Origin of the sequence: Hydrocarboniphaga sp., from assembly GCF_965279055.1 — a bacterium.
Lineage (GTDB): Bacteria > Pseudomonadota > Gammaproteobacteria > Nevskiales > Nevskiaceae > Hydrocarboniphaga.
The window spans coordinates 3,878,390-3,935,141 of the sequence record NZ_OZ257125.1 but is presented as its reverse complement, the minus strand read 5'-3'; the positions used below and the strand labels follow the sequence as shown (position 1 = coordinate 3,935,141).

The 56,752-nt window shown below is 65.7% G+C and carries 49 protein-coding genes (2 of these 49 cut by a window edge); 17 read left to right on the top strand and 32 right to left on the bottom strand.

The genetic code is table 11. The annotated features are described in order from the left end of the window. Positions 1-680: the 5' portion of an alpha/beta hydrolase gene (locus ACQZF9_RS17715; RefSeq protein ID WP_428310285.1), read on the bottom strand. 385 nt of this gene lie to the left of the window's left edge; the window shows 680 of its 1,065 coding nt (coding positions 1-680); it begins with the start codon at positions 678-680; the stop codon falls past the left edge of the window. A gap of 152 nt (positions 681-832) precedes the next feature. Here ACQZF9_RS17715 and ACQZF9_RS17710 point away from each other — a divergent pair, with 152 nt between their 5' ends. Beyond that, a complete protein-coding gene (locus ACQZF9_RS17710) occupies positions 833-2,683 on the top strand; it encodes an ATP-binding cassette domain-containing protein (RefSeq protein ID WP_428310284.1) in 1,851 nt (616 codons plus the stop codon). Positions 2,684-2,818: 135 nt separating this feature from the next. Here the strand turns inward: ACQZF9_RS17710 and ACQZF9_RS17705 are convergent, their stop codons facing one another. Then, the gene (locus ACQZF9_RS17705) at positions 2,819-3,751 is read right to left on the bottom strand and encodes an MBL fold metallo-hydrolase (RefSeq protein WP_428310283.1); all 933 of its coding nucleotides are present in this window, start codon (positions 3,749-3,751) and stop codon (positions 2,819-2,821) included. Positions 3,752-3,848: 97 nt separating this feature from the next. Between ACQZF9_RS17705 and ACQZF9_RS17700 the strand changes: the two genes are divergently transcribed. Together ACQZF9_RS17700 and ACQZF9_RS17695 are read left to right on the top strand one after the other, a co-directional pair. Then, the gene (locus tag ACQZF9_RS17700) at positions 3,849-4,664 is read left to right on the top strand and encodes an aminotransferase class IV family protein (RefSeq protein ID WP_428310282.1); all 816 of its coding nucleotides are present in this window, start codon (positions 3,849-3,851) and stop codon (positions 4,662-4,664) included. A gap of 171 nt (positions 4,665-4,835) precedes the next feature. After that, positions 4,836-6,014, top strand: coding sequence for an MFS transporter (locus ACQZF9_RS17695; protein ID WP_428313453.1), 1,179 nt, complete (start codon positions 4,836-4,838; stop codon positions 6,012-6,014). A 173-nt stretch (positions 6,015-6,187) separates the two neighbouring features. Here the strand turns inward: ACQZF9_RS17695 and ACQZF9_RS17690 are convergent, their stop codons facing one another. Further along, positions 6,188-6,994 carry a GDSL-type esterase/lipase family protein gene (locus tag ACQZF9_RS17690; RefSeq protein WP_428310281.1) on the bottom strand — a complete coding sequence of 269 codons (807 nt, stop codon included), beginning with the start codon at positions 6,992-6,994 and terminating at the stop codon, positions 6,188-6,190. Between the two features lie 142 nt (positions 6,995-7,136). Here ACQZF9_RS17690 and ACQZF9_RS17685 point away from each other — a divergent pair, with 142 nt between their 5' ends. Next, on the top strand, positions 7,137-8,330 hold the full coding sequence (locus ACQZF9_RS17685; protein WP_428310280.1) for an AGE family epimerase/isomerase: 1,194 nt from the start codon (positions 7,137-7,139) through the stop codon (positions 8,328-8,330). A 72-nt stretch (positions 8,331-8,402) separates the two neighbouring features. Here ACQZF9_RS17685 and ACQZF9_RS17680 read toward each other — a convergent pair whose 3' ends face one another. From ACQZF9_RS17680 to ACQZF9_RS17655, 6 genes are all read right to left on the bottom strand, one after another. Continuing rightward, positions 8,403-9,302 (bottom strand): carbohydrate kinase family protein, encoded by a 900-nt coding sequence (locus tag ACQZF9_RS17680; protein ID WP_428310279.1) that lies wholly within the window; start codon positions 9,300-9,302, stop codon positions 8,403-8,405. Positions 9,303-9,324: 22 nt separating this feature from the next. After that, positions 9,325-10,365, bottom strand: a complete 1,041-nt coding sequence (locus ACQZF9_RS17675; protein ID WP_428310278.1) for a 2-dehydropantoate 2-reductase — start codon at positions 10,363-10,365, stop codon at positions 9,325-9,327. Positions 10,366-10,371: 6 nt separating this feature from the next. Then, positions 10,372-10,839, bottom strand: coding sequence for a DUF962 domain-containing protein (locus tag ACQZF9_RS17670; RefSeq protein ID WP_428310277.1), 468 nt, complete (start codon positions 10,837-10,839; stop codon positions 10,372-10,374). Between the two features lie 111 nt (positions 10,840-10,950). Then, positions 10,951-11,886 (bottom strand): restriction endonuclease, encoded by a 936-nt coding sequence (locus tag ACQZF9_RS17665; protein ID WP_428310276.1) that lies wholly within the window; start codon positions 11,884-11,886, stop codon positions 10,951-10,953. Positions 11,887-11,969: 83 nt separating this feature from the next. Continuing rightward, positions 11,970-12,377: a PIN domain-containing protein gene (locus tag ACQZF9_RS17660; protein ID WP_428310275.1), complete on the bottom strand. Its 408-nt coding sequence runs from the start codon at positions 12,375-12,377 to the stop codon at positions 11,970-11,972. After that, the gene (locus ACQZF9_RS17655) at positions 12,365-12,640 is read right to left on the bottom strand and encodes an AbrB/MazE/SpoVT family DNA-binding domain-containing protein (protein ID WP_428310274.1); all 276 of its coding nucleotides are present in this window, start codon (positions 12,638-12,640) and stop codon (positions 12,365-12,367) included. The genes ACQZF9_RS17660 and ACQZF9_RS17655 overlap by 13 nt, the downstream gene beginning before the upstream one ends. 192 nt (positions 12,641-12,832) lie before the next feature. Between ACQZF9_RS17655 and ACQZF9_RS17650 the strand changes: the two genes are divergently transcribed. Then, positions 12,833-14,620, top strand: a complete 1,788-nt coding sequence (locus ACQZF9_RS17650; RefSeq protein WP_428310273.1) for an acyl-CoA dehydrogenase C-terminal domain-containing protein — start codon at positions 12,833-12,835, stop codon at positions 14,618-14,620. A 63-nt stretch (positions 14,621-14,683) separates the two neighbouring features. Here ACQZF9_RS17650 and ACQZF9_RS17645 read toward each other — a convergent pair whose 3' ends face one another. Continuing rightward, positions 14,684-16,699, bottom strand: coding sequence for a hypothetical protein (locus ACQZF9_RS17645; protein ID WP_428310272.1), 2,016 nt, complete (start codon positions 16,697-16,699; stop codon positions 14,684-14,686). Positions 16,700-16,869: 170 nt separating this feature from the next. Here ACQZF9_RS17645 and ACQZF9_RS17640 point away from each other — a divergent pair, with 170 nt between their 5' ends. After that, entirely contained in the window at positions 16,870-18,486 is a 1,617-nt protein-coding gene (locus tag ACQZF9_RS17640) for an alkaline phosphatase D family protein (protein ID WP_428310271.1), read from the top strand. A 72-nt stretch (positions 18,487-18,558) separates the two neighbouring features. On the opposite strand, the gene ACQZF9_RS17635 is transcribed toward ACQZF9_RS17640, so the two are convergent. Then, the gene (locus ACQZF9_RS17635; protein WP_428310270.1) at positions 18,559-19,074 is read right to left on the bottom strand and encodes a DNA-deoxyinosine glycosylase; all 516 of its coding nucleotides are present in this window, start codon (positions 19,072-19,074) and stop codon (positions 18,559-18,561) included. A gap of 112 nt (positions 19,075-19,186) precedes the next feature. On the opposite strand from ACQZF9_RS17635, the gene ACQZF9_RS17630 reads away from it, so the two are divergent. Then, positions 19,187-20,380: a hydroxymethylglutaryl-CoA reductase gene (locus ACQZF9_RS17630; RefSeq protein ID WP_428310269.1), complete on the top strand. Its 1,194-nt coding sequence runs from the start codon at positions 19,187-19,189 to the stop codon at positions 20,378-20,380. 123 nt (positions 20,381-20,503) lie between these two features. Here the strand turns inward: ACQZF9_RS17630 and ACQZF9_RS17625 are convergent, their stop codons facing one another. From ACQZF9_RS17625 to ACQZF9_RS17560, 14 genes are all read right to left on the bottom strand, one after another. Next, positions 20,504-21,325 carry an inositol monophosphatase family protein gene (locus ACQZF9_RS17625; RefSeq protein WP_428310268.1) on the bottom strand — a complete coding sequence of 274 codons (822 nt, stop codon included), beginning with the start codon at positions 21,323-21,325 and terminating at the stop codon, positions 20,504-20,506. A gap of 9 nt (positions 21,326-21,334) precedes the next feature. Further along, entirely contained in the window at positions 21,335-22,174 is an 840-nt protein-coding gene (locus ACQZF9_RS17620; RefSeq protein WP_428310267.1) for an SDR family NAD(P)-dependent oxidoreductase, read from the bottom strand. Between the two features lie 149 nt (positions 22,175-22,323). Then, positions 22,324-23,502, bottom strand: a complete 1,179-nt coding sequence (locus ACQZF9_RS17615; RefSeq protein ID WP_428310266.1) for an NAD(P)/FAD-dependent oxidoreductase — start codon at positions 23,500-23,502, stop codon at positions 22,324-22,326. Then, positions 23,502-24,254, bottom strand: a complete 753-nt coding sequence (locus ACQZF9_RS17610) for a metallophosphoesterase family protein (protein WP_428310265.1) — start codon at positions 24,252-24,254, stop codon at positions 23,502-23,504. Before ACQZF9_RS17610 ends, ACQZF9_RS17615 begins: the two co-directional genes overlap by 1 nt. 10 nt (positions 24,255-24,264) lie before the next feature. Further along, a complete protein-coding gene (locus tag ACQZF9_RS17605; RefSeq protein WP_428310264.1) occupies positions 24,265-24,921 on the bottom strand; it encodes an MBL fold metallo-hydrolase in 657 nt (218 codons plus the stop codon). A gap of 64 nt (positions 24,922-24,985) precedes the next feature. Continuing rightward, entirely contained in the window at positions 24,986-25,510 is a 525-nt protein-coding gene (locus ACQZF9_RS17600) for an FMN-binding protein (protein WP_428310263.1), read from the bottom strand. Between the two features lie 3 nt (positions 25,511-25,513). Then, positions 25,514-26,869, bottom strand: coding sequence for a porin (locus ACQZF9_RS17595; protein WP_428310262.1), 1,356 nt, complete (start codon positions 26,867-26,869; stop codon positions 25,514-25,516). A 12-nt stretch (positions 26,870-26,881) separates the two neighbouring features. After that, positions 26,882-28,096, bottom strand: a complete 1,215-nt coding sequence (locus tag ACQZF9_RS17590; RefSeq protein WP_428310261.1) for a cytochrome-c peroxidase — start codon at positions 28,094-28,096, stop codon at positions 26,882-26,884. Between the two features lie 190 nt (positions 28,097-28,286). After that, positions 28,287-29,666, bottom strand: coding sequence for a serine hydrolase (locus ACQZF9_RS17585; protein ID WP_428310260.1), 1,380 nt, complete (start codon positions 29,664-29,666; stop codon positions 28,287-28,289). Positions 29,667-29,787: 121 nt separating this feature from the next. Next, a complete protein-coding gene (locus ACQZF9_RS17580; protein ID WP_428310259.1) occupies positions 29,788-31,164 on the bottom strand; it encodes a serine hydrolase domain-containing protein in 1,377 nt (458 codons plus the stop codon). 103 nt (positions 31,165-31,267) lie between these two features. Then, positions 31,268-32,107, bottom strand: coding sequence for a UDP-2,3-diacylglucosamine diphosphatase (locus tag ACQZF9_RS17575; RefSeq protein WP_428310258.1), 840 nt, complete (start codon positions 32,105-32,107; stop codon positions 31,268-31,270). Between the two features lie 111 nt (positions 32,108-32,218). Then, the gene (locus ACQZF9_RS17570; protein ID WP_428310257.1) at positions 32,219-32,926 is read right to left on the bottom strand and encodes a hypothetical protein; all 708 of its coding nucleotides are present in this window, start codon (positions 32,924-32,926) and stop codon (positions 32,219-32,221) included. Continuing rightward, the gene (locus ACQZF9_RS17565) at positions 32,923-33,603 is read right to left on the bottom strand and encodes a TVP38/TMEM64 family protein (RefSeq protein WP_428310256.1); all 681 of its coding nucleotides are present in this window, start codon (positions 33,601-33,603) and stop codon (positions 32,923-32,925) included. The genes ACQZF9_RS17570 and ACQZF9_RS17565 overlap by 4 nt, the downstream gene beginning before the upstream one ends. Before the next feature lie 76 nt (positions 33,604-33,679). Further along, entirely contained in the window at positions 33,680-35,224 is a 1,545-nt protein-coding gene (locus tag ACQZF9_RS17560) for a GAF domain-containing protein (RefSeq protein ID WP_428310255.1), read from the bottom strand. 119 nt (positions 35,225-35,343) lie between these two features. Between ACQZF9_RS17560 and ACQZF9_RS17555 the strand changes: the two genes are divergently transcribed. Both ACQZF9_RS17555 and ilvD read left to right on the top strand, forming a co-directional pair. Beyond that, on the top strand, positions 35,344-35,973 hold the full coding sequence (locus tag ACQZF9_RS17555) for a phosphoadenosine phosphosulfate reductase family protein (protein WP_428310254.1): 630 nt from the start codon (positions 35,344-35,346) through the stop codon (positions 35,971-35,973). A gap of 155 nt (positions 35,974-36,128) precedes the next feature. Then, entirely contained in the window at positions 36,129-37,820 is a 1,692-nt protein-coding gene (gene ilvD, locus ACQZF9_RS17550; RefSeq protein WP_428310253.1) for a dihydroxy-acid dehydratase, read from the top strand. On the opposite strand, the gene ACQZF9_RS17545 is transcribed toward ilvD, so the two are convergent. Then, positions 37,821-39,011 (bottom strand): tetratricopeptide repeat protein, encoded by a 1,191-nt coding sequence (locus tag ACQZF9_RS17545; protein WP_428310252.1) that lies wholly within the window; start codon positions 39,009-39,011, stop codon positions 37,821-37,823. A 156-nt stretch (positions 39,012-39,167) separates the two neighbouring features. Here ACQZF9_RS17545 and cysS point away from each other — a divergent pair, with 156 nt between their 5' ends. Then, positions 39,168-40,541, top strand: coding sequence for a cysteine--tRNA ligase (gene cysS / locus ACQZF9_RS17540; protein WP_428310251.1), 1,374 nt, complete (start codon positions 39,168-39,170; stop codon positions 40,539-40,541). Positions 40,542-40,626: 85 nt separating this feature from the next. On the opposite strand, the gene ACQZF9_RS17535 is transcribed toward cysS, so the two are convergent. Both ACQZF9_RS17535 and ACQZF9_RS17530 read right to left on the bottom strand, forming a co-directional pair. Next, positions 40,627-41,499 carry a zinc metalloprotease gene (locus ACQZF9_RS17535; RefSeq protein ID WP_428310250.1) on the bottom strand — a complete coding sequence of 291 codons (873 nt, stop codon included), beginning with the start codon at positions 41,497-41,499 and terminating at the stop codon, positions 40,627-40,629. Between the two features lie 118 nt (positions 41,500-41,617). Further along, positions 41,618-43,099, bottom strand: coding sequence for an AAA family ATPase (locus ACQZF9_RS17530; RefSeq protein WP_428310249.1), 1,482 nt, complete (start codon positions 43,097-43,099; stop codon positions 41,618-41,620). 95 nt (positions 43,100-43,194) lie between these two features. On the opposite strand from ACQZF9_RS17530, the gene ACQZF9_RS17525 reads away from it, so the two are divergent. The 3 genes from ACQZF9_RS17525 to ACQZF9_RS17515 are packed head-to-tail and all read left to right on the top strand — an operon-like array spanning position 43,195 to position 47,315. After that, the gene (locus ACQZF9_RS17525; protein WP_428310248.1) at positions 43,195-44,928 is read left to right on the top strand and encodes an ABC transporter substrate-binding protein; all 1,734 of its coding nucleotides are present in this window, start codon (positions 43,195-43,197) and stop codon (positions 44,926-44,928) included. Beyond that, positions 44,925-45,758 carry a vWA domain-containing protein gene (locus ACQZF9_RS17520; RefSeq protein ID WP_428310247.1) on the top strand — a complete coding sequence of 278 codons (834 nt, stop codon included), beginning with the start codon at positions 44,925-44,927 and terminating at the stop codon, positions 45,756-45,758. Before ACQZF9_RS17525 ends, ACQZF9_RS17520 begins: the two co-directional genes overlap by 4 nt. A 9-nt stretch (positions 45,759-45,767) precedes the next feature. Then, complete coding sequence (locus tag ACQZF9_RS17515) at positions 45,768-47,315, top strand: OmpA family protein (RefSeq protein WP_428310246.1); 1,548 nt, start codon at positions 45,768-45,770, stop codon at positions 47,313-47,315. 8 nt (positions 47,316-47,323) lie between these two features. Here ACQZF9_RS17515 and ACQZF9_RS17510 read toward each other — a convergent pair whose 3' ends face one another. Next, positions 47,324-47,563 carry a hypothetical protein gene (locus ACQZF9_RS17510; protein ID WP_428310245.1) on the bottom strand — a complete coding sequence of 80 codons (240 nt, stop codon included), beginning with the start codon at positions 47,561-47,563 and terminating at the stop codon, positions 47,324-47,326. A 50-nt stretch (positions 47,564-47,613) separates the two neighbouring features. Between ACQZF9_RS17510 and ACQZF9_RS17505 the strand changes: the two genes are divergently transcribed. Then, the gene (locus tag ACQZF9_RS17505; protein ID WP_428310244.1) at positions 47,614-48,435 is read left to right on the top strand and encodes a hypothetical protein; all 822 of its coding nucleotides are present in this window, start codon (positions 47,614-47,616) and stop codon (positions 48,433-48,435) included. A gap of 29 nt (positions 48,436-48,464) precedes the next feature. On the opposite strand, the gene ACQZF9_RS17500 is transcribed toward ACQZF9_RS17505, so the two are convergent. The 3 genes from ACQZF9_RS17500 to ACQZF9_RS17490 are packed head-to-tail and all read right to left on the bottom strand — an operon-like array spanning position 48,465 to position 53,166. Continuing rightward, entirely contained in the window at positions 48,465-49,988 is a 1,524-nt protein-coding gene (locus ACQZF9_RS17500) for a SpoVR family protein (RefSeq protein WP_428310243.1), read from the bottom strand. Next, complete coding sequence (locus tag ACQZF9_RS17495; RefSeq protein WP_428310242.1) at positions 49,985-51,211, bottom strand: YeaH/YhbH family protein; 1,227 nt, start codon at positions 51,209-51,211, stop codon at positions 49,985-49,987. The genes ACQZF9_RS17500 and ACQZF9_RS17495 overlap by 4 nt, the downstream gene beginning before the upstream one ends. A 32-nt stretch (positions 51,212-51,243) precedes the next feature. Next, a complete protein-coding gene (locus ACQZF9_RS17490) occupies positions 51,244-53,166 on the bottom strand; it encodes a PrkA family serine protein kinase (protein ID WP_428310241.1) in 1,923 nt (640 codons plus the stop codon). Positions 53,167-53,635: 469 nt separating this feature from the next. Here ACQZF9_RS17490 and ACQZF9_RS17485 point away from each other — a divergent pair, with 469 nt between their 5' ends. The 3 genes from ACQZF9_RS17485 to ACQZF9_RS17475 form a co-directional block, all read left to right on the top strand. Then, on the top strand, positions 53,636-54,877 hold the full coding sequence (locus ACQZF9_RS17485; RefSeq protein ID WP_428310240.1) for a toxic anion resistance protein: 1,242 nt from the start codon (positions 53,636-53,638) through the stop codon (positions 54,875-54,877). A gap of 102 nt (positions 54,878-54,979) precedes the next feature. Then, the gene (locus tag ACQZF9_RS17480; RefSeq protein ID WP_428310239.1) at positions 54,980-56,095 is read left to right on the top strand and encodes a putative urea ABC transporter substrate-binding protein; all 1,116 of its coding nucleotides are present in this window, start codon (positions 54,980-54,982) and stop codon (positions 56,093-56,095) included. Between the two features lie 138 nt (positions 56,096-56,233). Beyond that, on the top strand, positions 56,234-56,752 hold the 5' portion of the coding sequence (locus ACQZF9_RS17475; protein WP_428310238.1) for an ABC transporter permease. It continues 315 nt past the right edge of the window; only the first 519 of its 834 coding nucleotides appear in the window; its start codon is at positions 56,234-56,236; its stop codon lies off the right edge, out of view.

Genomic DNA, 56,752 nt, shown 5'->3' with positions numbered 1-56,752 from the left:
TCGGGCGCCGAGTACACCGCGGCGGCGGCGATGTTGGCGCGGTTCTGCGCGTAGGCGATCGCGGTCGAGGCACCGTTGGAATAGCCGAGCAGAACAATCCGCTGCGGATCGACGCGCTGCGTGGCGACCAATTGCGCGATGTAGTGATCGATGGTCGCGAAGTCGACGTTCACCGGATAGCGGACGCCGTCGACACTGCGCTCGCTTCTGCCGAACTGCCGGTACCAGACGTCGAAACCCAGCGAGAAGCCGTTCGGCAGCGGGTAGTAGTGGCGCGTATAGCGCGGCAGCGGTGCCAGCAGCAGGAAGCCGCGCTTCGCCGCGTCGCCGCTCAGATCGGCGGACAGGCGTGCATCGAGCAGCCCGGTCTTGCCGATCTGCGTGTCCAGCGGTGCCAGCGAGGCCTGGAGATAGATCAGCAGCGGCAGCGGCCGCTCGGCCGTGGCGGCCGGGTTGTCCCAGAAACAGGCCCGGCGCGGCGTGCCGTTGCTGTCGATATAGCCGTCGAGCAAAGCGCCGCCGCTGCATCGGGTCAGCGCGTAGCTGAGCGCGCTCAGGCCGTTGGACGTGGCCTGCGGCGGATTGCCGAAGGCGCTGCAGGCAGCATCGGCCGCCAGCGCCGGCGCGCTGCAGAGCCACAGGGCCGCCAGCAGGGCGGTCACACGACGACAGGTTTTCACGGTTTTCCCCTCACCTTGACTGGAGCGGGCCGCTCTTGGTGACGACCTTGCCCGCAGTCTAGGCCGCGGCTTCGTCTGAAAAGCTGTCCCGATCGCCGAGGGTTCCTGGCTGTGCGGCCAGCCGCGCCGGCAACCGCTAAACTGCGCGCCCCATGCTGACCTTCTCCAACGTCACGCTGCGTCGTGGCCCCCGCAGGCTGTTAGAGCGCGCCTCCTTCACGGTCCATCCGGGCTGGCGCGTCGGCCTGGTCGGCCGCAACGGCACCGGCAAATCCAGCCTGTTCGCGATGGTGCTCGGCGAGCTGTCGCCGGATTCCGGCGAAGTGCAGTTGCCCAAGCAGCTGGAGATCGCCTGGGTGGCGCAGGAGACGCCGGCGCTGGAGCGCGTCGCGCTGGAATTCGCTCTCGATGGCGACACCGAGCTGCGCCGCTGCGAAAGCGAGCTGGAAATCGCCGAGGGCAAGCACGATGTCGCGCGCATCGCCAAGCTGCACGACCGCTTGAACGCCATCGGCGGCTACGCGGCGCGTTCGCGCGCGGCCAAGCTGCTCGACGGCCTCGGCTTCAGCTTTGATGCGCAGCAGCGCACGGTCGCCAGTTTCAGCGGCGGCTGGCGCATGCGCCTGAACCTGGCGCGCGCGCTGATGTGCCGCTCCGACCTGCTGCTGCTGGACGAGCCGACCAATCACCTGGATCTGGACGCGGTGTTCTGGCTGCAGGAATGGCTGCGCAACTACGAAGGCACGCTGTTCGTGATCAGCCACGACCGCGAATTTCTCGACGCGGTGACCACGCATACGCTGCATCTGCACTCCGAGACTGCGACGCTTTTCTCCGGCAACTACTCGCAGTTCGAGCGCCTGCGCGCCGAGCGCATGAGCCAGCAGGCGGCGGTGCGCGAGCAGCAGGTGCGGCAGCTGGCGCATCTGCAGGCGTTTGTCGATCGCTTCCGCGCGCAGGCGACCAAGGCGCGGCAGGCGCAGTCGCGGCTGAAGATGATTGAGCGCATTCAGGTCGGCGCGGCCGCGCATGCGGATTCCGAATTCAGTTTCTCGTTCCGCGCTCCGCTGAAGCTGCCGAGCCCGATGCTGCGGCTGGATCGAGTGTCGGTCGGTTATGGCGACAAGCCGCAGCTCAGCGGCCTGAAGCTCGGCATCGAGCCCGGTGATCGCGTCGGCCTGCTCGGCCCGAACGGCGCCGGCAAGTCGACGCTGATCAAGCTCATTGCCGGCGATCTGAAACCGCTGGCCGGCGAAGTGAAGCGCTCGCCGGATCTGAAGATCGGCTACTTCGCCCAGCACCAGCTCGAAAGCCTGGATTCACAGGCCTCGCCGATGTTGCATGTGCGGCGACTCGATCCGGACGCGACCGAACAGTCGGTGCGCGATTATCTGGGCGGTTTCAACTTCAAGGGCGACCGCGTCTACGAGGCGATCGAGCCGTTTTCCGGCGGCGAGAAAGCGCGCCTCGCGCTGGCGCTGGTGGTGTATCCGCAGCCGAACCTGCTGCTGCTCGACGAGCCGACCAACCATCTCGACCTGGACATGCGCCAGGCGCTGGAAATGGCGCTGCAGGATTTCAAGGGCGCGATGCTGCTGGTGTCGCACGATCGCCACCTGATCTCCAGCACCTGCGACGATTTGTGGCGTGTCGACGCCGGCCGCTGCGAGCCTTTCGACGGCGATCTGGACGACTACGCGAAGTGGTTGAGCACGCGCGGCAACACCGTCGGCGAGAAGTCCGAGGCCAAAGTGCTCGACGCCGCCGCCCGGCAGCAGCAACGCGCGCTGCGCGATCAGGTCGGCAAACTCGAATCGCAGATGAGCAAGGCGCAGGCGCGGCTTGCCGAGATCGACAACAAGATGGGCGATGCCGGCCTGTACGAGGCCGCGCGCAAGAAGGAGCTGGACAAGCTGCTCGACGAACAGCGCCAGCTCAAGGCCAGGCTCGACGATATCGAAGCGAAGTGGATCGAGGGCATGGAGCAGCTGGAGTCGCTGTAGTTTTTGGGTGCAGTCTCAACCCAATCCCGTTCGTGTCGAGTAGCCGCGCAGCGGCGTATCGAGACATCACGGTGCGTCCCTCGATACGCGGGCAAGCCCGCTACTCGGGATGAACGGGGTTCCGTGGGCTTTCGGCTAGGGCTCGAATCCCGCTGTCATCAAGCCATCCGCCGCCAGTTTCTGCACCACCTCGCCGTCATGCCCCGGCACCTGATGTATCTCCGGATGGCTTTGCGCGAGCTGATGCAGCGCGACGAATTCCGGCAGCACCTGCGCGCGGTTCTCGCCGATGATCGCGGTCATGAACCAGGGCCGTTCGCGCAGCAGATCGATATTGCGCTGGTGCCAGGCGATATCGCCCAGCAGCAGCACTTCGCGTCCGTCGGCACGCCGGATGTAAACCATCTGGCTGCCCGGCGTATGCCCCGGCGAGCGGATCAGCACCACGCCGGGCGCGATCGCGATCATCTTGTCGTAGACCAGCGGCTGCAGGCCGGCGACGAGTTGCGGCTGCAGTTCGGCCGGCGCCATCTTCTCCGGGTGCGCGAGCTGTTCGGGTGTCAGGCGCAGGGCCTGCAGCAGCTCCCTGGGGCGCGGATACGCGGCGATGCCGCCGATGTGATCCATGTGCTCGTGCGTGATCACGATCAAGGCCGCCTTCGGCAGCGCGGCGCTCATGCGCGCGTAGGCCTGGTCGTCGTAGGCCGTCACCATGAACCCGGGCTTGGCGATGCTGCGCGCCATCGCGGTGTCGACGATCACGGTCTGCTGCGGATAGACCAGCTGCCAGGAGAAAATCGGGATCGGCGTGCCGCGCCAGGGATCGCCGGCGACGACCATCGCCTGCGCAAATTCGAAGGCCATTACCTGCTCGTAGCGGAGCTCGGACGGCTTGTCGCCCGGCAGCGAATCGGCCAGCGAGCGGATCGCGGCGACATCGATCGAATAGGCGCTGCCGCCGTCCGCGCGCGGGCTGTACAGCACCGCGAAGTAATAGGCCGGCGCGCCGACCAGCAGCAGAATCAGCGCCAGCTTCCAGCGCCGCCGTGACCGATGCAGGATTGCCATGTTGTCGTTCTCCTCCCGAAGTTTCGATGATCACGACCACCGCCGCGCGCCGCTGCGCCTGCTGGCGCGATACGCTAGGCCGATGGAACCTAGCTCGATGAAACGGCCCCTGATCGAAATCAACGGTACGCCGGCGTCCGTCGAAACGCTATCGGCCGCGTTGCCGAACTACGGCCACTTCACGTCGATGCAGGTGCGCGACGGCGGTGTGCGCGGGCTGGTATTGCATCTGCTGCGGCTGCAGCAGGCGACGCGGCTGCTGTTCGGCAGCGAGCTCGATCCGGCGCAAGTTCTGGTCTGGCTGCAGCAGGCCCTGCGCCACGCCGGCAGCGAGGCCATTGCCGCCAGTTCGGTGCGCGTCAACGTGTTCGCCGCTCAGTTCAACCGCGAGCGGCCCGGAGCGCCGCAGCCGGTCGAGGTGATGATCACGGTCGGCGCGCCGTGGCTCGCACCAGCCCAGTCGATTCGCGTACAGGCGCAGGCTTACCGGCGCGATCTGCCGCAGGTCAAGCACGTCGGCACGTTCGGCCTGTTCCGGCAGCGGCAGCTGGCGCTGCAGGCCGGGTATGACGACGCGCTGTTCGTCGACGAGCTTGGCCGCATCAGCGAGGGCTCGGTGTGGAATGTCGGCTTCTGGGACGGTGCACGGGTGATCTGGCCGCAGGCGGAGATGCTCGACGGGGTGTCGCAGCAGCTGTTGAAGGTGGCGTTGAATGCGGCGGGTGTCGAGCAGCAGGCGAGAGAAGTGCGGCTGGCGGATCTCGGTGGCATGCAGGCGGCTTTCAGCTGCAACTCCACCGGTGTCGGTACCGCGATCGTGGCGATCGATCAGTGGCGGTTTGTCGAGGATGGGGCGCTGACGGCGCGGTTGCAGGCTGCGTATGAGTCCGTTGCTGTCGATGTGCTGTTATGAGCCTCGGTCGCGGATAGGATCCGCTCCTACAAGGGCGCGAAACTGTAGGAGCGGATCCCATCCGCGACTGAACTCGTGACGAACGCATCGCGATACCATTAACATGACGACCATCATCCATAAGCCGCAACGCCCGTGACCCAAGCCGCCACCCGAACCGCCTGGACGCTGATGCTCAGCGCCGCGGCGATGCTGATGATCACGATGGGCGGGCGCCAGTCGATGGGCCTGTTCATCGGGCCGATCACGCAGGCCACCGGCGTCGGCATCGTCGGCGTCAGCTTCGCGCTGGCGGTCGGCCAGTTCATGTGGGGCGCGGTGCAGCCCGTGTTCGGCGCGATCGCCGACCAGTACGGCGCGCGGCCGGTGATCCTGTGCGGCACGCTGCTGCTCGCGGCCGGCTATGTGCTGGTGCCGCAGGTCAGCTCGCAGTTCGGGCTGATGCTGACGATGGGCATGCTGGTGTCGTCCGGCGCCGGTGCGGCGAGCTTTTCGATCCTGATCGGCGCGACCGCTTCGGCGCTGCCGCCTTCAAAGCGCAGCTTCGCCAGCGGCCTGATCAATGCCGGCGGCTCCTTCGGCCAGTTCGTGTTCGCGCCGCTGGCGCAGATGCTGATCGTCGCCTTCGGCTGGATCGCGGCGATGTATTCGCTGGCCGCGGCGAGCCTGCTGGTGATTCCGCTGCTGCTCGGCCTGGGCAAGCGCCAGACCGTCGCGCCCTCTGCCGTCGCCGGCGCGCCGACCGATCAGGGCCTGCGCGCGCAACTGCGCGTGGCGCTGCGCGATCGCAGCTACTGGCTGCTACACGCCGGCTTTTTCACCTGCGGCGTGCATATCGCGTTTCTGGTCACGCATCTGCCGGGCGAAGTCGCGCTGTGCGGTTTGCCGGCGAGTGTGTCGGCGACCTCGCTGGCGCTGATCGGCCTGTTCAATGTCGCCGGCAGCCTCACCGCCGGCGCGCTGGGCTCGCGCTACCGCATGCGCTACATCCTCGGTGCGATGTACGCGAGCCGCGTGTTGATCATCGCGATCTATCTGCTGTCGCCGCGAACGCCATGGACGTTTTATGTGTTCGCCGCGGCACTGGGCTTCAGCTGGCTGGCGACGGTGCCGCCGACCGCCGGCTTGGTCGGCAAGCTGCTCGGCACGCGCTATCTAGGCACCTTGTTCGGCCTCACGCTGTTGTCGCACCAGATCGGCGGCTTCTTCGGCGCATGGCTAGGCGGCGTGACCATCGCCCGCTTCGGCGACTACAACTGGATGTGGTACGGCGACATGGCGCTGGCCGGCCTGGCGGCGCTGCTGTGCCTGCCGATACGCGAGGCGCGGCAGCAGGCAGCAGCGGCGTAGGGCGGCTCCACAGCGGCGGATACAACTAAACCCGTTCTTCCCGAGTAGCCGCTTTAGCGGCGTATCGAGGGATAGGGTCGCGCTCGGGCTCCTCGATACGCGCCTGCGGCGCTGCTCGGGACGAACGGGATGCTGCCGTGGCTGTTGGAAAACGCGGCGGGCCATGGCCCGACCTACTTCAAGGCCTGGTCCAGTGCCGCCAGCGCCACCGGCCGCATCGCGGCGTAGCCGGCCGCGGTCGGGTGCACGCCGTCGCGTGTGTAGTCGGCGCGCATCGCGCCGTCCGGCGTCGACAGCACCGCGTGGTAGTCGGCGTAGACCAGGCCATGTTCGGCGGCCAGCTCACGCAGCCAGGCGTTGATCTGCGCGATGCGCGGCCGCGGCTGCACCTCTGGCCGCCAGCCGAGACTGCCAGCCGGTACTAGGCTGCCGAGTATCACGCGCAGGCCGTGATGCCGCGCCAGCGCGATCATCGCCAGCAGGTTGTTCTGGTAGTCGGCGTAAGTGCTCGGACCGGTATTGCCGGCGATGTCGTTGGTGCCTCCCATCAGGTGCACGACCGTGGGCCGCAGCCTGATCACGTCGGCCATGAAGCGCAGCAGCATCTGCGGTGTGGTCTGGCCGCTGATGCCGCGGTTGTGCACCTTGCCGCTGAACAGCGCGGTGTCGGCGTAGCCCCAGAATTCGGTGATCGAGTCGCCGATGAAAACGGCCTCCACGCTGCGCCCGGCGAGCGCGGCGTTGGCGTCGCGGTACTGGCCGAGATTGGGCCAGTCGCGCTGTCGCAGTTCGGCCTGCGCCGCATCGCGTGCCTTCAGCAGCTCCTCGCCGCCGAGCCGGCCGGTGATCTTGGCGTCCATCGGGCCCGAGGCGAGATAAGCCTTCACGAACTCGATTTCGGCGGGCCTGAAGCCGCTGGCCGGCGTGTCGAGACGGTCGACCATGCCGATTGCACTCACTGGATTTTTCGAATCGCTCATGTTGATCGGCCGGCATGGTGGCGGGCGTCCAGTGTCCGGCAAATCGCCGCCGACATCTGTCGCCTTGGTGACAGCCCGCGCGACGGCGCCATGGCACAGTCGCGACTTGCTGCAAACGCTTGATCCCTGGCACCGAGACCCGATGAACGACCCCGCCACACCGGCATTCCGCTCCCGCGATTTTCTGATCGAGCACGTGCAGCGGACGATGGCGTTCTATCACCCGCGTTGCATCGATGCCGCCGGCGGCTTTTTCCACTTCTTCAAGGACGATGGCGCGATCTACGATCGCGCGACGCGCCACCTGGTCAGCAGCACGCGTTTCGTCTTCAACTATTCGATGGCCTGGCAGCAGTTCGGCGAGCCGGCGTATCGCGACGCGGTACGCCACGGCGTCGCGTTCCTGCGCGAGCAGCATCGCGATCCGGATACCGGTGGCTACGCCTGGCAGCTGAAAGACGGTGTCGCCGAAAGCCGCACCCAGTACTGCTATGGCCTGGCTTTCGTCGTGCTCGCTTATGCCAAGGCGATCGAGGCCGGCGTCGTGGAAGCGCGCGCCTATCTGGACGAAACCTGGGAGCTGATGGAGCGCCGGTTCTGGGATGCGCAGCGCGGGCTCTACGCCGACGAGGCGACGGCCGACTGGACGCTGTCGCCGTACCGCGGCCAGAACGCGAACATGCACGCCTGCGAGGCGATGCTGGCCGCGTTCGAGGCGACGCGCGAGCCGCGCTACCTGCAGCGCGCGGCGCTGCTCGCCGACCACATGGTCAACCGCCAGGCCGCGCTCGCCGACGGCCTGGTCTGGGAGCATTACCACGCCGACTGGACGCCGGACTGGGACTACAACAAGGGCGATCGCCGCAACATCTTCAAGCCTTGGGGCTATCAGCCCGGGCATCAGGCCGAGTGGGCCAAGCTGCTGCTGATACTCGACCGCCATCTGCCGGCCGACTGGCACCTGCAAAGAGCGCGTGAGCTGTTCGACCGCTCGATTCCGCAAAGCTGGGACGCGAGGCATGGCGGCCTGGTTTACGGCTTCGATCGCGAAGGCCGCTTCTACGACGAAGACAAATATTTCTGGGTGCAGGCGGAGTCGCTGGCCGCGGCCGCGCTACTGGCCGAGCGCAGTGGCGAGGCGAGCTATTGGCAGTGGTACGAGCGGCTCTGGGACTACAGCTGGCGGCACATGGTCGATCATCGCTACGGCGCCTGGTATCGCATCCTGACGCCGGACAACCGCACCTACAGCGACGAGAAAAGCCCGGCCGGTAAGACCGACTATCACACGATGGGTGCCTGCTACGAGGTGCTGAAAGCCCTGTCTTCGCCGTAGCCCGGGTGAAACCCGGGGATGGCCGCAATGATTCGTGGCATCGAGCCCCGGGTTTCACCCGGGCTACGCGCTTCAGCCGCCGGCCAGCAGCAGCTCGACTTCGCCGCGGCTCGGCGAGTAGGCGCCGGCATGCGCGCAGACCACGGCGGCGGTCGCGGCGGCGAAGCGCAGATGCTCGGCATGGCTCGCCTGCGGCGCCGAGAGCAGGCTGGCGATGAAGCCGCCGATGCAGGAATCGCCGGCGCCGACGGTGTCGGCGACTTCGACCTTGAAAGCGCCTTGCTCGATGATCTGCTCATGCCGATAAAGCGTCAGCCCGTCGGCACCGCGCGTGTACAGCAGCATGGCGTCGGGAGCCAGCGCGCGGACGTGCGCGAGCGCCGCGTCGGCTGCGAGCTGCGGATAGATCTGGCCCATGTCCTCGTCCGAGATCTTGATGATGTCGGCGATCGTGGCCAGGCGCTCGAACAGCGCCGGATAATCCGCGCCCATCAGATTGCGATAATTCGGGTCGAAGCTGATGCGCACGCCGCGCGCTTTCAGCCGTTCCGCCATCGCCAGCAGGCGCGCGCCCAGCGGCTGCCTTACCAGGCTGATGCAGCCGAAGTGCGCGAACTCGCAATGCGCGTCCCAGCCCGCCGGCAGCCGGCTCTCGTCGAAGGCGAGATCGGCGGTGTCGCTGCCGAGAAAGAAATACTGCGGCGGATGCGTCTGGTGCACCATCGCGATCAGCGGCGGCTTGGCCACGACCTGCGCAAAGCGCAGATCGAGACCCGCATCGCGCGACAGCGCGATGATGTCGCGGCCGAACAGATCATCGCTGACCGCGCCGCCCCAGGCGCTGGCGACGCCGAGCGTTGCGGCGACACGCGCGACGTTCCAGCAGGAGCCGCCGGCGACGCTGTGCCAGCTTTGTGCACCACTGCGGACGAAGTCGGTCAGCGCTTCGCCGAACACGACCAGGCGCGGCATTGAAGTTTGCAGGGTCATCTCCTCAGGCACGGCGGGGCTTGAGCTGCGGCGCCAGCGCGGCTTCGCTCAGCTGCGCCAGCAGCTCGGCACCGCGCCAGTCGCGACGGCCGCCGTTCTCGGCATCGCGGATCAGTGCGACCAGGCGCGCGTTGACCGGTGCGCCGAGCCCCTGTCGTTCGGCGAGCTTTACGATCACGCCGTGAATGTAGTCGATCTCGGTGCGGCGGCCGAGCTGCAGGTCGTCGAGCATCGACGAGCGCGCCAGCGGATCGATTTTGAGCATGCTGCTGGCGACGCGCCTGAAAATGAAATCCGGCACGCTCAGCAGCGCCGGCATCCAGTGCGGCGGCAGCGGTGTCAGCTGCGCCGGTTTGATGCCGGCCGCGTCGAGCACGGACAAGGCTTCGCGCTGCGCCAGTGCCAGACAGCGCCGATAGTCGCGTTGCGACAGCTGTGCCTTCAGCGGCAGGCTGGCCAGCGCATTGATCGGGTTGTTGAGATTCAGCAGCAACTTGGCCCATTGCACCGCGACGATGTCGTCGCGCTGCTGCAGCGGAATGCCGGCACGCGTGAACTCTGCGGTGATCGGATCGAGCCGCGTGTGCTGCTCGACCAGCAGCGTGCCTTCGGTGCCCTGATGAAACTCGCCGGGGCCGCGCGCGGTGGCGTTGTACGGCACCATGCCCGACAGCACCAGGTGATGCGGCAGCTGCTGCGCGATCAGGTCGGCATTGCCGATGCCGTTCTGAAAGCTGATCACCACGGCGCCGGGTTTCAGCACCGGCGCCAGCTCGGTTGCCGCGCTGGTCGTCGCCGCGGACTTGACCGTGACCAGCACGAAATCCGCATCGGCCGCGTCCCCCGCCGACGTGCTGAAGCGCAGCTGCGCGGCCGGCACGTGATACGACGAGCCGCGATAGTCGCTGAGGCTCAGGCCATGCGCGGCGACTTCGTCGGCGATGCGCTGGCGGCCGATCATCAGCAGGTCGGCGCCGCTGCCGGCGAGCCGCGCGCCGATCGCGCAGCCGACGCTGCCCGCGCCGAAAATGCAGATGCGGCTCATCGAGGCTCAGGTGTGGGCGGCGTTCATCGGAATGTGCAGTTTGCGGTACACGAAGGACATCAGCCAGAGCGGGCCGATCAGCAGGAACTGCAGATCCTTGAAGAACGAGGGCTTGGCGCCCTCGTAGTGATGGCCGATGAACTGGCCGATCCAGGCGACGATGAAAATCCCCGCAGCGATCGCCAGCGTGTAAGCGCCGGCGAGTTGCTGGATCAGCACGGTGGCGAAATACATCGGCACATAGACCAGCGCCAGGCCGATGCTCAGCCGCCACGACAGCCGCAGGTAGTAGGCCAGCGACAGCAGCATCACCAGGCTCTCGACGTTGACTATCCTGTTGCCGAGCGGAATGCACTTGAACGCCAGGAACGCGGTGAACACGATCAGCGGCACGCAGATCCAGTGCAGGGTCTTGTTCGTTGGGTTTCGGTGCGAGCTCGAATACTCACCCAGCCATTGATGGACCGTCTTCATGCGGCTCTCCGACGCTTGCGGTGGGCGTATTGTGGTCAGACCGCTCGGATGGCAGCGATGGTATTTACGACTCAGCTACGTTGTTACTACTCAGCCGGCGGGCCGGCCAAGCTACCCGGCTTCTTCGTCAAAGTAGTCGTTATCGAGCTTGGGGAGCTTCAATATTCGTGAAGATACGCCGACCTCATTCTCCAGCATCAAGTTGACCAATTTGATGCCGTCAACAAGCACGATTCCTTCTACAGACTTTGCAAAATCGACGGCTTGCACGGTAAAGCCGGAAGTTGTGATGAAGACACCGCGTTTAGCTTTTTGGCCGGCGAGCGCGCCGTAGAAGGCCTGAAGTTCTGGACGCCCCACGGTGCTTTGCCACCGTTTTGCTTGGACGTAAACTTTTTCAAGGCCGAGTTTGTCGAGGGAGATCACGCCATCGATGCCCCCATCGCCCGAGCCGCCGACGCGCTGCAGGTCATTGCGGCTAGCGCCGTAGCCCAGGCGATGTAAGACATCGAGTACGATGACTTCGAAACGGCCTGGCGACACTTGTTTAAGGTTGTCCAGAAGCTCGGAGGCGACGGTCTCCTTTAGCTCTTGTAGCGCCTGTTCCAGGCGATCGTCTGGGCTAGCGGTCGCCGACATCGATTGGCTATTGACGATGGGTGGCTTTGCATCGGGTTCCAGTTGCGTAGCGTTCGCAGCTGGTTTCAATCGAACATCCATAAACCCGGTTGTTAGACGCTCGACTTCTGCCGGCGGCAGAGGTGCAGTCTGCTGCCGAGCGTACTCGATACCGGCATCGGTCAGCTTCCATAAGCCCTTGCGAGGGTTGCTGGATAGCCCCGCTCTTTTAAGTCGATCGTGCGCCCATCCCGCCCGGTTCTTGTACATCAGCTGCCCGCTGCTTATCAGCTCTTGCCGCTGGGTATCGTCGAGTTGGAGCGCGTCTGCTGCAGCGTCGTGCGCTTCTTTGGCCGCCGCACCTTGTGGCTTTGTCGCGAGGAAGCGGAGAAGCGGCTCGATGAATTGGTCATAGGTGGGAACGGACATCGAGGGGTTCCTATCTTGTCTGTTGGTCAGGCAACACGCATCAAGCTAATAGCCGCACAAAACGGCATGGCTTCAAGAGCGCGTCAGGAAGGCCGTTGCGCACCGGACTGCTTGCCCAGTGTCTTGTCGAAAGTCTGCAGCGTGATGCCGCGTTCGCGCGCGTCGAGAAGGATCAGCGCGTCGGCCAGATCGAGGTTGCTGTCGCGGTACAGTGCGATCGCGGCGAGCCAGTGCGGCGCGTTGTCGATCTGCATTTTGGGGTGCCCGCATACCGCGCTCAGCAGTGTGGCGAGTTCGCTGCGCGGCAGCCGATAGGCGCGTGCCAGCAGCCACGCGGTTTCCAGCAGTACCGCCGCGTGAATCCGCACACCGCCGGCGCGGCCGACGATGCGGCGCGCCTGCTCGCACTGCTGCGGCGCGTCCTCGTCGTCGACCAGGGTCCTGAGCAGGACGTTGGTGTCGACCGCGATGACCGGTGCTACTTCGGCCAAGCGTCTTTCTCCGCGGCGCGTTCGCGCATCGCCTCGTCCAGTGCCGCATCCAGATCGACGACGCCCGCGCCTTTTCTCGCCCTGGCCAGACCGAACAGCGAACTCAGCGGCGGCTCCTCGTAGGCCTCGACCAGCAACTGCCTGCCTTTGAGCACGAAGCGCACCTTGCCGCCGGGCTCGATGCCCAGCGTGCGCCGCATCTCGGCCGGGACCGTGATCTGGCCTTTGGGGCTGACGTTGGAGAGAGTGGGGATGTCTGACATTGTGATTAGTAATACATGAAATTAAGGTAATACATAGAGGCTAGGTAGCCGGCCACGGATTGTCCAGTACCAGGCCCTGCCGCTAGTCGGTATTTGTCACTCCGGCCAGTCCCCATACGGACCCGTATCGGCTACGCTACGCATCACAAAATTCCCTTTGCCTTCAACCCATTCTCTTGCTGGAGTTTCCGTATGCCTAGCTATACCGCCCCGATGCGCGACATGCAGTTCGTGCTGCACGAGCTGCTCAACGTCGAGCAGGAACTCAAGGCGCTGCCGTCGCATGCCGACGTCGATGTCGACACCATCAACGCGATCCTGGAAGAGGGCGCCAAGTTCGCCTCCACGGTGATCCAGCCGCTGAACCAGAGCGGCGACGAGGAAGGCTGCACCTACGTCGGCGACGGCGTGGTCAAGGCGCCGAAGGGTTTCAAGGAAGCGTTCGCGCAGTACGTGGAAGCGGGCTGGCCGGCGCTGTCGTCGGACCCGGAATACGGCGGCCAGGGCCTGCCGCATTTCGTCAACAACGCGTTCTACGAAATGCTCAACTCGGCCAACCAGGCCTGGACGATGTACCCGGGCCTGACCCACGGCGCCTACGAGGCGCTGCACGCGCACGGCACGCCGGAGCAGAAGCAGCTGTACCTGCCCAAGCTGGTGTCCGGCGAGTGGACCGGCACGATGTGCCTGACCGAGCCGCACTGCGGCTCCGATCTCGGCATCCTGCGCAGCAAGGCCGAGCCGGTCGGTGACGGCTCGTACCTGATCAGCGGCACCAAGATCTTCATCAGCTCCGGCGAGCATGATCTCTCCGAGAACATCATCCATCTGGTGCTCGCGCGCCTGCCGGGCGCGCCGGAAGGCACCAAGGGCATTTCGCTGTTCATCGTGCCCAAGTTCCTGCCGAACGCGGAAGGCAAGGCCGGCGAGCGCAACCCGGTCAAGTGCCAGTCGATCGAGCACAAGATGGGCATTCACGGCAACGCCACGGCGGTGATCAATCTCGACGGCGCCAAGGGCTGGCTGGTCGGTGAGGCAAACCGCGGCTTGAACGCGATGTTCGTGATGATGAATGGCGCGCGCCTCGGCGTCGGCATGCAGTCGCTGGGCCTGTCGGAAGTCGCGCTGCAGAACTCGCTGGCCTACGCCAAGGATCGCATCCAGTTCCGCGCCGCCAAGGCCCCGGTCAACAAGGACAAGGCCGCCGATCCGATCATCGTGCACGCCGACGTGCGCCGCATGCTGTTCACGCAGAAGGCGTACACGGAAGCGGGCCGCGCGTTCTCGTATTGGCTTGCGCTGAACATCGACAAGGAACTGAGCCACCCCGATGAAGCCGCGCGCAAGGAATCCGCCGACTTGGTCGCGCTGCTGACGCCGATCGTCAAGGCCTTCGTCAGCGATAACACCTGGGAAACCACCAACCTGGCGCTGCAGTGCTTCGGCGGCCACGGCTTCATCAAGGAATGGGGCATGGAGCAGTACGTGCGCGATGCCCGCATCAACATGATTTACGAGGGCACCAACTCGATCCAGGCGCTGGATCTGCTGGCGCGCAAGGTGCTCGCCGACGGCGGCGCCAAGCTGAAAAAGTTCGGCAAGCTGATCCAGAAGTTCATCGTCGAAAACCAGGGCAATGAAGCGATGAAGGAATTCATCGAGCCGCTGATGGACATCGGCGACAAGGTCACCAAGCTGACCGGCGAAATCGGCATGAAGGCGATGAAGAATCCGGAAGAAGCCACCGCCGCCGCGGTGCCGTACCAGCGCGTGGTCGGCCACATGGTGTTCTCGTACTTCTGGGCGCAGATGGCCAAGATCGCGCTCGACAAGCAGGCTTCCGGCGACGGCTTCTACACCGCCAAGCTCGCCACGGCGCGCTTCTACTTCGCCAAGCTGCTGCCGGAGACCGCGGGCTATATCCGTCAGGCGCGTGGCGGTTCGGACGTGCTGATGTCGCTGGATGCTTCGCTGTTCTAAAGCCGGTGTAGCTGCAAGAAAAGGCCGCCGCAAGGCGGCCTTTTTGTTGCTTCAGCGACCGGACTACGGCGGCGGTGGCTCCGCCATCGTCGTCACGGTCCAGTCGGCGGTGACGTCGCCGACCGTGATCTGCATCGTGACCGGCGTGCTGTAGTGCTTGGACGAGTTCACGCGCAGTTCGACGATATCGCCTTCGATCGCCGATCCCGCCGCCTTGGTCCACTCGCCCTTGTTGATGCGGTATTTGCCGCCGCTGACACTGACTGGCACCGAGCTGCCGATGCCTTTCATCGTCTGTTTGCCGCTGCCGACCTGGGCACTGGTGATCACGCCGCTGATGTCGGTGAAATCGAACAGTCGCGGTTCGCTGGGCACTTCGATGGTGGTGTTTTGGCTGTCGGAGTTGTTGCCGGCCTGACTGTCGTATTGATCGGCCTGCATCTTTGCCGACGTGAACAACGTGCCGGTGACGCCGGGCGCGGTGAACTGCAGGCTCAGCTTGGTGCTTTGCGCGGCTGGCAACGGCAGGCTGCGCGTGCAATCGATCGTCGAGGTTTGCTCGGTGCACGACCAGCCGTCGCCGCTGGCCTGCACGAAGCTCGTGTAGACCGGCTTCTTGAGCGACAGCGCCGGCCGCGTCGCCGTGCCGATCGCCGCGTCGATCACGGCGACGCCGGTGCGGGTGGACTGCGGATGCAGGTTGGACAACTTGGCGGTGTAGGCCAGCGCGCCATCTCTCGGCACCGGGTCGGTGGTGTCGCCCAGTTTGAGGCTAAGGTCGGTGTCTTCGGCACCGGTGTAGCGGTTGGCGAAGATGCCGTAGAAATCGTAGTCGCGTGTGCCGTCTTCGCTGTCCCAGCCGATCACCATGTCGCCGTCGGCATCCATCGCCACGGCTGCGGATTTCTCCAGATAGCCGTTGCTCTGTCCACCAGCAACGTGAAGCAGATCCTGTTGCGCGATGCCGTCCGCGTCGAATCGCTGGTAGTAGATTTTGCCGATCGCGCCTGATGGATAGATGTAGAGTTTGAGGGCGACGACGAAATTGCCTGCGGCGTCCATCGCTACCGCCGGCTCGGTGCCGTAGGTGTAGATCGAGACGACGACGTCGATGACCCCGCCCTGGGCGACACCGTCGGCGGAGTAACGCTGAGCCAGCACCGACTGCGCATAGTCCTCCGGCACCGCCGGGTCGACGTCGAGCCGGCCCCAGGCGACGACGAAGTCGCCGGCCGCGTCGGCCGCGATGGCCGGGGCCTGGTACAGCGCGCCCATGGCGGGCGATATCGCGAATTCGGGCGACAGCGCGCTGCCGTCCGCGGCGAAGCGCCGGCCGGTGATGATCGACGTATCGCCCTGCACACGGCGCCAAGCGATGACGAAGCGGTTCTGCGCATCCATCGCCACCACCGGCGCCAGATCGTCGAAATTGCGCTCGGCGTTGACGCGGAACTCCGAGCGCAGCCGCGTTCCCTCGGAAGAAAAGCGCTGCGCGTAGATGCCGCCAAGTGCGCCGTCCTGGCCGTTGCTGGTCCATGTGACGACAAAGCTGCCGTCGACGCCGACCGCCACCGACGGGCTGCTCTGGTTGCCGGCGACGACGCTGTTTACGCGCAACTCGGTGCCCCGGCGTTTGCCGTCGACGGTGTAGCGCTGCGCGTAGATGCCGCCGGCATCGCCGTCCTGCCCGATGCTGTTCCAGACGACGACGAAGCGACCGTCCGGGGCCATGGAGACATCGGAATCGAACTGGGTTCCTTCGCTATGCGTATTGACCCGGAACGGCTCGCCCAGGGGTTTGCCGCCGCTGGTATAGACGCGCGCGTTGACGCCGGCGCTCTGGTCGGCGTCACCGGTTTCGCTGGACCAGGTGAAGACGAAGTCGCCGGCCGCGTCCATCGCCACCGCCGAGTCCGCCTGGTTGCCGTCGTAGCTGGTGTTGATGACCAGACCGTCGTTGTATTCACTTTCGGGCAGCACCGCGTACGGTGCGTCCGATGCCATGCTGGCCGCGCCGGCCATGGCCAGGCCGAAAGCAGCTAGCGTCAACGCGGGACGGCGGGTGAGGACATGGATCATGAGAGCTCCCGAACCGGAGTGGCAGACGTCGCCTCGGCGACCGCAAGAACCAAGCCGCAGTGTGCTCTCGCCTGAGCGCAGATGCCCGTTGCGGCGCAACAGAAGCGCAACCTGATCTTAATATCCACCACCTACGCTCCCGGCAACTCAGCCCTGCCAGGAGACATGGAATGTCCCAGCCGCAAACGCCGTCGCGTCGTGCTTTTCTAAAAACTTCCGCCGGTGCTGCCGGTGGCCTGATGCTCGGCGGCCTGCCGGGCATATTGTCGGCAAGGCAGGCGCCGGCTTACGTAACCAGCGACGCCTCGCGGCCACTGGCGAGCTGGGGTTTGCAGATCGGCGACATGCTGGATGACCGCGCGATGATCTGGAGCCGCGCCGATCGGGCCTCGCGCTTTTTCGTCGAGTGGTCGCTGGACCCGAGCTTCTCGACCGTGCGCAGGGTCGGTGGCGTGCATGCGCTGGAGACGTCCGACTTTACCGCCCGTGTCGATCTCGCCGGCCTGCCGCCGGGCCGCGACATCTATCTGCGCACCACGTTCGAGTCGCTCGACAGCGAAGGCGCGGCCAGCGAGCCGGTGCTCGGCAGCTTCCGCACGCGCGGCGTCGCCGATCGCGGCGTGCGCTTCGTCTGGGGCGGTGACACCTGCGGCCAGGGCTGGGGCATCAATCCGGACGATGGCGGCATGCGCTGCTACGAGGCGATGCGCGCGGTCAATCCGGATTTCTTCCTGCATTCCGGCGACACGATTTACGCCGACGGTGTGATGTCGCCCAGTGTCGCGCTTGCCGACGGTAGTACCTGGCGCAATGCCTTTCTGGACGTCGTGCCGGAGAAAACCAAGGTCGCCGAGACCTTGCAGGAATACCACCGCGCCTATTTGTACAACCTCTACGACGACAATGTTCGCCGCTTCAATTCGCAGGTGCCGCAGATCTGGCAGTGGGACGATCACGAGGTCGTCAACAACTGGTCGCCGGGCAAGGATCTGAGCAATAACACGCTGTATACCGAGAAGCGCGTGCAGACCCTGGTCGGCAATGCGGCTAAGGCCTGTCTCGACTATTCACCGATGCGGCACCACGATGCAACCGAGTCGGAGCGCATCTATCGCAAGATTCCTCATGGCGAGACGCTCGATGTATTCGTGCTCGACATGCGCTCTTATCGCGCCGCCAATAGCGACAACCGGCAGACAGAGCCGGGCGCCGACACGGTCTATATGGGCAGCAAGCAGATCGCCTGGCTGAAAGCGCAGCTGCTGAAGTCGACCGCGACCTGGAAGATCATCGCCGCCGACATGCCGATCGGCCTGAACGTGCCGGACGGCACCGACAGCCAGGGCCGCGCGGTGTTCGAGAACAGTTCCAACGGCGACGGACCGGTGCTCGGCCGCGAGTTCGAAATCGCCGAGATACTGAGCTTCATCAAGCACGCAGGCATCCGCAACACCGTGTGGCTGACCGCGGACGTGCATTACTGCGCAGCGCACTACTACAACCCGCAACAGGCACAGTTCAGCGACTTCGATCCGTTCTGGGAATTCGTCGCCGGCCCCTTGCATGCCGGCACCTTCGGCCCGAACGTGCTCGACAATACCTTTGGCCCTCAGCTGAAATTCCAGAAAGTACCGCCTGCCGGCCAGAGCAATCTGCCGCCGAGTGCGAATTACCAGTTCTTCGGCCAGATCGACATCGACCGACGCACGCGTGAGCTGACGGTGGCGTTCAAGGACAGCACCGGCGCGGTGGTTTATACGAAGTCGCTGGCGCCGGAGATCCGCTAAGTCTTCACCTGTAGGAGCGGACCCTGTCCGCGACCGTGCCGTCGAAGTCACAGTCGCGGACAGGGTCCGCTCCTACAGGTCGAGTAGCACCGCGTCTTTGACGACCCGCCACGCATTCAGCTTCGCCGGCAGATCCAGCGAAGCATGCGCCGGGCTCGTCGACGGCAACCGATGGAAGCGGATCTGCGGTGTCGCCAGAACCGGCGCGACATACCGCTGATAAGTCGCCGCCGCCTTCGCGCCGTTGAAGAACACCTGGCCGATCTGCGGGCTGCGCGCGAACAGCGCGGCGAAGTCGTTGCACTCGATCGAGGACTCGACGATCGCCGAATCCAGGCTGCCTTCGCGCGTGCACAGCTTGAGCACGTCCCATACCGCGACATGCTGCGCCTGCAGCCGCTGCAAACGAGCCGCATAGTCCAGCTCCGGCGTCGCGCCGAACAGCGCGCCCATCAGCGGCCAGAACGCGTTGCGCGGGTGCGCGTAGTACTGCTGGCGTTCCAGTGACAGACGGCCGGGCATCGAACCCAGGATCAGCACGCGGGCCTGATCGTCCGCAACCGGCGCGAAGCTGTGTACGTAAGTCATCGTGTGTGCGCGTGCCGGTTTGCCTTGCGGACGCGCACTATGGCGCGGGCGCCAGCGGTTTGCAGCCCGGCTTTACGTAGATTGTCCGGATAACAGCCACTGGAGGGTGAGCATGACTTCGACGAGCGATCCATCGCCGCGCATACCGGTCCCGCGCGACCGCGACAACGATTACAGCGATGCCGCCGCCGCCGCGCGCCGCGATTTTCTGCGGCAGCGTACCGGCCAGGCGCTGCCCCACGTCGGTCACTATTCGCTGCCGCCGGCGTCGCTGCCGGGCAATATCGAGCTGTTCACCGGTGTCGCGCAGGTGCCGATCGGCGTCGCCGGGCCGCTGCGCATCAACGGCGAACATGCGCAGGGCGATTTCTACGTGCCGATGGCGACCACCGAAGGCACGCTGGTGGCCAGCTACAACCGCGGCATGCGCCTGATCGCCGAATGCGGCGGCGTGCGCACCACGGTGGTCGAGCAGCACATGCAGCGCTCGCCGGTGTTCTTCTTCAACGATGCGCGCGAGTCACGCGACTTCGGCCACTGGGTCGAGGACAACCTCGACGGTGTGCGCGCCGCGGCGCAGAGCACGACACGCTTCGGCAAGCTGATGGACGTCATGCAGTTCGCGGTCGGCAATTTGCGCTACCTGCGCTTCAATTATCACACCGGCGACGCGGCCGGGCAGAACATGGCCGGCAAGGCGACGCTGGCTGCGTGCGAATGGATACGCGACACGCATCCGGCCCATCCGCGCTTCATGCTCTCCGGCAATATCGACACCGACAAGAAGCACTCGCAGCTCAACACGCTGCTGACGCGCGGCCGCCGCGTCATCGCCGAAGCCAGGTTCACCGACGAGGCCCTGCGACGCATCATGAACGTGTCGGCGAAAGACCTGTTTCATGCGCGCCAGGTGTCGATGACCGGCGCCTTCATGGCCGGCTCGGCCAGCAACGGTGCGCATGCGGCCAACGGCCTGACCGCGCTGTTCATCGCCACCGGCCAGGACGTCGCCAACGTCTCGGAGTCGCATGCCTCGCTGGTCTATACGCAGCTGCTGGACAACGGCGACTACTATTGGTCGGTGACGTTGCCGTCGCTGATCATCGCGACCTACGGCGGCGGTACCGGCCTGGCGACGCAGCGCGAATGCCTGGAACTGCTGGGGTGCTATGGCGCCGGCAAGGCCGACAAGTTCGCGGAGATCTGCGCCGCCGCCGTGCTGGCCGGCGAGACCTCGCTGTCGAGCGCGGTGATCGCCGGGGATTGGGTGTCGAGTCACGACAAGATGGGGCGCAATCGTCCGTAACCGCTGCAACTGCTTTTTGTAGGAGCGGATCCTATCCGCGACGGTGAACTCCCAGCCTCAGTCGCGGATAGGATCCGCTCCTACAGGTGCAGACTGCCTTGGCGCGACAAAAAAACCGGCAGGTTACGACCCGCCTGACGAAAGCAGCCGTTTTTGTGCCTCGTCCCAGACTTCCTTGCTTCGCGCCACCAGCAGACCCTTGCCGTTGTCGCTGGCGCGATACGCGCTTCCGTCGTGCCTTGCGACGTGGCCGCCGGCCTCGGTCAGCAACAAGGTGCCGGGCGCGTGATCCCAGGGCAGCATGCGCCAGTACAGCGCGAAATCCGGATCGCCCAGCGCGTACGACAGGTAATCGCCGCAGGCGCTCTGCGTGCCGGCGACGCGCTGTTGCACGTGGCGCTCGGCGCGAGCGTCGACGGTGCCACGCATCGGCTCGGGCATGTAGCCGGTCTTGACGATGCCGCGCAGCAGGTCTTCGCGGCCTTCGGCGCGCGGCGCCAACTGCAGACGCTGGCCGTCGAAATACGCGCCGCTGCCGCGCTCGGCGATCGCGATCGAACCCGTCAGCGGGAACTGTATCCAGGCGATCTGCGACACGCCGTCGCGCAGCAGCGCGACCATGATGCCGAAGTCCTCGCGGCCGTGAACGAAGTTGTTGGTGCCGTCGATGGGATCGACGACCCAGACCTCGCCGTACTCGAGTCCGCCGAGCAGCGCCGGGTTGTCCGACACGCCTTCTTCACCGACCACCCGCGAGCCGGCGCGCAGTGCGGTCAGCTGCGGAATCAGCATCGCCTCGACCGCGCGATCGACCACGGTGACGATTTCACCCGGCGATTTCTCCGACACGTCTTCGGCGCGCAGCGAGCGGAAGCGTGGCAGCACGATGTCGCTGGCGGCTTGCGCCAGCAGCGCGCTGACGGTGTCGATCAGGGCGGAGTTCATGTGGTGTTCCTAGCGCTTGATCAGGCGCATCGCGCCGGTGACCAGATCCTGGTAGCGCGACGGCAGCAGGCGCTGCATGCCGTCGCCGGCACGCGCATCCAGGCCGATCAGCACGCGCCGCGCGTCGCGGCGAATGCCGGCGACGATCGCTTTTGCGGCAGCCTCGGGCGTGGTGCGCAGCAGCAGCTCGAAGCTGTCGCGGCTCTGGCTGCTGTTGCTGCCGGTGACGTCGGCGACGCTGGCCGAGAAGCGCCCGTTGCTGGCGATGTTGGTCTTGACGCCGCCGGGATGCACGCAGGTCGCGCTGACGCCGTTGTTGGCCATATCCAGTTCCTGGCGCAGCGATTCGGTGAAGCCGCGCACCGCGAACTTGCTGGAGTTGTAGGCGCTCATCGCCGGCTGCGCGAACAGCCCGAAAACGCTGGACACGTTGACGATATGGCCTTCGCCGCTGGCGATCAGGTGCGGCAGGAATTCCTTGGTGCCGTAGACCACGCCCCAGTAGTTGATGCCCATGACCCATTCGTAATCGGCGTAGTCGCTGCCGAGCACGGTGCCGGCGTGGGCGACGCCGGCGTTGTTGACGATCAGGTTGACCTGGCCGTGATCGCGCACGACCTGTTTGGCCCAGGCCTGCATCTGCGTTCGCTTCGAGACATCGACTTTCTTCGAGGTCACGGTGACGCCGAGGTCGGTCGCCATCGCATGAGTCTCAGCCAGCCCGGCCACATTGGAGTTGCTCGCCAGCGCCAGGTTGCAGCCGCGCTTGGCAAGATCCACCGCCAGCGCACGGCCGATGCCGGAGCTGGCGCCGGTGATGGCCGCGACTTTATTTTTGAAGTCTTTCATGCAGGCGTTCTCCAGGGCATTCGGGCGATTGTGCGCTTTCCGAATTGGCTCTGTCCTTAATTGACGATCGACTGTAGGAGCGGGCTTGCCCGCGACTCGGCCGTTGCAGGGCACAGTCGCGGGCAAGCCCGCTCCTACAGGTGCATCAATCAGAGTGCTTTCGCCGCCGCGTGTCCCGATGCCCAGGCCCACTGGAAGTTGTAGCCGCCGAGCCAGCCGGTCACGTCGACGACCTCGCCGATGAAGTACAGGCCGGGCACGAGCCTGGATTCCATCGTCGACGACGACACCTCGTCGACATCGACGCCGCCCAGCGTGACCTCGGCGGTGCGATAGCCTTCGGTTCCATTGGGCACGATCGGCCATTCGCCGAGCGCCGCCGCGATCTCGGCCAGCTCGCTGTCGCGATACTGCTTCAGCGGCCGCGCGTCGTAGCCCTGGACCTCGACGAAGCGCTGTGCGAAACGCTTTGGCAGCGGCGGCGTCAGCGCGGTTTTCAGCTCGATGTTCGGCCGGTCGCGCCGTGCGCCTTGCAGAAACGCGAGTGCGTTGTCGCCGGCGAGCAGATCGATGCGCAGCTCATGGCCCGGTTGCCAATAAGAGGAAATCTGCAGCATCGCCGGGCCGCTCAGACCGCGGTGCGTGACCAGCATCTGGTTGCGAAAGCGTGTGCCGTTGCAGCTCGCTTCCACCGCCAGCGACAGGCCGCTCAGATCCTGCCATTGCTCCAGCGGTTTGCCGGAAAGCGTCAGCGGCACCAGGCCGGCGCGTGTCGGCCGGATGCTGTGGCCGAACTGTCGCGCCACTTCGTAACCGAAGCCGCTGGCGCCCATCGTCGGGATGGAAAGGCCACCGGTGGCGACGACCAGCTTGCCGGCCTGCACCGGCCCGAGCGACGTGTTGACGGTGAAGCCGCCGTCGCGCTGCTGCACGCGCTGCACGCTGCAATCCGTCTCGACGCGCACACCGGCGTATTCGCATTCGGCGAGCAGCATCTGCAGGATCTGTTTGGACGACTCGTCGCAGAACAGCTGGCCGAGCTCCTTTTCATGCCAGGCGATGCCGTGGCGATCGACCAGCTCGATGAACGCCTCGGGCTTGTAGCGCGCCAGCGCCGACTTGCAGAAATGCGGATTCGCGGACAGATAGCGATCGGGCCGCACGTCGAGATTGGTGAAATTGCAGCGACCGCCGCCGGACATCAGGATCTTCTTGCCGACCTTGTTGGCGTGCTCGACGACGAGCACGCTGCGGCCGCGATAGCCGGCGTTGAACGCGCAGAACAGTCCGGCGGCACCACCGCCGATGATGACGACGTCGTAGTCCATCAAGGCGACGGAATGTGCGCTCGGCCGCTGCGCAGCCACAGCGCCCAGTCGCGGCGCTGCAAGGTTTCGGCTTGCCGCGCCGCGCGCTCATAGTCGTAAGCCGTCGAGCGCAGTTCGGCGCGCCAGCCTTGCGCGGTTTTCTCGAGCAGCGCCCAGCGCGCGTGCGGTGTTCCGGTCTGCATGCGATGCGGCAGCGGCAGATCATCGTCGTAAGCGGGCAGGCCGACGCTGCCCGGATTGACGATCAGCGTGCCGTCACCGAGCGTGATCGCGCGCGGCGTATGCGAGTGGCCGCAGACGACGACGCGCCGGTCTATCGCGCCGAGACGCGCCCTGATGGCGGTTTCGCCGAGCAGCACGGCGTCGCCGCTGCTGATGTCTTCGAGCAGGTAGGTGGTGTCGCTGTGCGGCGTGCCGTGACAGGCGTAGATCTCGTCGACCTGCGTCGTCGCCGGCAGCTCGCGCATCCACTCGATCGGCGTGTCGCCCAGATCGCGCAGGTTGTAGGCGATCGTCGGATGACTCGCGCTGTGTTCGGTGGTCGCCTCGAACAGCAAGCGATCCTCGTTGCCGACGATCGTCACCGCGTCCAGCGTGCGCAGCAGCTCCCAGGTGCGCCGCGGCCACAGCGGGCCATAGAAGATGTCGCCGAGATTCATCAGCACATCGACGCGCTCGCCGGCAACGTCGAGCAGCACCGCTTCCAGTGCCAGCGCGTTGCCGTGAATGTCCGACAGCAGCGCGACGCGCATCGCCCTGGCTTCAGCCGACCGCGCGATCGGACACGTGCGGATTGCTCGCGCGCTCGCGGCCGAAGGTCGACAAGGGGCCATGGCCGGGCACGAAGGTGATGTCGTCGCCGAGCGGGAACAGCTTCTGCCGGATCGAGCGGATCAGGTCGGCGTGGTTGCCGCGCGGAAAGTCGGTGCGGCCGATCGAGTTCTGAAAGATCACGTCGCCGACGAACGCCGCTTTCGACAGCGGGTGATGGAACACGACGTGACCGGGCGTGTGGCCGGGGCAATGAATCACGTCCAGCGTCATCGTGCCGACGGTGACGGTGTCGCCGTCCACCAGCCAACGGTCCGGCGTGAAACTGCGTAGCGGCGGGAAGCCGTAGTTGCGGCCGGCTTCGGGCATGCCCTGAATCCAGAATTCGTCGTCGCGATGCGGGCCCTCCACCGGCAGCTTGAGCTGCTCGGCCAGATCGGCGACGCCGCCGGCATGATCCAGATGGCCGTGCGTGACCAGCAGTTTCTCTAGCGTGACGCCGTGATGTTTGACGCGCTCCAGCAGCCGTTCGATCTCGCCGCCGGCGTCGACCAGCGTGCCGCGCATCGTCGTCGGGTCCCAGACCAGCGAGCAGTTCTGCTGGAACGGCGTGACCGGAATGATTTCGCACTTCAGCGTGGCGGACATGGCTTCGCTCGATTCGTGAGCGGGAAGGATACCAAGTCCGGCCGGCGCTCCTCGGCGGAAAGCCTCAGGGCTTGGCGTCGGCCGCGGCGGCCAGCGCCAGCGCCGCGCGCGCCATGCGCCGCATCGCATCCACCGACAAGGTCGCGCCGCTGATGCCGTCGACGTCGGGCGTGAGCTGGTCGCCGCCGTCCAGATGCTGGCCGGCGAACTGGTTCAGGAACGACGGGAAGCGGATTTCACCGCCACGGCTTTCGCGGTAGATCAGCAGGTTCGCGCGCTCGATCTGGCCGGCGTTGACGACGAAGCCGGCGGTCACCGGGAACTCCTTGCCGACTTCGTCCAGCACCCAGGCGCTGCGGGCGCCGGCGCGCCAGTAGCGCAGCCGTGCCTGCGGATACGCGTGGCGCAGGATCGGTCTGAGCCGCGATTGCAGCGGCGCGTCGAGCCAGATGATCTGCTCGCTCGGCGTCTCCTCGCGAAACGCGTGCGCCAGAAAACGCTCGGGCGCCATCACCTGTTCTTCGGCGCTGGCCTTCGCCGCGCTCACGCACAGCAACAAGGCCAGCAGCGGACGACGCAGCTCACGCATGACTCAGAACGTCAGGCCGATGCCGAGATCGAAGCGGTCGTCGTCGAGCACGTCGAAGTTCTGGTAGTCGATCTTCAGCACCACGTTCGGATCGAGATAGAAATTCATGCCGATGGTCTGCACGCTTTCCAGCGGATACGCGGCGGTGCCCAGGCCGGCCGGCTGCGCGGCGAAGCTCGATCCGGTGTTGTAGCGCTCGTAACGCAGGAACGGCGAGGCCGAATAGCTGCCGTGCTGCCAGACCTTGTACGCCGCCTGCAGATACCAGCCGTAGAAGTCCTTCGGGATTGGTGTCGGCTGGCCGACATTGGCCAGGTTCAGCGCCGCGGTGTCGCTGATGCTGCCGTGCGCATACAAGGCCGCCAGGTCCAGGTTATGCGCCAGATAACGCGTGTGAGCTTCCCACAGCGTGGCGCGCGGATTGCCCGGAATGCCGGGCTGGCTCTGGTCGACTTCGCCGGTGAACACCGAGCCGCCGACGCGCAGGCCGGCGATGCCGTCGTATTCCAGCGACAGGTACTGCGACAGATCCGAGGCGGAGGCAAACTGCAGTTCCTGGTGGATCGCGCCGAACGGGCTCTCCTTGCCGTCGCTGCCGGTGAAATCCCAGTTGGCGAGCTTCATTCCGGTGGTCAGGCCCAGATCCCAGGACAGGCCCAGGTCGCTGCTGCCATGCAGGCCGACACCACCTTCGCGCCAGGTGCTCGGGATGATCGCGGTCTCGACCTGGTTGCGCAGCACGCCGTAGTAACGCGTAGGTTCGTGCGCGGTGTTGATCAGGCCGGACGGAATCAGGAACAGGCCGGCCTTGGCGCTGATATAGGGATTGAACGAGTGATCGACGTAGAACTGCTCGACTTCGGCTTCGCCGCTGTCGTCGGCCGAGGTCACCGCGTGCTCGAACTCGAATTCCGACAGGAAGTGGGTGCTGTCGTTGAAGCGATAGCCGAAGCCGAACACCGCGCGGCTGAGGTCGGCCTGGGTGCGCGAATCGTCGTGATCGTAGTTGCTGTAGGCGATTTCGCCGTAGCCGTAGATCGACAGCTGCCGGTCGTCGGAGGCGGCCACGGTTGCCGCGCCGGCATGTCCGCCGGCGGCGCCGCTCGCGCCCGCGGCGGTGGTGGTGGCGGCGGGCCTGGCGCCGGCCTCCTGCTGCGCCGCCAGGGCTTCGTTCTGCGCTTTCAGTTCGGCGATTTCCTTCTGCATCGCCTGCACCTGCGCGGCCAGCGCGTCGAGCTTCTGCGCCAGCGCATCGGCGTCGGCGGCGGCATCAGCCGGCGCCGCGAACATCGCGGCGGCGAGGCTGATCGCGGTCAGGGAAAACAGCGGTGCTTTGTTGGAGTGCGGGTTCGGGTTCATGGAGGGGCTGTCTTATTCGGCGGACGCGAGATCGGCGTCGGTGAGGGTGTTGAGGAACGCGATCACGTCGTCGATTTCGGCGTCGGACAACGCCGGCTGATCGCCGGGCTTGCGGTTGTACGGGACTTCGGTGGTATTGACGTTCTTCTGGTACGGCGCCGGCAGATCGTCGAACTTGCGCACGCCATCGGCACCGGCCGGATACCACTTCTCCGGGTTGGTATCGCGCTGCACGTAGAACTGCAGCGCCTCCTTCAGCGTGGCGAAGCGGCCGTTGTGGAAGTACGGCGCGGTCAGCGCGATGTTGCGCAAGGTCGGCACCTTGAAGGCGCCGCACAGGTCCGGGTGACCGGCGACCAGATCGCCGCGGTCCGGGCCGCACAGGCCCAGATCGTAGTAGCCGGCGTCGGCGTTGGCGGGGATGTCGGCATTGCGCGGCACGCCGAGATTGTCGTAGGTGAAGTCGGTGAACAGCGGCAGCTGGCCGGCGACCACACCGCTCGGATGGCAGCCCGCGCAATTGCCCTTCTGCGGGTTGTTGTACAGCGCATAGCCGCGCAACTCCGGCTCGCTGAGCTGCTGCTTGCCGCGCAGGAAATCGTCGAACTTGCTGCTGTAGGGATGAAAGTCGCTGTCCTGCTGCTCGTAGGCCTGCAGCGCCTGGCTGGCGCGATCCAGCGCGGTTTCGGCATCGTCGAACACCCCGGCGCCGTAGACGGCGGTGAACTCGGCGACATAGGCGGCCCTGGCAAGCCTGGCGGCGAACGTCGCGGCATCGCCGTTGGCCATCTCGTGCGCGGCCAGCAGCGGACGACGTGACTGCGCGGCGAAACTGTCGCTGCGGCCGTCGCGGTTGAAGCCGCCGGTCGGCGTGCCTTCGCTGTCGAAGAAAAACGCCGGCGTCAGATCCAGGTAGCGCAGCGACGGCGCATTGCGAAAACCCGGCGTGCGCTGGTCGACGCCGCCCAGCGGCACCGCCAGGCCGTCACTGCCGGAATGCGCGCGGCCGGGGTTGTGGCAGCTGCCGCAGGACAGCGCGCCGGACGCCGACAGCGAGGGGTCGAAGAAGATTTTCTCGCCCAGCGCGGCGGTCGGCGACAGCGTCTGCGCGGGTGTCGCAGGCGGCAGGTCCGCACCGCCGCCGCAGGCGCCGAGCAGCAGCGTCACTGCGCCAATCAGGCCAAAGGCCAGGGCTCCGCGGACGCGGAACGGAACAACGGCATTCATTACGCTTCAGCCCCCGAGGCAGGGGCCGCTGCATGGGCGGCCCCGTTCAGACTGCCGACGTGGCAGTGAAGCTAAAGCTAATCATTCTCACTACCAACCAACAAGTTAAAAAAAGTTAATGAAAGGCCTTGCTGCGCGCTGGCGACGAGCCGCGGAACGGCGTCGCCGGACTGCAAGGCCTTTGGTGGCGCTAGCTGGTGCTCGCCGCCAGCAGCCGGGCCAGAAACTCGTCGTCGGACCATTCGTCGAGTTCGGTGGTGAGCGGCGCCAGCCGGATTACGACCAGGCGCTGCGTCGGCAGCAGGTACATTCGCTGGTGGCCGGTGCCGGCGGCCATGACCATGTCGGATGGCGCACGCGGCGCGATCTGGTTGGCGCCCGTGGCGGCGAGGCCGTCGGCCGGCACCACGTCGACGCTGGCGTCGTAGGTGTCGCCGACGTCGCGGTTCAGCCACCAGGTGATGCCGTAGCCCAGATAGGCCGGATTCGGGTAGGTCAGGCAGTCCTCGACGCCCTGCGCCGGCAGTACGCGCGCGCCCTGCCAGGTGCCGTGCTGCAGCATCATCTGGCCGTATCGCGCCCACACCGGCGCGCTGATCGAGGCGCCGCCGGCCATCTGCGGATGACCTTCCGCGTCGCGCTGCCAGACATAGTCGTCGCCGCTGATGCCGAGCTTGCCGAAGACGCGGCTCTGCAGGTAGTCGATCGGGTCGGTGCCGGCGCTGCGGCGCTCGAACATCAGCGCAAACGCCTGGAACGCGAGCGGGTCGTAGATGAAGGCCTGGCCGGGCGCGTAGTTCGCCGGGTCGTCGATCGCCAGCTGGTAGGTGTCCAGATCGGCGACATCCGCCGGCTTGTAGTCCGGGTTGGTCGACAGGCCGCTCTGCAGGCTCAGCAACTGCAGCAGGCTGGCCTTGGACTTGTTCGGATCGGATTTCCATTCGGTGATGGTGTCGGCGACCACGTCGCTGCGCTTGAGAATGCCGTCGCCTTCGGCGGCCAGCATCAGCGCACAGGAAAAGCTCTTGGTGCCGCTGGCGAGCACGTGCAGGTCGTCGCGGTTGTAGCTGCCGACGTAGCGCTCGAACACGATCTGGCCGTCGCGCATGATCATCACCGCGTCGCCGTTGTGGCTGGCGGAATAGTCCGCTGCATTCTGAAAGGCGGCGATCTCGGCCAGCGTGTTGGTGATGCGCGGCGTGTGCACGCTGGTGCTGGTGGCGGATGAGGCGCCTTCGGCGTACTGCGCGACGACGGTGACGGTGTAGTCCTGGTCGGTGGTCAGGCCGCTCAGCGTCGCCGAGCGCAGCGTCGCATCGACGATCTTGCTGACGGTGGGCTGGCCGGTGGAGCTGGCGCTGATCGAGTAAGCGGTGACCTGGCTGCTGTCCGCAGCGCTCCAGCCGACGTCGGCGCCGACGGCGCTGCCGCTGGCCTGCGGCGTGGCGAACACCGAACTCGCTGGTGGCAAGCTTTCGTCGTCGTCGCCGCCATTGCTGCAGGCCGAAACCGCCAGCAGCAATGGCGCGCAAAACAGCATCGCCCGGGCGACGGGTAGATGAGATTTCATTGGGTTTCCGTGGTGGCGGCCGCACCGGGAATGGTGCTTAGTAGCCTTCAATCGAGGCTATCTGGGCGAGCTGTCACCTTGCTGAACTGACGCCGGAACGCGCCAATTTCCTACAGCAAAATCAGAAATCCAGAAGGGTGGCCAGGAATTCCTCGTCGGACCAGTCGAGCAACTCGCCCAGCAACGGGCCCATGCGCACCACGACCAGCCGCTGCGACGGCAGCAGGTAGAGGCGCTGATGGCCGACGCCGGCCGCCATCGCCATGTCGGCCGGTGCGCTCGGCGCGATGCGGCTGCCGGGGCTGGCGATGCCGTCTTCCGGCACCAAGTCGACGGCCGCGTCGTAGCTGTCGCCGACATCGCGATTCAGCCACCAGGTCAGGCCATAGGCCCGATACGCCGGGTTGTCGCGCGTCAGGCAGTCGGCCAGCGGCGCGGCCGGAAGAACGCGCCTGCCTTCCCAGGTGCCGTGCTGCAGCATCAGCTGACCGTAGCGTGCCCACAATGCCGGGGCCACCGAAGCGCCGCCGGCGATCTGCGGATGGCCGACGAGGTCGCGCTGCCAGCTGTCGCCGACCAGGCCGATCGGCTGGAGCACGCGCCGCTGTAGATAGTCCACCGGATCCTGGCCGCCGGAGGCGCGCTCGAACATCAGCGCGAATGCCTGAAACGCCAGCGGGTCGTAGATGAAGGCGCTGCCGGGCGCGTGGTCCGCCGGGTCGTCCAGCGCCAGCTGGTAGGTGTCGAGAGTCGCGGTCTGGCTGGTCTTGAAGGCCGGGTTGGTCGACAGCCCGCCCTGCAGGCCAAGCAGCTGCGCCAGCGTCATCTGCGACTTGTTCGGATCGCCGAGCCATTCGGTCAGCGTGTCGGCGACTTTGCCTTCACGGGACAGGTAGCCATCCTGCTCGGCCGCGGTCAACAGAGCGCAGGAAAAGCTTTTGGAGCCGCTGGCCAGCGGCAATATCGCGCTGCTGCTCGGACCGGAATAGCCGTTGTCGCGGCGCTCGTAAACCACCTGGCCGTCGCGCATCACGATCACGACATTGCCGCCGAGCGAGCGCGAGTAGTCTGCAGCGCGGTCGAAAGCGGCCCGCTCGCGCAGCGTCAGCGTCAGGCGCGGCACATGCAAGCCGGTTGCCGCCAACGCGCGGGAGCGGCTGCCGCTGGCATCGAGACTGCGTACGCTGATCGAATAGTTCCATCCCGGAATCAGCCTGTCGAAGCGCACGCTCGTCGCGTCGGCGCCGACCTTGAGCACCTGCGACGACAGCAGCGTCGCGGCGGTGATTTCGTAGCCGCCGATGGCCGCGCTGTCGCTGCGCTGCCAGCCGACGTAACCGCCGCCCGGTGCCGGGTTGGCGAAGACATCGGCCGGCACCGGCAGACTCGCCAGCTCCGGCCGCTGCGGCCAAAGAAATCCGAGCAGCCCGGCCTCGGCCATCGTCGGCAACAGGCAGCAGCCCACGATCAGTGCAATGGCGCCGCTTCGAATCTTCATGGGTCTGTCCCGGAACGTGAGTTCGCAGGGTAACGTCAGTTACTCGCGGCCATATTGGCCGAGATCCCACGCCCGGTGTCGCGCAGGCGAGATGATCCGTCGCTCAGGTCGCGACTGCCGCTTTCGCCGTCTTGCTGGCCGGCCTGCGCAGCGGCGTCACGTTCGGGCGCTGGTTCAGGTGGTCGAGCTGCACCCAGCGGATCACCTCGATGCGGCCGTCCGGTGTTTCACCGAGCGCGGTGCAGGATTCCACCCAGTCGCCGCAGTTGTGATAGGTGATGCCGTGCAGCTGGCGGATTTCGGCGTGATGGATGTGGCCGCAGACGACGCCGTCCAGGCCGCGACGCGAGCATTCGCGGGCGACGCTGTCCTCGAACTCGCTGATGATCGCGACCGCGTTCTTGACGCTCTTCTTGGCGAACGCCGACAACGACCAGTAGCGCATGCCGAACAGGGCGCGCGTGCGATTGATGACCTCGTTGGCGCGCATCGTCGCCTCGTAGGCGAAGTCGCCGGCCAGCGCCAGCCACTTGTGATAGCGCGTGATCACGTCGAACAGATCGCCATGCATCACCAGCAGCCGGCGGCCGTCGGCGGTGACATGCACCAGCTCGTTGACCATCTTGATGTTGCCGATTTCGAGCTTGTATTCGACGAACTTGCGCAGGAACTCGTCGTGGTTGCCGGTGACGTAGATGACCTTGGTGCCGCGCTTGGCCTTGGTCAGGATCTTGCGGATGACGTTGGTGTGTTCCTGTGGCCAGAACCAGCCGTTCTTGAGTTTCCAGCCGTCGATGATGTCGCCGACCAGATACAGCGTGTCGCACTCGTTGTGCTGCAGGAACTCGGTCAGATGCTCGGCCTTGCAACCGCTGGTGCCGAGATGCACGTCGGAGATCCACAGCGTGCGGTAGCGTCGCGTCTTGGTCTGGTCCTTTGCCATGATGCCAGTGTCGGCATGCGGGGCGACGCGATCATGACGCTGCGATGACGGTTGTGTGACGTGCTGGCCGAGCGCGATGTCGCGTCGGATTCGAGCAGCCGCGCCAAGCGCCTAGTCGTTGGCCGGCGGGAACGCGGTCATCGGCTGTGCCGGCAGATCGAAGCGGCTGGCCGGCGGAATCCGGCGGTCCACCGACACCAGCCGCATGCGCAGGCCCATGCGCAGAATGCCGAGGCCCTTGGCGTCCAGATCCTTGGCGAGTTTGTCGGCGCCGGCCGGTGTGCGCACGCCGGCGGCGGCGCCCATCACCGTGCCGAGCTTGTACAGCGCGACACTCATATCGTGCAGCAGCGGGTCGCGCACCGTCACCAGTTCCTCTTCGCGAGGCTGGTTATTGCTGTCGAGAAAGCGCAGGCGCTGCACCTCGCCGACGATGCCGGCGACGGTTTCCTTCTTGCCGGTGGGTTCGAGGCCGAGCAACTGGTGGATGTCGTCGCTGGGCGAGGGCGCGGTCGGCATCTGCGCGCCGCCCATCGCCGCGATCATTTCCTGCGCGTCCATCACGATCGGCATGCTGCCGAACTGCAGCACGTTGTACGTCTTGGTGCCGAGCACCACCAGATAGGCTTCCTGGTGTTGCGGGCTGGACATGCGCAGGTGCTGCGGATCGAGCGCCTCGATGATCACGTCGACGCCGTTGCCGTTGGGGTCGAAAGTCTGCAGCGCGACGCTGCCGCCGGCGGCCAGCGCCGCGTTGGCAAACAGCGAAAAGCCGGCGGCAACCGTCAGGCTGAACAGATGAGAGATCGAAGTTTTCATGAGGTTCTCCGGCGACGCAGAAAGCCGACCAGCGCGCGCGCCAGCCAGGGCAGGGCGGCGACCAGCACCAGGCTGGCGATGACGCCAGGCGAGAGCAGGTCGTGCAGGTTGTGCAGCTGCGACAGCTCGCGGCCGGCGTTGGCGAACAGCAGCGCGCCCGGCGCCATGCCGAGCTGGCTGACCCAGTAAAAGCTGCGCAGCGGCATCGCCGAGAGACCGAAGGCGATGTTGACCAGCGAGAACGGCAGCACCGGCACCAGGCGCACCGTTGCAAGATACAGCAGGCCGTCGCGCGCGATACCGTCGTCGATGGTTTTCGATTGCGGCGCGAAGCGCCGGCTCAGCGGCCCGCGCAACAGATAACGCGACACCAGAAAGCCGCAGCAGGCGCCGATCACCGAGGTAAACGCCGCGACCAGGAAGCCGCCGACGACACCGAACAGCGCGCCGGCGAGCACCGTGAACAGCGCCGCGCTGGGCAGCGGCAGAATGCCGACGGTGATGTAGGCGGCCAGAAACGCGCCGATGCTCAGCAGCAGATGCCGCTCGCGGAACGCGATCAAGTTGGCCTGTTGCTGCTGGATCGCTTCCAGCGTCAGCACATGGTTGAGGTCGAACGCGAAGTACAGCGCGATCAGCGCGGCCAAGGGCAGCAGCAACCACCATCGTCTGGACATCTTCTTCAGCTGGGGAGAGGGCAGCGCATGGTCCGCATGGTAGCGGCGATGGCGCGCGTGGATCTGAACGGCGGCATCATGCCGGCGTCGGCCGATGCGCGTAGTTGGCCAGGTGCAGCGCGATCAGTGGCAGGCTTTGCCCGAGCACGTCGCGCGCGACCGCGTCGAGCGGCGCGTTCAGGCCGAGTTCGAGCACGCCGAGATTTTCGGCGCGCAGCCACAGCGGTACGATCAGCAGATGCGTCGGCGACGCGTGGCCGAGTGCGCTGCGCACCAGCAGGTAATCGGCCGGCAGGCGGTCGAGCTCGATGCGCCGGTGGTCGGCGAGCGCCTCGCTGATCAGGCCCTCGCCGACGCGGAACTGGCGCAGGGTGACGTCGGGTAGGCCGTAACCGGCGATCGCGCGCAGCCACGGCCCGTCGAGCCGGTACAGCGCGCCGACCGACAGCTGCAACAGCGGCGCCAGTTCGCCCAGCAGCAGCTGGCCGAACATCGCGGCGCTGTTCGCCGACTGGATCTGCAGGCTCAGTTGGTAGACCAGCTCGCGCACGCGGCGCTGCGCGGCCGCCTGCTGCTCCGCCAGTGCCAATGCGGCCTCGTTGCGCGCGCGCCGGCTGTCGATGCGCGCCAGCTGAAAGGCGAGCAACAGGCTCGTCGTCAGCAGCAGCGCCTGCGCAGCCCAGAACCAGGCACTGCCGACGATGCGGGCGACGAAGCCGGCGCTGGCCGGCGGATGGCGCATCGCCAGCCACCAGCCGCGATTGGCCACCGGGCCGGATACGCCCGGCAGATCGCGGAACGGGAACACCGGCCGGTAGATCCAGCGGCCTTCGTCGTTGCCGATCTGGCCACGCGCGCCCTGCATCGACGACCAGGTCTGCGGATAGGCGCGCGCCATGCTGTCGCCGAAGCCGATCTGCGCGCCCCAGCGCCGCGTCTCGTCGGGATGAAAGATCCAGTAGCCGAGATCGTCGATCAGCATGCCTTCGGCGCCGGCCGTCGCCAGCGTGTCGGTCAGCGAACCGAGCAGGCGCGCGCCGTCCTGCTCGAGTTCCAGCACCTGCGCTGCCTGCTCGCCGCGGCGCAGCGGCGTCGCCGCGCGCAGCACGCTCCGGCGCGGCAAAGCCAGCTGGCCGCCTTCCACCGCCAGCTCGAAGCGCGACAGGTACACCGCGTCCGGCGGCAGGATGCGCGTGGCGTCGAACACGTCGCGATCCTGCTGGCGCTGCAACGCGGCAGCGTCATTGATGAGGATCGCGTTGGCGCGTCGGTCGACGCGAACCAGCAGCCGGCCCTGGTCGTCGAACAGGCGTACGCCGGCATAGCGCGGCTTGTCGCGCAGCAGCTCGGCGAACAGCGCGGCGGCGCGCTCGCGGTTGGCCGGCGCGGCGTCAGCCAGCAGCGCCTGGACCTCGCTGGTATGCGACAGGAAGCGCAGCTCGCCGACGGTCGCGCCCAGGCGGTCGCCGAGCAGGTGTTCGGCACGGTCCAGCCGCGCGGTATCCTCGACCGCGTCGCGCTCATGGTGTTCGCGGTCGGTCTGCCAGACGCCGATGCCCCAGCACAGGCTCAGCAGCAGCATCGCCAGCAAATGCAGGCCCAGCCAGCGGCCGCTCAGCACGCCGCGCCGCCGCTGCGCCGCGCCGGGCTTTCAAACTTCGGGGACATTGAACGGTCTCAAAGCGGGCCCATATTGCACAGCATTATCGGCAGCCCCGAGCGGTTGCGAAAGGAATTGTCATGAAACTCGATCTCAGCTCGCTGGACACGGTCAACCGCGAGCTCGGTGGCCACGGCGAATCGCTGCTGGCCTGGGCGCTGCAGCTGGATCAGCGCGCCGTGGTGACCACCAGCTTCAGCCCGTTTTCCGGCGTGATCCTGCACATGGCCACGCAACTGCGGCCGACGCTGCCGGTGCTGTGGATGGACAGCGGCTACAACACGCCGGAAACCTATCGCTATGCCGACGCGCTGACCAAGCAGCTCAGGCTGAACCTGACGATCGTGCATCCGCGGCGCTCGCGCGCACACCGGGAAGCGGTCGACGGCGACATTCCGCAACTCGGCACTGCGGGCTTTGAGGCGTTTACCAACGAGGTCAAGCTCGAGCCTTTCGAGCGCGGCATGGCCGAGCTGGCGCCCAAAGTCTGGATCACCGGCGTGCGCGCCGAAGAGACCGCCGAGCGCGCGAAAATGCAGCCGGTGTCGTTGAACCCGGACGGCCTGGTCAAGGTGGCGCCGCTGCTGGGCTGGAACGCCAGGCAGCTGCACGAGTACCTGCAGCGCCACGGACTGCCGAATAACTTCGACTACTTCGACCCGACCAAGCTCGACGACAAGCGCGAGTGCGGGCTGCATCTGGCGCATTGAGCGACCGATCCCGGGTTGCACCCGGGCTACGCGGCGATCCCGGGCTTCGGCAACCTGGGAAGTGCCGCCCGGTCCAGGGAAAACCCCCAGCTGGTGTATCCTCCGCGACCTCCCGCAGGCCTCTGACCGAGGCCTTTCCACGCCAGGATTTCGCCATGTCCGAGCCCGTCGACAACCGCCCCAACCGCCGCAGCCACAACATCACCGCCGGCGTCTCCCGCAGCCCGAATCGCGCGATGTTGCGCGCCGTCGGATTCGGTGACGGCGATTTCGAGAAGCCCATCGTCGGCGTCGCCAACGGCCACTCGACGATGAACCCCTGCAACGCCGGCCTCGACCCGCTGGCCAAGCGTGCCGAAGCGGCGCTGAAAGCCGCTGGCGCGATGCCGCAGAGCTTCGGCTTCCCGACCGTCACCGACGGCATTTCGATGGGCACCGAGGGCATGAAGTTTTCGCTGGTGTCGCGCGAAGTCATCGCTGACTCGATCGAGACCGCGACCCAGAGCCAGTTCCTCGACGGCGTGCTCGCGGTCGGCGGCTGCGACAAGAACATGCCGGGCGTGATGATCGCCCTGGCGCGGATGAACGTGCCGGGGCTGTTCTGCTACGGCGGCACGATCAAGCCGGGCAAGTGGAAAGGCCAGGACCTGACCATCGTCTCCTCGTTCGAGGCGGTCGGTGCTTTCGCCGCCGGCAACATGGCGAAAGAGGATTTCGAGGGCATCGAGAAAAACGCCTGCCCGAGTTTCGGCGCCTGCGGCGGCATGTACACCGCCAATACCATGTCCAGCGCGTTCGAAGCGCTCGGCATGAGCCTGATGGGCAGCTCGCAGATGGCCAATCCCGATCCGGAAAAATCCGACTCGGTCGCGCAGTCGGCCGAGGTGCTGGTCAATGCGATCAAGCTCAACCTGCGGCCGCGCGACATCATCACGCGCGAGTCGATCGAGAACGCGGTGGCGCTGGTCATGGCCACGGGCGGTTCCACCAACGCCACCTTGCACTTCCTCGCCATCGCCCACGCCGCCGGCGTCGAATGGACCTTGGACGATTTCGAGCGCGTGCGCCTGAAGGTGCCGGTGCTGTGCAACCTCAAGCCGTCCGGCCAATACGTCGCGGTGGATTTCCACAAGGCCGGCGGCGTGCCTCAGGTGTTGAAGATGCTGCTGGCCCGCGGCCTGATCAACGGCGACTGCATGACCATCACCGGCAAGACCATGGCGCAGGAGCTGGAGCACATTCCGGCCGAGCCGCGCGCCGATCAGGACGTGATCCGCCCGTTCGACAAGCCGCTGTACGCGCAGGGCCATCTGGCGATCCTGAAAGGCAACCTGGCGCCGCTGGGTGCGGTGTCGAAAATCACCGGCCTGAAGAACCCGAGCATCACCGGCCCGGCGCGCGTGTTCGACAGCGAGCAGGCGGCGATGGACGCGATCATGGCGCGGAAAATCGTCGCCGGCGACGTCATCGTGATCCGCTACATCGGCCCGCAGGGCGGCCCCGGCATGCCGGAAATGCTGGCGCCGACCAGCGCGATCATCGGCCAGGGCCTTGGGGAATCCACCGGCTTCATCACCGACGGCCGCTTCTCCGGCGGCACCTGGGGCATGGTCGTCGGCCACGTCGCGCCCGAGGCCTTCGTCGGCGGCCCGATCGCGCTGGTGCATGAGGGCGACTCGATCACCATCGACGCCAAAAAGCAGCTGATCCAGCTCAATGTCTCCGACCAGGAACTCGCCGCGCGTCGCGCGCAATGGAAGCAGCCGGCACCGCGCTACACCAGCGGCGTACTCGGCAAGTTCGCGCGTCTGGTCAGTGGCGCGGACAAGGGTGCGATCACCGGTTGATCAGCCCGGCTGCTTGGCCGCCATCGCGATGCGATCCAGCTTGCTGCGATAACGCGCCTGAGTCGGCGCATCCGCTGTCATCGCGATCGCCGCCTCTATGCTTTTGCGCGCCAGCTCCGGTTGCTTGAGCTGGTTGAGCACGGCACCGAGCAATAGCAGAAACCGGTGATCCTCGGGATATAGCGAGATTGCGGTCTTGGTTTCCTCGAGGGCGCGCGGCAGCTGATGGCGCGCGTAGGCGCGCTGCGCCAGCTGGTAGTGATAGTAGGGGTTGCGCTTCTGCAGATTCTCGGCCTCGCGGCGGTAGATCCGCGCGCGTTCGGGCTGTCCCAGTGCCTCGTAAATCCTTGATGCGGTGCCGTAGGCGGATAGCGAATCGGGATCGAGGTGCAGTGCCTGCTGGATCGCGATCTCGGCGGCCCTGGCATTGCCGATCGACAGATACAAGTGGCCCAGGTTCGACCACAGGAACGATTCCTGAGGCGCCAGCTGCAGTGCCCGCAACTGGTAGTGCAGTGCCTCTCGACCCTGATTCTGCGTCTGCAAATCCACTGCGCGGTTGCTGAAGAACTGCGCTGCGGCCTCCGTGTCGCTGACGACCCACTGATGGTAGTTCGGATCGTATTCCTCGGGCGTCAGGTCGACGATATGGAAAATCCGCGCCGAAGCGCCGACCCGCGCGTTGATATGTTTGTACAGCACCAGGTTGTTGCCGCGCAGATCCCAGATCGGCGGAATGTCTACTTGATTGAAGCGAGCGTCGATGCCGATGTCGCGTGCGAGCGCGATGAACAGCAAGGTGTGCGTCATGCAGTTGGCACGGCGTTGGGCAAACGCCTCGGTCGGCGTCAGTGTCGCGCTGGCGTCGTAACGCAAGCCCAGGCCGGTGTCGGAATGCATTGCATCGACCAGCAGCCGTATTTTATCGGGATCGTTTTTGGCCGTGGCGATCGCATCGGTGGCGAACTGGCGCATCTCGGAGCTGATCTCGAACAGCGAGGCGACATCGGGCAGGGCCGGTTGCGGGCCGCTGAGTTCGCCGGCGCCGTCCAGTACCCAGCCGCGGCTGGCGGCTGCGTTTTCGGGCACCAGCGGATGGGTGCTGCAGGCGCTCATGCCAAAGCCTGCCAGCGCATAAAGCGCCAGCGCGCCACGGCCTACTGTGGCCATCGCAATCGATGCGGCTTTCATGTTCCCCTCCCAGACGTCGGCTAGACGCCCCAGATGGCCGAATTGGCCCACAGACCGGCACTGCGGGGCAGTCTATGCCGTTTCGCCGGCGGCCGGAAACGGCTCGTCCGCGAGCAAACGGTTATCCTTGCGCCACTTTTTTTCGCTGCCGCAACCATGCAACTGCACAACACCCTGACCGGGCAAAAAGAAACCTTCGTTCCGCTGGACCCGAACCGGGTCACGATGTATGTCTGCGGGCCGACGGTTTACTCCTACGCGCATATCGGCAACTACCGCCCGCCGGTGGTGTTCGACACCCTGTCGCGGGTGCTGCGGCGGCGTTATCCGGGCGTGGTGTACGCGCGCAACATCACCGACATCGACGACAAGATCAATGCGGCGGCCGTGAAAGAAGGCGTCGAGATCGGCGTGATCACGCAGCGCTATACCGCCGCCTACCACGAAGACCTGAAAGCCCTCGGCGTGCAGCCCACCGACGCCGAACCCAAGGTCACCGAGCACATTCCGCAGATCACCGCGATGATCGAGCGGCTGATCGCCAGCGGCCACGCCTATGCGGCCGAAGGCCATGTGCTGTTTCACACGCTGAGCTATCCGGACTACGGCCAGTTGTCGGGCCGCGACGAGCAGTCGCTGATGGCCGGCGCGCGCGTCGAGGTCGCGCCGTACAAGAAGCACGCCGGTGATTTCGTGCTGTGGAAGCCGTCGAGCGCCGAGCAGCCGGGCTGGGATTCGCCCTGGGGTCGCGGCCGGCCGGGTTGGCATATCGAATGTTCGGCGATGAGCGAGGCGGTGCTCGGCGACACCATCGACATCCACGGCGGCGGCCACGACCTGATCTTTCCGCATCACGAAAACGAAATCGCGCAAAGCACCTGCGCGCATGGCGGCGCGGTCTACGCGCGCTACTGGCTGCACAACGGCTTCGTGAATGTGAATCACGAGAAGATGAGCAAGTCGCTGGGCAACGTGCTGCTGGTGCACGACTTGCTGAAGACCTTGCCGGGCGAGCTGATCCGCCTGGTGCTGCTGACCGGACACTATCGCCAGCCGCTGGACTGGAACGACGACGTCGCCGCCGACGCACGCAAGAAACTCGATCGTCTCTACGGCGCGCTGCGCGATCTCGAAGGCATCGAGCCCGCCGCCGGCGTGACCGCGCCGGAGGCTTTCATTGCCGCACTCGAAGACGATCTGAACACGCCGATGGCGCTGGCCGAGCTGTTCGAACTCGCGCGTAGCGCCAACAAATCCGAAGACGCGGCCGAGAAAGCCAGGCTCAAGGCCCAGCTGCTGGACGCCGGCTCGCTGCTCGGCATCCTGCAGCTGACGCCGGAGGCCTGGTTCTCGCAGCAGCCGACGACCTCGGCGCTGACGCCGGAGGTGATCGAGCAGCGCATCGCCGACCGCGCCGCGGCACGCAAGGCGAAGAACTTCGCCGAGTCCGACCGCATCCGCGACGAGCTCGCCGCGCAGGGCGTGATCATCGAAGACAGCGCCCAGGGTGCGCGCTGGCGCTACGCCTAGCGGCCACGCAAAAAAGCAGCGCGCCCGATAGCGCACAACGGAAAAGGCCGGCTTTCGCCGGCCTTTTCTTGTCAGCCGACCGAAATCAGCTGCGGTACTGCTGATGCATCTGGTCCATGCGCGTGGTCTGGTCGGGCGTGAACTCGAACATGCAGGAGTCGTCGACGTAGTCCATGAAGTTGGTCGTCGGATCCATGCCGGCCTTGCCCGGGCAGCTGTCGCGGTTCACCGGGCAGCCATAGGCGGCGGTGCGTTCGGCGGGGGTGTCGGAGACGCTGTCGTTCTGCGCGCTGCAGCTGCCCTGGAACGTGTGGTACAGACCCTGCCAGTGGCCAACCTCGTGAGTGGCCGTGTCGCCCTCGTCATACGGCACGGCGCTGCCGCCGGGCAGGCTGGTGTAGAGCACCACGACGCCGTCGTTCTTGGGCTGCGAGGCATAGCTGGACGGGAACGTCGCCCAGCCGAGCAGGCCGCCGCCCGGGTTGGCGGTGTACAGGTTCAGCGATTCGGCGCCGCCCTTGCGCAGGGCCTTCTTGGCCTGCTTTTCTGCGGAACTGCCGGGCGACATCGTGTACCAGTCGGCGTTGGTGGTGCGGTCGATGCCGGCGATGGTGTAGACGAAAGGCGTGCCGGCATAAGCGGCGTTCAGCACCGCGATCTGGTCGTTGAGCTGCGACTCCGGCACGTTGCCCTGGGCCAGCGTGCTGCCGATGTTGATCACATGGAAGTACACCGGCACCGTAATCGAGCCCGGTGCACTGTTCAGGGACACGCCCTTGGCGGCCCGGGCAGCCAGGAAGCTCTGCAGGTTGCGATCAATGGTTTCGCGTTCGGCCAGGCTCGGCATCGTCGTCATGCAGCGCTTGCTGTAGCTCTGCTCGCTGTCTTCGGCGGCGGCAACGCTCATCACGAGCAAGGCCGCCATCGCCGCGGCGCGGCGAAGGTTCTGGAATTTCATCGATGAATCTCCCGGATTGTTTTGGTTTGGTGACAGGCCGGCGGCCCTGGGGCATCGCCGTACGTAGCGGACGGTAACCGATAAACAAGAATCGGGCCGGGGCCCGCCGATGGGCGGTTCAGTCGGCCGATACGCTACGGCTGCCGGCCCAGTGGCGCAGGTAGTTCATCTTCTCGGCCATGACCACCGACAACGGCCGGGTGACGCTGAGTTCATGGGCGATGCCGTCGCTGTTCAGCGGCTCACCGCGAGCGTGCGCGGCGTACAGCGCGGACACCACCGCCTGCTCGATTTCGGCGCCCGAGAAGCCGTCGCAGAGCCCGGCCAGCCGCGGCAGATCGAAGCCCGCCGGATCCTGGCCGCGCTTTTTCAGATGGATGCCGAAGATCGCGGCGCGCACCTCGGGCTTGGGCAGGTCGACGAAAAAGATTTCGTCGAAGCGGCCCTTGCGCAGCAGCTCCGGCGGCAGGGATTCGATGTCGTTGGCGGTGGCTACCAGAAAAACCTGGTCGCGGCGCTCGGCCATCCAGGTCAGCAGCGTGCCGAGGATGCGTTTGCCCGGGCCGCCGTCGTCGCCGCTTTCGCTGGCCAGGCCTTTTTCGATTTCGTCGATCCACAGCACGCAGGGCGCCATCACGCCGGCGGTTTTCAGCGCGTCGCGCAGGTTTCGCTCGGTTTCGCCGTAAAACTTGTTGTACAGCGCGGCGAAGTCCAGCCTCAGCAGCGGCACGCCCCAGGCGCCGGCGACCGACTTCGCCGCCAGGCTTTTGCCGCCGCCCTGCACGCCGAGCAGCAGCAGGCCCTTGGGCGGATCCAGACCCGGCGGCGGCGTGGCGGACAGGAACACGCTTTTGCGATCGGCCAGCCAGCGCTTCAGCGTCGCCAGGCCGGCGACGTCCGCCATCTTCGCGGTATTGAGTTCAAAGCTGAGCACGCCGCCCTGGTCCAGCAGCCTGTACTTGGCGGCCTGCACCGCCGGCAGGTCGGCGTCGGACAGCACGCCGTCGTCGACGATCGCGTTGCGGATCAGCCGTCGCGCGTCGGCGTGAGTCAGGCCGAGCAGATTGCGCGTCAGCGCGTCGATGGCGGCCTGCGTCGCCTGCACGCGGCGCTGCTGCTGCGCGCCCCAGTTCTGCGCCTCTTCATGCACCAGCGCCTTGAGGTCTTGCAGGTCGGGCAGTGCCAGTTCGACGCGCGTCGCCACGGCGCGCAGCTCGGCCGGCACGCTCAGCGCGCTACCGATCAGCACCAGCGTATGCGGCACCTGGGTGTTGCGCAGCCCGATTTCGCGCAGCTGCGACACGGTCAGCGGATCTTCCAGATAACGCGCCAGATCATGCAGCAGGAACAGGCCGGGCTCGCGCTGCGCGAGCACCTGGGCGAGGACCTCGGCGGGCTTGCTGCCGCTAAGGGCCGGCGGAAAAGCGTCGCCGTCACGACGGCTCAGGCCCGAAGCCAGGCTCCAGCGATGCAGCGGCCGGCCGGCACGCGTGGCCACGCGCGCGAACACTTCTTCCACGCGCGCCGCGTCGCTACTGTCGACGAAGATCAGCGGCGTGCGCGCGTCGACCAGCAGTGCCAGATCTTCGAGGTCGCTCACGAGTCGCTCATTGGGAATCCGCGTTGGGAAGCAGCCTTGCCACTTTGTTGATTAGAATCGGTTCACGCGCACAAGTGCGTCAAGGGAGCAGCTCGATGGTTTCTCGCTGGTGGCCGTCCCTCAAAGGCGTCGTCGTGGCCGCGGCCCTGGCCGTGCCGGCGGCATTCGCGGCCGCGCCTAAAAGCGTCGACTCGCCGGCGCTGGGCACAGTGCTGGCCAGAACCGCGGTCGGTGAAGTCGCTGCCGGCCCGACGCAGGTGCCGCTGATCACCTGGGGCGGCGACATCGCGACGATCGTCGCCAACGGCAATGCGACGCGCACCGTGCGCGGCTCGGCGTTCGCCAACGAGGGGCTCGACCTGAACCTGGTGCGCGAGGACGTGTTCGCCAGACAGGTCGAGGCTTACATGGCGGGGCGCTCGCCGTATCTTCGCGGCACGCTGGGCATGATCAACATGGCCGCGGATCTGCTGAACAAGGATCCGCGCACCAAGCCGGTGGTGATCTACCAGATGACCTGGTCGGCCGGCGGCGACACCCTCGTGGTCAAGCAGGGCATCGGCTCGGCGCGCGATCTGAAAGGCAAGACCATCGCGCTGCAGGCTTACGGCCCGCATGTCGACTACCTGACCAAGATTCTCGGCGATGCCGGCCTGGCGACCAGCGACGTCAAGATCCGCTGGCTGCCGGATCTGACCGGCACGGACGACACGCCGATGCGCGCGTTCCAGCAGAAAGACGTCGACGCCGCTTTCGTGATCACGCCCGACGCGCTGGTGCTGACGTCCGGCGGCAGCGTCGGCAGCGGCGCCGAGGATTCGGTCAAGGGCGCGCGCATCCTGCTGTCGACCAAGACCGCGAACAAGATCATTGCCGACGTCTACGCGGTGCGCAGCGATTATCTGGCAAAGAACCGCAAGGCGGTCGAAGGCTTCGTGCACGGCCTGCTGCTCGGCGAAGAAAAACTGCGCGCGCTGGCGACGGCCAAGCCGCGCGACGCCGAGTTCAAGGCGACGATGAGTGCGAGCGCGAAGATCCTGCTGGACAGCGAGCAGGCCGCCGGCGATGCCGAAGGCCTGTACGGCGACGCCGAATTCGTCGGCCATCGCGGCAATGTCGAGTTCCTGGCGACGCCGGCTTATCCGCGCAATCTGGACAAGCTCGACGCCGAGATCCAGGGCGCCTTCGCCAGCATCGGCCTGGCCTCCGGCAGCGCCAAGCTCGCCACGGCCGGCTGGGACTACGCGCGGCTCGCGCAGGGCCTGAGCAACGCCGGCAAGACCGCCGCCGAGGCGACGCGCTTCGACGAAGGCCAGGTCGCCGCGGTGGTCACGCGCAAGCAGCAGCAAGGCACCTTGGCCGACGGCGAGCTGTTCTCGTTCGAGATCTTCTTTCAGCCGAACCAGAACGGTTTCTCGGCCGATTTGTACCAGGAGGCTTTCGCCAAGGTCGTCGATCTGGCTTCGACTTACGGCGGCGCGCTGATCACCGTCGAAGGCCACAGCGATCCGATGGCCTATCTGCGCGACAAGAAAGCCGGCAAGCCCGACGTGGTGCTCGGTCAGATCAAGCAGGCGGCGAAGAACCTGTCGCTGTCGCGCGCGGTTGCGGTGCGCGACAGCGTGCTCGCCTACGCGCAGAGCAAGGGTGTGAGCCTGGACGCGAGCCAGTTCGCCGTGGTCGGCCACGGCATCGCCAATCCAAAATCCGGACTCTGCGGCAGTGATCCCTGCGCGCCGAAGAACGAGCGCGAATGGCGCGACAACATGCGCGTGCAGTTCCGCATCATCCAGGTCGAGGCCGAGTCCTCGGTGTTCAAACCGCTGTGAGCCGCCCCGGCAAAACCCGCGGCCGCATCGGCTGGGCGCTGTTCGCGCTGGTCGCGTATGGGCTGGTCAAGCACTACAGCGGCGACGACGAAGACTCCAGGCCGGAGCACGAAAGCCAGGAAGTCGTCGACAGCGACGATGCCGGCAACGATGCACCGCAAGGCGGCATCTACGCGCAGACCGCGACGCGCGACGACTGGCCGTCGATCGGCGGCGACAACGCCGTCGCCGCCAGCGGCGCGCCGGCGGCGACTTCGAATTACTACGTGGTACTCGACGGCTCCGGCAGCATGCGCCGCGTCGATTGCTCCGACGGCAAGCCGAAGATCGCGGTCGCGGTCGCGGCGCTGTCGCGCTTTATCCAGTCGGTGCCGGCGCAGGCGAATCTGGGGCTCGCGGTGTTCGACGATGCCGGCCTGAGCGAGCGCGTGCCGCTGGGCGTCGGCAATCGCGAGGCTTTCGAGACGGCGCTGCACAAGGTCGACGTGCAGGGCGGCACGCCGCTGAAATCCTCGATCGAACTCGCTTACGACAAGCTCACCACGCAGGCGCGCCAGCAGTTCGGCTACGGCGACTATCATCTGGTGCTGGTCACCGACGGCTATCCCGATCCGGCGCGCGAAGATCCGGCCGAGGCGGTCGACAAGCTGCTGCAGAATTCGCCGGTGGTTTTGCATACGATCGGCTTCTGTCTCGGCGAAGATCACGTGTTGAACCAGCCCGGCCGCGTCTACTACACCGCGGCCGACAGCCCCGAGCAGCTCAGCGCCGGCCTCGGCAACGTTCTGGCCGAAGCGCCGGCATTCGATGTCAGCGACTTTCAGGAATAGCCACAGGCCGTGACGGTTCACGTCAAGATTTTCATCAGCGTGATTCTGCTCGGCGCGCTGGCGATCGTCGGCTGGCGTTATGCCGAGCCGAAAATCCGCGACTATCAGCAGCGCAGTACGTCGGACGCGGCCGGCATGAAGGGTCGTATCACGGTTGGCGTCGACAGCTGGGTCGGTTACTTCATGCTGTGCTCGCCGCAGCTGACCAAGCGGCTGCGCGCAGAAGGCTACGCGCTGCAGTGCGAGGACGATCACGCCGACACCGCGGGCCGCATCAGCAAGCTTGGCGACGGCCGGCTCGACTACGCGGTCGCCACCGTCGACAGCTATCTGCTCAACGGCGCGGCCAGCGCCTATCCGGCGACCATCGTCGCGGTCATCGACGAGTCCAAGGGCGGAGACGCGATCGTTGCGCGCGCGGCGTCGATCCCGAATCTGGATGCGCTGAAAGCGCACGACGGCGCGCGCATCGCCTATACGCCGGCTTCGCCCAGCGAGCATTTGTTGAAGAGCGTCGCCGTGCATTTCGACATTCCGCAGCTGCAGAAGAAGGGCGGCGCCTGGAGAGTCGAAACCGATGGCTCCGCTGCCGCGCTGGACAAGCTGCTGAAAGGCGAAGCCGACGTCGCAGTGCTATGGGAGCCGGACGTGTCGCGCGCGCTGGCGCAGCCGGGCATCGTCAAGCTGCTCGGCAGCGAAGACACCGATCGGCTGATCGTCGACGTGCTGCTGGCGTCGCGGCGCAGCGTGCAGGCGGATTCGGCGCAGCTGAGTCTGCTGCTGAAACATTATTTCGACACTTTGCGCTGGTATGGCGAGCATCCGGCCGAACTGGAGGCCGATGTCGCCGCCTACACCGCCTTGCCGGCGGCGCAGGCGCGCACGGTGATGCAGGGCGTCGCGTGGGCCGGACTCGACGACAATGGCGCGCAATGGTTCGGCATCACGCCTTCGGGGCTGCCCGGCGATGAAGGCCTGCTCGACACCATCAACGGCACGATGAAAGTGCTGATCGCGGCCGGCGATTTCCCGCGTAATCCGCTGCCGGATCAGGACCCGCTGCGGGTGACCAATCGCCAGTTCGTCGCCAGCCTTTACCTGCCGCAGGCGAGGCCCGAACTCGCCGGCAATGGTGACACGCTGGCGCTGGAGTTCAAGCCGCTGGACGATGAAGGCTGGGAGCATCTGAAACAGGTCGGCACCTTGCGCATCGAGCCCATCGCCTTCACCCGCGGCACCGCGACGCTGGACGAAGACAGCCGCAAGACGCTCGACGACATCGCCGACAAGCTGCGCCGCTATCCGCGCTATCGGCTGCTGATCAAGGGTCACACCGGCCTGGGCGGCGACGACGCGGCGAACCTGCAGCTGTCCAAGGATCGCGCGCAGGCCGCGGCTGATTACCTGCTGCAGAACTACAAGATGGATGCGGATCGCGAACGCGCGGTGGGCTACGGATCGAGCCAGCCGCTGCCGCGGCAGAATGGCGAGAGTGATCGCGCCTATGCCTACCGCCTGCCGCGCGTGGAATTCGTGCTGCTCGCCGAACCTTACTGATGCGGCGGCTATTCGACCAATTCGAGGCGACGCTCGATGCGATCCAGACGAAGGTCGACGCGATCGAGGCGCGTGGACAGCGAACCGTACTGCGAATGCAGGCCGGCGATCTGCAGGTACAGCGAGCCGAGGTTCTCCTCGACCAGGCCCAGCCGCGTTTTCACTTCACGCAGATCTTCACGCAGCCCATCCATTCCCAAGCGCAGCGCGCGAAGGTGTTCAAGGATCAGGTTGTCGATGTCGGCCATAGAAGCACAGTATCAGCCCAGAATATCCAAGCCAACCGGACGTTTTCCTCATGAACGCGCCGGAAAAGCGCCCTAACGCCGACTTTTCCGCGCAGGCAGTTTCGCGCGCGGTGCTCGGGCGCACCTTGAGTCAGCCGCATGTTCTGTACCCGGCGGCAGTCGGTATTCTGGGCGGCCTGGCGGCTGCGGTGCTCGGGCCGTCGATGATCTTCGTCGCGCCGGCCGCGGCCGGCGCGCTGCTCGGCCTCGGCGGCTGGGCGGTTGATTACACGATGCGCCGCGACAAGCATGCGGCCGACTATCTGAAACGCCTGCAGGAAGCGCTGGCCGGCCGCGCCGACGAAACGATGGTGCGGCTGCGCAGTGAGTTCGCCGAAGTCTCGTTCGAGCCCGGTCAGGCTCAGCTCGATGCGCTGAAGGAAAAATACCGGGCGTTCGAAGGCCTGCTGCGCCGCAAGCTCGATCCGAAAGAGATGACCTTCAGCCGCTTTCTCGGCATGACCGAGCAGGTGTTTCTCGCGGGTCTGGACAATCTGACGCGCATTTCCGATGCGCTGAAAGGCCTGTCGGCGATCGACGTTCAGCACATCGCGCGGCGGCTGCAGCATCTGCAGACCGACGGCATTGAATCCGATGCGCAGGATCGCGAAATCGCCACACTGAAGGAGCGCATGAGCCTGCTCGAGCGCCAGCGCGACCGCATCGACGGCTGGCTCGCCGAAAACGAGATCGCGATGACGCAGATCGATCAGGCGATGGCCGTGATCGGCGAGATGGACACCTCGCAGGGCCATGCGGCGATGGACATCGAATCGGCGATGGCGGAACTAAAGACCATCGCCGCGCGCGCCAAAAACATCAGCGCCCCGTAGCTCGGCAAAGCATTGCCGACCTATGCCGATCAGGCCCGGGTCTCGCGCTGCTCGATCACCTTGCCGTCGTCGTCCAGGGTCTGCAGCCGCACGTTGAAGCCCCATAGCCGCGACAGATGCTTGAGCACCTCATTGGAGCTGTTTTCGTCCAGAGGACGGCCGCGATGCTGGCGGTGCGCCAAGGTCAGCGAGCGGTCGCCGCGGTGGTCGTAGCGCGTCACCTGGATGTCGGGCACTTGGCCGTCGCGGTTGTATTGCTGGCTCAGCAGCTGGCGCACGCGACGATAGCCCTGCTCGTTGTGGATCGAATCCACCGACAGATGTTCTTCTTCCTCGTGATCGGCGATCGCGAACAGGTGGAAGTCGCGGATCAGCCGCGGTGACAGGAACTGGCCGATGAAGGACTCGTCCTTGTAATTGCGCATCGCGAAATCCATGACCTTTAGCCAGTCGCCGCCGGCGATGTCCGGGAACCAGTCGCGATCCTCGGCCGTCGGGTTTTCGCAGATGCGGCGGATGTCGCTCATCATCGCGAAGCCCAGTGCATACGGGTTGATGCCGCCGTAGCCACGCTGGTCGAAGCCGCGCTGCGCGATCACGTTGGTGTGCGACGACAGTACTTCGAGCATGAAGCCATCGTCGACCAGACCCTTGTCGAACAGACGGTTCAGCAAGGTGTAGTGCCAGAACGTGGCCCAGCCTTCGTTCATGACCTTGGTCATGCCCTGCGGATAAAAATACTGCGCCATCTTGCGCACGATGCGCACGATTTCGCGCTGCCAGGGTTCGAGCTTGGGCGCGTGCTTTTCGATGAAGTACAGCAGGTTTTCCTGCGGCTCGGGCGGGTAGTTGGGCTCGGCGCCGGCCTTGCCGTTCTTGCCGGCATTCTTGCTCGGCAAGGTGCGCCAGATGTCGTCGTACTGGGTCCAGGCGTAGTCCTCGCGTTCGCGCTGACGCAGGCGCTCCTCGTCGGCGGACAGCGGCGTCGGCTGGCGATAACGATCGACGCCATGGCTCATCAGCGCGTGGCAGGAGTCGAGCGTGGCTTCCACGGCCTCATGGCCGTATCGCTCCTCGCACTTCATCACATAGTTACGCGAAAACACCATGTAATCGATGATCGCGTCGGCGTTGGTCCACTGCTTGAAAAGGTAATTGCCCTTGAAGAAAGAGTTGTGTCCGTAGCAGGCATGCGCGATCACCAGAGCCTGCATCGGCAGGCTGTTCTCCTCCATCAGGTAGGAGATGCAGGGATTGCTGTTGATGACGATTTCGTAGGCGAGGCCGCGCTGGCCCTTGCGATACATCTGCTCGTTGCGGATGAATTCCTTGCCGTAACTCCAGTGCGGATAACCGATCGGCAGGCCGACCGAGGCATAGGCATCGAGCATCTGTTCGGAGGCGATCACCTCGATCTGGTTCGGATAGATGTCGAGCTTGTACTCGTTGATCGCGATATCGGCGATCGCGCGATCGTAGGTTTCCAGCAGCTCGAAATCCCATTCCGCGCCGGTGGAAATCAGCTTGCTGCCGCTATTCTCTAGTGCGTTCACGCGGCCTCTCTTTTGAAGAGCTCGCGCAACACCGGATAGACCTCGCCCTTGCTGGTGACGCTGGACATCGCGAACTTGTCGCTCTCGATACGCTGGTAGGCGTAGGACAGCGGGCTGGTGCGCATCGGGTCGTCCGGCACCTCGATGTAGGCAAAGTACCGCGACAGCGGCAGCACCTGCTCGTTGAGGAAGGCGCGGCTCTTTTCCGGGTCGGCGCCGAAAGCGTCGCCGTCGGAAACCTGGGCGCCGTAGATGTTCCAGGCGTCCGAGGGGTAGCGCGCCACCGCGATTTCCTGCATCAGCTTGAGCGCCGACAGCACCACGGTGCCACCGCTCTGCTGGTCGTGAAAGAAGCCGTGCTCGTCGACTTCCTGCGCGTTGTCGGTGTGACGGATGAACACCAGCTCGACGCGCTGGTACTTGCGCGACAGGAACAGATACAACAGGGTGAAGAAACGCTTCGCCAGGTCTTTCTTGCCCTCGGTCATCGACGCGGACACGTCCATCAGGCAGAACATTACCGCGCGCGAAATCGGCTGCGGCACTTTCACCCGGTGGCGAAAGCGCAGATCGAATTCGTCGAGGAAGGGAATGCGGTCGAGGCGTTTCTGCAGTTCGGCTATTTCCTCGTCCGCCGGCACTTCGGCCGCCTCGAGTTCGCTGATCTGCCTCCGCAATGGCGCGCCCAGAGCGATGCGCCGCGCCATGGCCTGGCGCAGCGAGCGCGTCACCGACAGGTTCGCCGGCACGCCGCTGGGCGTATAGCCGGCGCGCTGCATCTTGTATTCGCGCACGTCGCCGACCGCGTTGCGGATCAGGTGCGGCAGCTCCAGATCGTCGAAGAACAGATTCATGAATTCTTCGCGCGACAGCGTGAAGGCGAACTCGTCGCTGGTGGACTCGCCCTCGCCCTCGCCCTCACCCGAGCCGCCGCCACCACCACCGCCATCCGGGCGCTGGATCTTGTCGCCGCGATTGAACTTGCGGTTGCCTGGCAGCACCATCTCGCGGTCGCCGCCCTGGCCGTGGTGAAAGGTCGGCTCGCCGATATCCTTGGTCGGGATATTGACGCTGCCGCCGCGATCCATGTCGGTGATCGAGCGCTTGGAAATCAGGTCGCTGACCGACTTGCGGATCTGCTCCTTGTAACGCCGCAGGAAACGCTCGCGGTTGACGGCGCTCTTGTTGCGATCATTCAAGCGGCGATCGATCACGATCGACATCGAGACTTCTCCGGTGACGCCAGACGAACCGACTACGCTGACTTGCGAACTCTCAGATACCACTCGGACAGCAGCCGCACCTGCTTCTCGGTGTAGCCCTTGGTGACCATGCGCGTGACGAAGCTTTCGTGCTTCTTCTTGTCCTCGGCCGAAGCCTTGGCGTTGAAGGAGATCACCGGCAGCAGCTCCTCGGTCGACGAGAACATCTTCTTCTCGATGACTTCACGCAGTTTTTCGTAGCTGGTCCACTTCGGGTTCTTGCCGCCGTGCTGGCTGCGCGCGCGCAATACGAAGTTGACGATCTCGTTGCGGAAGTCCTTCGGGTTGGCGATGCCGGCCGGCTTTTCGATCTTCTCCAGCTCGGTATTCAGCGAGGCACGGTCGAAGCTCTCGCCGGTTTCCGGATCGCGATAATCCTCGTTCTGGATCCAGTAATCGGCGAAGGTCACGTAGCGGTCGAAAATGTTCTGACCGTATTCCGAATACGATTCCAGATAAGCCGTCTGGATTTCCTTGCCGATGAACTCGGCGTAGCGCGTCGCCAGATAGCCCTTGATGAACTCCAGATAGCGCCGCTGGGTTTCGTCCGGCAGCTGCTCGCGCAGGATGCGCTGCTCCAAAACGTACATCAGGTGCACCGGATTGGCCGCGACCTCGGTCTGGTCATAGTTGAATACCGCGCTCAGCACCTTGTAGGCAAAGCGCGTGGACATGCCGGTCATGCCCTCGTCGATGCCGGCGTAGTCGCGGTATTCCTGGTAACTCTTCGCCGCCGGATCGGTGTCCTTCAGGCTCTCGCCGTCGTAGACGCGCATCTTCGAGAAGATGCTGGAATTCTCCGGCTCCTTCAGCCGCGTCAGCACCGAAAACTGCGCCATCATGTCGAGCATGCCGGGCGCGCAGGGCGCCGCCGACAACGAGCTGTTCTTCAGCAGCTTGCGGTAGATCTGTACCTCTTCCGACACCTGCAGGCAGTACGGCACCTTGACGATATAGACGCGGTCGAGGAAGGCTTCGTTGTGCTTGTTGTTGCGGAACGTGGTCCACTCGCTTTCGTTGCTGTGCGCCAGGATGATGCCGTTGAACGGGATCGCGCTGAAGCCCTCGGTGCCCTTGAAGTTGCCTTCCTGGGTCGCCGTCAGCAGCGGATGCAGCATCTTGATCGGCGCCTTGAACATCTCGACGAATTCGAGCAGGCCCTGGTTGGCTTGGCACAGGCCGCCGGAGTAGCTGTACGCGTCCGGATCGTCCTGGCTGAAGGCCTCCAGCTTGCGGATGTCGACTTTGCCGACCAGCGCGCTGATGTCCTGGTTGTTCTCGTCGCCGGGCTCGGTCTTGGCGATCGCGATCTGCTTGAGCACCGAAGGCTGCAGGCGTACCACGCGGAACTGCGAGACGTCGCCTTCGTATTCCTCAAGGCGCTTCAGCGCCCACGGCGAGGCGATGCCACTCAGGACTCTGCGGGGGATGCCGTACTCGGCCTCCAGCGTGGCGCCGTCACGCTCCGGCGAGAACAGGCCCAGCGGCGACTCGTTGATCGGCGAGCCCTTGATCGCATAGATCGGATAGGCCTCCATCAAGACTTTCAGACGTTCGGCGATGGACGACTTGCCGCCGCCGACCGGGCCGAGCAGGTACAGCACCTGTTTGCGCTCTTCCAGGCCCTGCGCGGCGTGCTTGAAGAAGGCGACGACCTGCGCGATCACCTCTTCCATGCCGAAGAATTCGCGGAACGCCGGGTAGCGGCGGATCACGCGATTGGAGAACAGGCGCGACAGGCGCTGATCGTTGCGCGTGTCGATGACCTCGGGTTCGCCGATGGCGGCGAGCATGCGTTCTGCGGGTGTCGCATAGGCCAGCGGGTCGTTCTTGCAAAGGGCCAGGTACTCTTCGAGCGACATTTCCTCGTCGCGGCCCTTCAGATACTGCTCACGAAAACGGTTCAGCAAACCCATGACCATTCCTCCACGTTGCCGACATCAATGCATTGATCGGAAGACCACCTAACACTACCGCCACAGCAGCTTTACACAAGCTTGCTTCGGCGTACGCATGAATTGGATGCAAACGCTGCGCTCGCGCTTGCTTGGACCGCGCCTGCGGTAGAAATTCCCCAACGAACGGCGCGAATTGCCTGCGCCTGGCCGAGAGCTTGGCTGCGAATCGTAAAGAGCGATGCCTGGAGTGCGTAAGACGGCGGCTGATGCAACGTCGCGGGCCGAAAGCAGGGTAAGCAATGCCGGGCGCCGGCTTGGTTGCCGGGGCGAACTCTGCTTGGTTGGCTGTATCAGCACGAACTCACTTTCGCAGGAAGCATGCCGTTGCGGGAATGCCACCCTCATGGTCTACACTCTGGAGCTGCCGGACGGTCGTGGTAAAGATGCATCCCGTCCATCCATCGGCGCAGCTCAAGGGCGCACCGCAATGACCAGTATCACCAGCAGTGTCGGCAAGACTTCCACCAGCGCGTCGGCCGCGTCCGCGCCGCTCAATCTCGCCGAGCCGGCTCAGCTGCGCGAGGAGTTGCAGCTGGCCGATCCCGCAGGGCTGTCGGCTCCGGCCGCCGATGCCGATCCGGCGCTGGTGCAGCAGGCCGACGACGTCGCCGCGCGCATCCTCAAGCTGGATCTCAACGACCAGGACGCGCAGGAGCAGACCAAGGCCGCGATCGAGTCCATGGGCATCGATCTGCAGAAGGACGCGGCGCGGCGCAGCGCGATGCTGAAGCAGCCGCTGACCCAGCTGATCAAGAGCGGCGAGGAGGGTGGCGCGGTGGCCAGCTCGCTGATCGACCTGAAGATGCAGGTCGAGGACCTGGATCCGGCGCGTCTGAATCTCGACGCCGGTTTTACGGCACGGCTGCTCGGTTACATTCCCGGCCTGGGTACGCCGCTGAAGCGCTACTTCTCGCGCTACGAGTCGGCGTCGACGACGATCGACGCGATCATGAAGTCGCTGCGCGCCGGCCAGGATCAGCTCAAGCGCGACAACGTCACGCTGACCGAGGACCAGAAGGCGATGCGCGCGCTGACCCACAAGCTGACGCGCGCGGTGCAGCTCGGCCAGCTGATCGATGCGCGGCTGCAGGGCGCGCTGGACACCGACATCGCCTCCGACGATCCGCGCCACCGCTTCGTCAGCGAGGAGCTGCTGTTCCCGCTACGCCAGCGCATCCAGGATCTGCAGCAGCAATTGCTGGTCAACCAGCAAGGCTTCCTGACCATGGAAATGGTCATCCGTAACAATAAAGAGCTGATTCGCGGCGTCAATCGCGCACTGAATGTCACGGTCAGCGCGCTGCAGGTCGCTGTTACATTGGCGCTGGCGCTGGCCAACCAGAAGATCGTGCTCGAAAAAGTGCAGGCGATCAGCGCCACCACCGAGAACCTGATCGCCGGCACCGCCGAGCGGCTGAAGACGCAAGGAGCGGAGATCCACAAGCAGGCCTCGGGCACCCAGCTGTCGATCGAGGTGCTGCGCAAGGCCTTCGCCGACGTGCGCGCGGCGCTCGACGATATTTCGCGCTACCGCCAGGAGGCGTTGCCGCGGATGGCGCAGAACATCGGCGAGATGGACCGCCTGGCCGCCGAGTCCGAGACCACGATCCGCCGCTTCGAGCACGCCGAGAAGGCGGCCAAGGATTTCAGCATCGAGATCACCGGCTGAGGCCAGGCCGGACTTCAGTCCGAGGGGGACCGGGACCGGCCGATTGGCAGGCCCCGTGCAAGGACTTCAGGCTCCAACAAGAACCGATCAGGGGGATGCAACATGCTCAAGGGATTCAATACGCGTTGGCTGTCGGCCGCCGCGCTGCTGGCGCTGGCCAGCCTCGCCGGCTGCGGCAAGAAGGAAGCACCGGCCACCGACGCACCGGCCGCTCCGGCCGCCGCCGCCGCGCCGGCCGAGAAGCCCAAGTTCGCGGTGGCCTGGTCGCACTACGTCGGCTGGGAGCCCTGGGGCTACGCCGAGCATGCCGGCATCCTGAAGAAATGGGCCGACAAGTACGGCATCGACATCTCGCTGACCCTGGTCAATGACTACGTCGAGTCGATCAACCTGTACACCGCCGGCAAGTTCGACGCCTGCGTGATGACCAACATGGACGCGCTGACGATCCCGGCGGTCGGCGGCGTCGACAGCCAGGCGGTCATCGTCGGCGACTTCAGCAACGGCAACGACGGCATCGTCGTCAAGAAGGCCGATTCGGTGAAGGCGCTCAAGGGCCGCAAGATCAACCTGGTCGAGCTGACCGTGTCGCACTACCTGCTGGCGCGCGCGCTGGACATGAACGGCATGAGCGAGAAGGACGTGACCCTGGTCAACACCAGTGACGCCGACATCGCCGCAGTGTTCACCTCCGACGCCAACGGCGCCGCGGTGACCTGGAACCCGCCGCTGGCCCAGGCCAAGCAGGCGCCCGGCGCCAAGCTGATCTTCGACTCCAGCTCGATTCCGGGCGAGATCATGGACCTGATGGTGGTCAAGAGCGCCGCGCCCGACAGCCTCAAGCTGGCGCTGACCGGCGCCTGGTACGAGGTCATGGGCATCATGACCGGCAGCGGCCCGGAGACCGACGCGGCGATCGACTACATGGCCAAGGCCTCCGGCGCTTCGGTCGAAGACTTCAAGAGCCAGCTCAAGACCACGGCGATGTTCTACAAGCCGGCCGACGCGGCCACGTTCGCGGCCTCGGCCGACGTCTCCAAGACCATGGACAAGGTCCGCCAGTTCTCGTTTTCCAAGGGACTGTTCGGCGAGGGCGCCACCAGTGTCGACGTCGTCGGCATCGGCTTCAACGACGGCAGCTCGCTGGGCAAGAGCGACAACCTCAAGCTGCACTTCACCGACAAGTACATGAAGATGGCGGCTGACGGGAAGCTGTGAAGTCGGGGATCGGAACCCCTCTCCCTCCGGGAGAGGGGCAGGGGTGAGGGCCTTCCAGTGGAGCAGCCAGTTCGGGTCTGGAAGTCCCTCATCCGCCCCTTGGGGGCACCTTCTCCCGAAGGGAGAAGGAATGAGGCCATGAAACGCCACCCCCACCTGTTCGGCCTGCACGCCAAACCCGGCCGTCGCTTGGCCTGGCTGCTGGCGCTGATTCCGTTCCTGCTGCTGATGCTGGCCTACGGCGTCGCCTCGCATCAGCGGCATCAGGACAATCCGGCCGACAAGGTCTTGCCCAGCGCCGGCCAGATGCTCGACGCGGCGCAGCGCATGGCGTTCGGCGTGGATGCGCGCAGCGGCAAGCGCCTGCTGTGGGCCGACACCGCGGCGAGCCTGCGGCGGCTGCTGATCGGCCTCGGGCTGGCGGCGCTGGTCGGCCTGCTGCTGGGGCTGAACATCGGCCTGTTCCCGGGCCTGTCCGCGGCCGGCATGCCGTTCGTGACCTTCCTGTCGATGGTGCCGCCGCTGGCGGTGCTGCCGATCCTGTTCATCTCGCTGGGCGTGGACGAGCTGTCCAAGATCGCGCTGATCTTCATCGGCATCGTGCCGGTGATCACGCGCGACATCGCCGCTCAGGTTTCGCAGATGCCGCGCGAGCAG

Coding starts and splice junctions, on each gene's coding strand:
- ACQZF9_RS17645 (WP_428310272.1), bottom strand. CDS start 16,699: ATGATCCATGTCCTCACCCGCCGTCCCGCGTTGACGCTAGCTGCTTTC.
- ACQZF9_RS17600 (WP_428310263.1), bottom strand. CDS start 25,510: ATGCGTGAGCTGCGTCGTCCGCTGCTGGCCTTGTTGCTGTGCGTGAGC.
- ACQZF9_RS17670 (WP_428310277.1), bottom strand. CDS start 10,839: ATGAAGACGGTCCATCAATGGCTGGGTGAGTATTCGAGCTCGCACCGA.
- ACQZF9_RS17565 (WP_428310256.1), bottom strand. CDS start 33,603: ATGTCCAGACGATGGTGGTTGCTGCTGCCCTTGGCCGCGCTGATCGCG.
- ACQZF9_RS17665 (WP_428310276.1), bottom strand. CDS start 11,886: ATGTCCGTTCCCACCTATGACCAATTCATCGAGCCGCTTCTCCGCTTC.
- ilvD (WP_428310253.1), top strand. CDS start 36,129: ATGTCCGAGCCCGTCGACAACCGCCCCAACCGCCGCAGCCACAACATC.
- ACQZF9_RS17700 (WP_428310282.1), top strand. CDS start 3,849: ATGAAACGGCCCCTGATCGAAATCAACGGTACGCCGGCGTCCGTCGAA.
- ACQZF9_RS17620 (WP_428310267.1), bottom strand. CDS start 22,174: ATGAAAGACTTCAAAAATAAAGTCGCGGCCATCACCGGCGCCAGCTCC.
- ACQZF9_RS17675 (WP_428310278.1), bottom strand. CDS start 10,365: ATGAGCCGCATCTGCATTTTCGGCGCGGGCAGCGTCGGCTGCGCGATC.
- ACQZF9_RS17605 (WP_428310264.1), bottom strand. CDS start 24,921: ATGTCCGCCACGCTGAAGTGCGAAATCATTCCGGTCACGCCGTTCCAG.
- ACQZF9_RS17710 (WP_428310284.1), top strand. CDS start 833: ATGCTGACCTTCTCCAACGTCACGCTGCGTCGTGGCCCCCGCAGGCTG.
- ACQZF9_RS17635 (WP_428310270.1), bottom strand. CDS start 19,074: ATGACTTACGTACACAGCTTCGCGCCGGTTGCGGACGATCAGGCCCGC.
- ACQZF9_RS17615 (WP_428310266.1), bottom strand. CDS start 23,502: ATGGACTACGACGTCGTCATCATCGGCGGTGGTGCCGCCGGACTGTTC.
- ACQZF9_RS17480 (WP_428310239.1), top strand. CDS start 54,980: ATGCTCAAGGGATTCAATACGCGTTGGCTGTCGGCCGCCGCGCTGCTG.
- ACQZF9_RS17525 (WP_428310248.1), top strand. CDS start 43,195: ATGGTTTCTCGCTGGTGGCCGTCCCTCAAAGGCGTCGTCGTGGCCGCG.
- ACQZF9_RS17680 (WP_428310279.1), bottom strand. CDS start 9,302: ATGCCGCGCCTGGTCGTGTTCGGCGAAGCGCTGACCGACTTCGTCCGC.
- ACQZF9_RS17580 (WP_428310259.1), bottom strand. CDS start 31,164: ATGAAGATTCGAAGCGGCGCCATTGCACTGATCGTGGGCTGCTGCCTG.
- ACQZF9_RS17570 (WP_428310257.1), bottom strand. CDS start 32,926: ATGAAAACTTCGATCTCTCATCTGTTCAGCCTGACGGTTGCCGCCGGC.
- ACQZF9_RS17705 (WP_428310283.1), bottom strand. CDS start 3,751: ATGGCAATCCTGCATCGGTCACGGCGGCGCTGGAAGCTGGCGCTGATT.
- ACQZF9_RS17535 (WP_428310250.1), bottom strand. CDS start 41,499: ATGAAATTCCAGAACCTTCGCCGCGCCGCGGCGATGGCGGCCTTGCTC.
- cysS (WP_428310251.1), top strand. CDS start 39,168: ATGCAACTGCACAACACCCTGACCGGGCAAAAAGAAACCTTCGTTCCG.
- ACQZF9_RS17505 (WP_428310244.1), top strand. CDS start 47,614: ATGAACGCGCCGGAAAAGCGCCCTAACGCCGACTTTTCCGCGCAGGCA.
- ACQZF9_RS17575 (WP_428310258.1), bottom strand. CDS start 32,107: ATGGCAAAGGACCAGACCAAGACGCGACGCTACCGCACGCTGTGGATC.
- ACQZF9_RS17585 (WP_428310260.1), bottom strand. CDS start 29,666: ATGAAATCTCATCTACCCGTCGCCCGGGCGATGCTGTTTTGCGCGCCA.
- ACQZF9_RS17640 (WP_428310271.1), top strand. CDS start 16,870: ATGTCCCAGCCGCAAACGCCGTCGCGTCGTGCTTTTCTAAAAACTTCC.
- ACQZF9_RS17595 (WP_428310262.1), bottom strand. CDS start 26,869: ATGAACCCGAACCCGCACTCCAACAAAGCACCGCTGTTTTCCCTGACC.
- ACQZF9_RS17630 (WP_428310269.1), top strand. CDS start 19,187: ATGACTTCGACGAGCGATCCATCGCCGCGCATACCGGTCCCGCGCGAC.
- ACQZF9_RS17490 (WP_428310241.1), bottom strand. CDS start 53,166: ATGGGTTTGCTGAACCGTTTTCGTGAGCAGTATCTGAAGGGCCGCGAC.
- ACQZF9_RS17695 (WP_428313453.1), top strand. CDS start 4,836: ATGCTCAGCGCCGCGGCGATGCTGATGATCACGATGGGCGGGCGCCAG.
- ACQZF9_RS17510 (WP_428310245.1), bottom strand. CDS start 47,563: ATGGCCGACATCGACAACCTGATCCTTGAACACCTTCGCGCGCTGCGC.
- ACQZF9_RS17555 (WP_428310254.1), top strand. CDS start 35,344: ATGAAACTCGATCTCAGCTCGCTGGACACGGTCAACCGCGAGCTCGGT.
- ACQZF9_RS17495 (WP_428310242.1), bottom strand. CDS start 51,211: ATGTCGATCGTGATCGATCGCCGCTTGAATGATCGCAACAAGAGCGCC.
- ACQZF9_RS17545 (WP_428310252.1), bottom strand. CDS start 39,011: ATGAAAGCCGCATCGATTGCGATGGCCACAGTAGGCCGTGGCGCGCTG.
- ACQZF9_RS17655 (WP_428310274.1), bottom strand. CDS start 12,640: ATGTCAGACATCCCCACTCTCTCCAACGTCAGCCCCAAAGGCCAGATC.
- ACQZF9_RS17485 (WP_428310240.1), top strand. CDS start 53,636: ATGACCAGTATCACCAGCAGTGTCGGCAAGACTTCCACCAGCGCGTCG.
- ACQZF9_RS17590 (WP_428310261.1), bottom strand. CDS start 28,096: ATGAATGCCGTTGTTCCGTTCCGCGTCCGCGGAGCCCTGGCCTTTGGC.
- ACQZF9_RS17690 (WP_428310281.1), bottom strand. CDS start 6,994: ATGAGCGATTCGAAAAATCCAGTGAGTGCAATCGGCATGGTCGACCGT.
- ACQZF9_RS17650 (WP_428310273.1), top strand. CDS start 12,833: ATGCCTAGCTATACCGCCCCGATGCGCGACATGCAGTTCGTGCTGCAC.
- ACQZF9_RS17625 (WP_428310268.1), bottom strand. CDS start 21,325: ATGAACTCCGCCCTGATCGACACCGTCAGCGCGCTGCTGGCGCAAGCC.
- ACQZF9_RS17610 (WP_428310265.1), bottom strand. CDS start 24,254: ATGCGCGTCGCGCTGCTGTCGGACATTCACGGCAACGCGCTGGCACTG.
- ACQZF9_RS17685 (WP_428310280.1), top strand. CDS start 7,137: ATGAACGACCCCGCCACACCGGCATTCCGCTCCCGCGATTTTCTGATC.